This window comes from Brevibacillus ginsengisoli, assembly GCF_050113715.1.
Classification (GTDB): Bacteria; Bacillota; Bacilli; order Brevibacillales; family Brevibacillaceae; genus Brevibacillus_H; species Brevibacillus_H ginsengisoli.
Map to the genome: position 1 here is coordinate 1 of NZ_JBNJQR010000008.1, position 56,484 is coordinate 56,484.

At 43.2% G+C, this 56,484-nt stretch carries 69 protein-coding genes (1 of these 69 only partly in view); 9 read left to right on the plus strand and 60 right to left on the minus strand.

Going from position 1 to position 56,484, the window contains the following annotated elements; translation table 11 throughout:
• The 4 genes from ACQCN2_RS16150 to ACQCN2_RS16165 form a co-directional block, all read right to left on the minus strand.
• Positions 1–276, minus strand: a 276-nt coding sequence (locus ACQCN2_RS16150; RefSeq protein ID WP_426929976.1) for a hypothetical protein, incomplete at its 3' end; no start/stop codon positions are given.
• Positions 277–303: 27 nt separating this feature from the next.
• Positions 304–483: an XRE family transcriptional regulator gene (locus ACQCN2_RS16155; RefSeq protein WP_426929977.1), complete on the minus strand. Its 180-nt coding sequence runs from the start codon at positions 481–483 to the stop codon at positions 304–306.
• Between the two features lie 158 nt (positions 484–641).
• On the minus strand, positions 642–2,210 hold the full coding sequence (locus tag ACQCN2_RS16160; RefSeq protein WP_426929978.1) for a sigma-70 RNA polymerase sigma factor region 4 domain-containing protein: 1,569 nt from the start codon (positions 2,208–2,210) through the stop codon (positions 642–644).
• A gap of 503 nt (positions 2,211–2,713) precedes the next feature.
• Positions 2,714–2,983, minus strand: a complete 270-nt coding sequence (locus tag ACQCN2_RS16165; protein ID WP_426929979.1) for a hypothetical protein — start codon at positions 2,981–2,983, stop codon at positions 2,714–2,716.
• A 191-nt stretch (positions 2,984–3,174) separates the two neighbouring features.
• Here ACQCN2_RS16165 and ACQCN2_RS16170 point away from each other — a divergent pair, with 191 nt between their 5' ends.
• Positions 3,175–3,405, plus strand: coding sequence for a helix-turn-helix domain-containing protein (locus ACQCN2_RS16170; RefSeq protein ID WP_426929980.1), 231 nt, complete (start codon positions 3,175–3,177; stop codon positions 3,403–3,405).
• A 26-nt stretch (positions 3,406–3,431) separates the two neighbouring features.
• Here ACQCN2_RS16170 and ACQCN2_RS16175 read toward each other — a convergent pair whose 3' ends face one another.
• From ACQCN2_RS16175 to ACQCN2_RS16365, 39 genes are all read right to left on the minus strand, one after another.
• The gene (locus ACQCN2_RS16175) at positions 3,432–3,605 is read right to left on the minus strand and encodes a hypothetical protein (RefSeq protein WP_426929981.1); all 174 of its coding nucleotides are present in this window, start codon (positions 3,603–3,605) and stop codon (positions 3,432–3,434) included.
• Positions 3,605–3,772: a hypothetical protein gene (locus ACQCN2_RS16180; RefSeq protein ID WP_426929982.1), complete on the minus strand. Its 168-nt coding sequence runs from the start codon at positions 3,770–3,772 to the stop codon at positions 3,605–3,607. Before ACQCN2_RS16180 ends, ACQCN2_RS16175 begins: the two co-directional genes overlap by 1 nt.
• Positions 3,773–3,819: 47 nt before the next feature.
• Positions 3,820–3,981, minus strand: a complete 162-nt coding sequence (locus tag ACQCN2_RS16185; RefSeq protein ID WP_426929983.1) for a hypothetical protein — start codon at positions 3,979–3,981, stop codon at positions 3,820–3,822.
• A 214-nt stretch (positions 3,982–4,195) separates the two neighbouring features.
• Positions 4,196–4,393: a hypothetical protein gene (locus ACQCN2_RS16190; RefSeq protein ID WP_426929984.1), complete on the minus strand. Its 198-nt coding sequence runs from the start codon at positions 4,391–4,393 to the stop codon at positions 4,196–4,198.
• A 170-nt stretch (positions 4,394–4,563) separates the two neighbouring features.
• Entirely contained in the window at positions 4,564–4,950 is a 387-nt protein-coding gene (locus tag ACQCN2_RS16195; RefSeq protein ID WP_426929985.1) for a hypothetical protein, read from the minus strand.
• 99 nt (positions 4,951–5,049) lie between these two features.
• Positions 5,050–5,361 (minus strand): hypothetical protein, encoded by a 312-nt coding sequence (locus ACQCN2_RS16200; RefSeq protein WP_426929986.1) that lies wholly within the window; start codon positions 5,359–5,361, stop codon positions 5,050–5,052.
• 238 nt (positions 5,362–5,599) lie between these two features.
• Entirely contained in the window at positions 5,600–6,019 is a 420-nt protein-coding gene (locus tag ACQCN2_RS16205; RefSeq protein WP_426929987.1) for a hypothetical protein, read from the minus strand.
• A 407-nt stretch (positions 6,020–6,426) separates the two neighbouring features.
• A complete protein-coding gene (locus ACQCN2_RS16210; protein WP_426929988.1) occupies positions 6,427–6,639 on the minus strand; it encodes a hypothetical protein in 213 nt (70 codons plus the stop codon).
• Between the two features lie 220 nt (positions 6,640–6,859).
• The gene (locus ACQCN2_RS16215; RefSeq protein ID WP_426929989.1) at positions 6,860–8,395 is read right to left on the minus strand and encodes a hypothetical protein; all 1,536 of its coding nucleotides are present in this window, start codon (positions 8,393–8,395) and stop codon (positions 6,860–6,862) included.
• 98 nt (positions 8,396–8,493) lie between these two features.
• A complete protein-coding gene (locus tag ACQCN2_RS16220; protein ID WP_426929990.1) occupies positions 8,494–9,093 on the minus strand; it encodes a hypothetical protein in 600 nt (199 codons plus the stop codon).
• 465 nt (positions 9,094–9,558) lie between these two features.
• Entirely contained in the window at positions 9,559–10,536 is a 978-nt protein-coding gene (locus ACQCN2_RS16225) for a tyrosine-type recombinase/integrase (protein ID WP_426929991.1), read from the minus strand.
• 158 nt (positions 10,537–10,694) lie between these two features.
• Complete coding sequence (gene spo0A, locus ACQCN2_RS16230; RefSeq protein ID WP_426929992.1) at positions 10,695–11,474, minus strand: sporulation transcription factor Spo0A; 780 nt, start codon at positions 11,472–11,474, stop codon at positions 10,695–10,697.
• A gap of 282 nt (positions 11,475–11,756) precedes the next feature.
• Positions 11,757–13,094 carry a SpoIVB peptidase gene (gene spoIVB, locus ACQCN2_RS16235; protein WP_426929993.1) on the minus strand — a complete coding sequence of 446 codons (1,338 nt, stop codon included), beginning with the start codon at positions 13,092–13,094 and terminating at the stop codon, positions 11,757–11,759.
• 106 nt (positions 13,095–13,200) lie between these two features.
• Entirely contained in the window at positions 13,201–14,931 is a 1,731-nt protein-coding gene (gene recN / locus ACQCN2_RS16240; protein WP_426929994.1) for a DNA repair protein RecN, read from the minus strand.
• Between the two features lie 12 nt (positions 14,932–14,943).
• Entirely contained in the window at positions 14,944–15,393 is a 450-nt protein-coding gene (gene ahrC / locus ACQCN2_RS16245) for a transcriptional regulator AhrC/ArgR (protein ID WP_426929995.1), read from the minus strand.
• A gap of 5 nt (positions 15,394–15,398) precedes the next feature.
• Positions 15,399–16,256, minus strand: a complete 858-nt coding sequence (locus ACQCN2_RS16250; protein WP_426929996.1) for an NAD(+)/NADH kinase — start codon at positions 16,254–16,256, stop codon at positions 15,399–15,401.
• 148 nt (positions 16,257–16,404) lie between these two features.
• The gene (locus tag ACQCN2_RS16255) at positions 16,405–17,223 is read right to left on the minus strand and encodes a TlyA family RNA methyltransferase (protein WP_426929997.1); all 819 of its coding nucleotides are present in this window, start codon (positions 17,221–17,223) and stop codon (positions 16,405–16,407) included.
• A gap of 1 nt (position 17,224) precedes the next feature.
• A complete protein-coding gene (gene dxs / locus ACQCN2_RS16260) occupies positions 17,225–19,114 on the minus strand; it encodes a 1-deoxy-D-xylulose-5-phosphate synthase (RefSeq protein WP_426929998.1) in 1,890 nt (629 codons plus the stop codon).
• Between the two features lie 198 nt (positions 19,115–19,312).
• Positions 19,313–20,206, minus strand: a complete 894-nt coding sequence (locus tag ACQCN2_RS16265; protein WP_426929999.1) for a polyprenyl synthetase family protein — start codon at positions 20,204–20,206, stop codon at positions 19,313–19,315.
• Positions 20,206–20,460 (minus strand): exodeoxyribonuclease VII small subunit, encoded by a 255-nt coding sequence (gene xseB, locus ACQCN2_RS16270; RefSeq protein ID WP_426930000.1) that lies wholly within the window; start codon positions 20,458–20,460, stop codon positions 20,206–20,208. The genes ACQCN2_RS16265 and xseB overlap by 1 nt, the downstream gene beginning before the upstream one ends.
• The gene (gene xseA / locus ACQCN2_RS16275; RefSeq protein ID WP_426930001.1) at positions 20,441–21,808 is read right to left on the minus strand and encodes an exodeoxyribonuclease VII large subunit; all 1,368 of its coding nucleotides are present in this window, start codon (positions 21,806–21,808) and stop codon (positions 20,441–20,443) included. The genes xseB and xseA overlap by 20 nt, the downstream gene beginning before the upstream one ends.
• A gap of 37 nt (positions 21,809–21,845) precedes the next feature.
• The gene (gene folD, locus ACQCN2_RS16280) at positions 21,846–22,694 is read right to left on the minus strand and encodes a bifunctional methylenetetrahydrofolate dehydrogenase/methenyltetrahydrofolate cyclohydrolase FolD (protein WP_426930002.1); all 849 of its coding nucleotides are present in this window, start codon (positions 22,692–22,694) and stop codon (positions 21,846–21,848) included.
• 84 nt (positions 22,695–22,778) lie between these two features.
• Positions 22,779–23,747, minus strand: a complete 969-nt coding sequence (locus ACQCN2_RS16285) for a Kae1-like domain-containing protein (RefSeq protein WP_426930003.1) — start codon at positions 23,745–23,747, stop codon at positions 22,779–22,781.
• A 19-nt stretch (positions 23,748–23,766) separates the two neighbouring features.
• Complete coding sequence (gene nusB, locus ACQCN2_RS16290; protein WP_426930004.1) at positions 23,767–24,171, minus strand: transcription antitermination factor NusB; 405 nt, start codon at positions 24,169–24,171, stop codon at positions 23,767–23,769.
• A 13-nt stretch (positions 24,172–24,184) separates the two neighbouring features.
• Positions 24,185–24,397, minus strand: a complete 213-nt coding sequence (locus tag ACQCN2_RS16295) for a DUF2273 domain-containing protein (RefSeq protein WP_426930005.1) — start codon at positions 24,395–24,397, stop codon at positions 24,185–24,187.
• 12 nt (positions 24,398–24,409) lie between these two features.
• Entirely contained in the window at positions 24,410–24,970 is a 561-nt protein-coding gene (gene amaP, locus ACQCN2_RS16300; RefSeq protein ID WP_426930006.1) for an alkaline shock response membrane anchor protein AmaP, read from the minus strand.
• Between the two features lie 54 nt (positions 24,971–25,024).
• Positions 25,025–25,450, minus strand: coding sequence for an Asp23/Gls24 family envelope stress response protein (locus tag ACQCN2_RS16305; RefSeq protein ID WP_426930007.1), 426 nt, complete (start codon positions 25,448–25,450; stop codon positions 25,025–25,027).
• Between the two features lie 60 nt (positions 25,451–25,510).
• Positions 25,511–26,866: an acetyl-CoA carboxylase biotin carboxylase subunit gene (accC, locus tag ACQCN2_RS16310; protein ID WP_426930008.1), complete on the minus strand. Its 1,356-nt coding sequence runs from the start codon at positions 26,864–26,866 to the stop codon at positions 25,511–25,513.
• Positions 26,867–26,882: 16 nt separating this feature from the next.
• Positions 26,883–27,395, minus strand: a complete 513-nt coding sequence (gene accB, locus ACQCN2_RS16315) for an acetyl-CoA carboxylase biotin carboxyl carrier protein (RefSeq protein ID WP_426930009.1) — start codon at positions 27,393–27,395, stop codon at positions 26,883–26,885.
• 237 nt (positions 27,396–27,632) lie between these two features.
• Positions 27,633–28,247, minus strand: a complete 615-nt coding sequence (locus ACQCN2_RS16320; protein ID WP_426930010.1) for a SpoIIIAH-like family protein — start codon at positions 28,245–28,247, stop codon at positions 27,633–27,635.
• Between the two features lie 12 nt (positions 28,248–28,259).
• Positions 28,260–28,889: a stage III sporulation protein AG gene (spoIIIAG, locus tag ACQCN2_RS16325; RefSeq protein WP_426930011.1), complete on the minus strand. Its 630-nt coding sequence runs from the start codon at positions 28,887–28,889 to the stop codon at positions 28,260–28,262.
• 17 nt (positions 28,890–28,906) lie between these two features.
• Positions 28,907–29,566, minus strand: a complete 660-nt coding sequence (spoIIIAF, locus tag ACQCN2_RS16330; RefSeq protein WP_426930012.1) for a stage III sporulation protein AF — start codon at positions 29,564–29,566, stop codon at positions 28,907–28,909.
• A gap of 9 nt (positions 29,567–29,575) precedes the next feature.
• Positions 29,576–30,754, minus strand: a complete 1,179-nt coding sequence (gene spoIIIAE / locus ACQCN2_RS16335) for a stage III sporulation protein AE (RefSeq protein ID WP_426930013.1) — start codon at positions 30,752–30,754, stop codon at positions 29,576–29,578.
• 48 nt (positions 30,755–30,802) lie between these two features.
• Positions 30,803–31,192, minus strand: a complete 390-nt coding sequence (gene spoIIIAD / locus ACQCN2_RS16340) for a stage III sporulation protein AD (protein ID WP_426930014.1) — start codon at positions 31,190–31,192, stop codon at positions 30,803–30,805.
• 15 nt (positions 31,193–31,207) lie between these two features.
• Positions 31,208–31,411, minus strand: coding sequence for a stage III sporulation protein AC (gene spoIIIAC, locus ACQCN2_RS16345; RefSeq protein ID WP_426930015.1), 204 nt, complete (start codon positions 31,409–31,411; stop codon positions 31,208–31,210).
• A gap of 15 nt (positions 31,412–31,426) precedes the next feature.
• Positions 31,427–31,945, minus strand: a complete 519-nt coding sequence (gene spoIIIAB, locus ACQCN2_RS16350) for a stage III sporulation protein SpoIIIAB (RefSeq protein ID WP_426930016.1) — start codon at positions 31,943–31,945, stop codon at positions 31,427–31,429.
• On the minus strand, positions 31,933–32,895 hold the full coding sequence (gene spoIIIAA, locus ACQCN2_RS16355) for a stage III sporulation protein AA (protein WP_426930017.1): 963 nt from the start codon (positions 32,893–32,895) through the stop codon (positions 31,933–31,935). The genes spoIIIAB and spoIIIAA overlap by 13 nt, the downstream gene beginning before the upstream one ends.
• Positions 32,896–33,276: 381 nt before the next feature.
• Positions 33,277–33,699, minus strand: coding sequence for a CD1247 N-terminal domain-containing protein (locus ACQCN2_RS16360; RefSeq protein ID WP_426930018.1), 423 nt, complete (start codon positions 33,697–33,699; stop codon positions 33,277–33,279).
• 89 nt (positions 33,700–33,788) lie between these two features.
• A complete protein-coding gene (locus ACQCN2_RS16365) occupies positions 33,789–34,052 on the minus strand; it encodes a YqhV family protein (protein ID WP_426930234.1) in 264 nt (87 codons plus the stop codon).
• Between the two features lie 152 nt (positions 34,053–34,204).
• Between ACQCN2_RS16365 and comA the strand changes: the two genes are divergently transcribed.
• Genes comA through ACQCN2_RS16380 form a run of 3 tightly spaced genes read left to right on the plus strand, consistent with a single transcriptional unit; the run spans position 34,205 to position 36,237 of the window.
• A complete protein-coding gene (comA, locus tag ACQCN2_RS16370) occupies positions 34,205–35,014 on the plus strand; it encodes a phosphosulfolactate synthase (protein ID WP_426930019.1) in 810 nt (269 codons plus the stop codon).
• Between the two features lie 2 nt (positions 35,015–35,016).
• Complete coding sequence (locus ACQCN2_RS16375) at positions 35,017–35,733, plus strand: 2-phosphosulfolactate phosphatase (protein WP_426930020.1); 717 nt, start codon at positions 35,017–35,019, stop codon at positions 35,731–35,733.
• 45 nt (positions 35,734–35,778) lie between these two features.
• Positions 35,779–36,237 carry a DUF441 domain-containing protein gene (locus tag ACQCN2_RS16380; protein ID WP_426930235.1) on the plus strand — a complete coding sequence of 153 codons (459 nt, stop codon included), beginning with the start codon at positions 35,779–35,781 and terminating at the stop codon, positions 36,235–36,237.
• 79 nt (positions 36,238–36,316) lie between these two features.
• Here the strand turns inward: ACQCN2_RS16380 and efp are convergent, their stop codons facing one another.
• The 4 genes from efp to ACQCN2_RS16400 form a co-directional block, all read right to left on the minus strand.
• The gene (gene efp, locus ACQCN2_RS16385) at positions 36,317–36,874 is read right to left on the minus strand and encodes an elongation factor P (RefSeq protein ID WP_426930021.1); all 558 of its coding nucleotides are present in this window, start codon (positions 36,872–36,874) and stop codon (positions 36,317–36,319) included.
• Between the two features lie 41 nt (positions 36,875–36,915).
• Positions 36,916–37,989, minus strand: a complete 1,074-nt coding sequence (locus ACQCN2_RS16390; protein ID WP_426930022.1) for a M24 family metallopeptidase — start codon at positions 37,987–37,989, stop codon at positions 36,916–36,918.
• Positions 37,990–38,052: 63 nt separating this feature from the next.
• Positions 38,053–38,502 (minus strand): type II 3-dehydroquinate dehydratase, encoded by a 450-nt coding sequence (aroQ, locus tag ACQCN2_RS16395; RefSeq protein WP_426930023.1) that lies wholly within the window; start codon positions 38,500–38,502, stop codon positions 38,053–38,055.
• Between the two features lie 69 nt (positions 38,503–38,571).
• Positions 38,572–39,021: a YqhR family membrane protein gene (locus ACQCN2_RS16400; protein WP_426930024.1), complete on the minus strand. Its 450-nt coding sequence runs from the start codon at positions 39,019–39,021 to the stop codon at positions 38,572–38,574.
• 193 nt (positions 39,022–39,214) lie between these two features.
• Between ACQCN2_RS16400 and ACQCN2_RS16405 the strand changes: the two genes are divergently transcribed.
• Positions 39,215–40,099 carry a DUF1385 domain-containing protein gene (locus tag ACQCN2_RS16405; RefSeq protein WP_426930236.1) on the plus strand — a complete coding sequence of 295 codons (885 nt, stop codon included), beginning with the start codon at positions 39,215–39,217 and terminating at the stop codon, positions 40,097–40,099.
• Between the two features lie 53 nt (positions 40,100–40,152).
• The gene (locus ACQCN2_RS16410) at positions 40,153–40,482 is read left to right on the plus strand and encodes a hypothetical protein (RefSeq protein WP_426930025.1); all 330 of its coding nucleotides are present in this window, start codon (positions 40,153–40,155) and stop codon (positions 40,480–40,482) included.
• A gap of 61 nt (positions 40,483–40,543) precedes the next feature.
• Here the strand turns inward: ACQCN2_RS16410 and ACQCN2_RS16415 are convergent, their stop codons facing one another.
• A complete protein-coding gene (locus ACQCN2_RS16415; RefSeq protein ID WP_426930026.1) occupies positions 40,544–41,476 on the minus strand; it encodes a patatin-like phospholipase family protein in 933 nt (310 codons plus the stop codon).
• 137 nt (positions 41,477–41,613) lie between these two features.
• Positions 41,614–42,072 (minus strand): transcriptional regulator MntR, encoded by a 459-nt coding sequence (gene mntR / locus ACQCN2_RS16420; protein ID WP_426930027.1) that lies wholly within the window; start codon positions 42,070–42,072, stop codon positions 41,614–41,616.
• A 200-nt stretch (positions 42,073–42,272) separates the two neighbouring features.
• Between mntR and ACQCN2_RS16425 the strand changes: the two genes are divergently transcribed.
• Together ACQCN2_RS16425 and ACQCN2_RS16430 are read left to right on the plus strand one after the other, a co-directional pair.
• Entirely contained in the window at positions 42,273–43,298 is a 1,026-nt protein-coding gene (locus ACQCN2_RS16425; protein WP_426930028.1) for a hypothetical protein, read from the plus strand.
• 84 nt (positions 43,299–43,382) lie between these two features.
• Positions 43,383–44,147, plus strand: coding sequence for a YheC/YheD family protein (locus ACQCN2_RS16430; RefSeq protein ID WP_426930029.1), 765 nt, complete (start codon positions 43,383–43,385; stop codon positions 44,145–44,147).
• 19 nt (positions 44,148–44,166) lie between these two features.
• Here the strand turns inward: ACQCN2_RS16430 and ACQCN2_RS16435 are convergent, their stop codons facing one another.
• On the minus strand, positions 44,167–44,916 hold the full coding sequence (locus ACQCN2_RS16435) for a polysaccharide deacetylase family protein (protein ID WP_426930030.1): 750 nt from the start codon (positions 44,914–44,916) through the stop codon (positions 44,167–44,169).
• Between the two features lie 285 nt (positions 44,917–45,201).
• Here ACQCN2_RS16435 and ACQCN2_RS16440 point away from each other — a divergent pair, with 285 nt between their 5' ends.
• Entirely contained in the window at positions 45,202–45,576 is a 375-nt protein-coding gene (locus tag ACQCN2_RS16440) for an SET domain-containing protein (RefSeq protein ID WP_426930031.1), read from the plus strand.
• A gap of 110 nt (positions 45,577–45,686) precedes the next feature.
• On the opposite strand, the gene ACQCN2_RS16445 is transcribed toward ACQCN2_RS16440, so the two are convergent.
• The 10 genes from ACQCN2_RS16445 to ACQCN2_RS16490 all read right to left on the minus strand — a co-directional run.
• Positions 45,687–46,535, minus strand: a complete 849-nt coding sequence (locus tag ACQCN2_RS16445; protein ID WP_426930032.1) for a dimethyl sulfoxide reductase anchor subunit family protein — start codon at positions 46,533–46,535, stop codon at positions 45,687–45,689.
• A gap of 15 nt (positions 46,536–46,550) precedes the next feature.
• The gene (locus ACQCN2_RS16450; protein WP_426930033.1) at positions 46,551–47,123 is read right to left on the minus strand and encodes a DMSO/selenate family reductase complex B subunit; all 573 of its coding nucleotides are present in this window, start codon (positions 47,121–47,123) and stop codon (positions 46,551–46,553) included.
• A 36-nt stretch (positions 47,124–47,159) separates the two neighbouring features.
• Complete coding sequence (locus ACQCN2_RS16455) at positions 47,160–49,559, minus strand: DMSO/selenate family reductase complex A subunit (RefSeq protein ID WP_426930034.1); 2,400 nt, start codon at positions 49,557–49,559, stop codon at positions 47,160–47,162.
• Between the two features lie 331 nt (positions 49,560–49,890).
• Complete coding sequence (gene moaA, locus ACQCN2_RS16460; protein ID WP_426930035.1) at positions 49,891–50,907, minus strand: GTP 3',8-cyclase MoaA; 1,017 nt, start codon at positions 50,905–50,907, stop codon at positions 49,891–49,893.
• Positions 50,904–51,116, minus strand: a complete 213-nt coding sequence (gene tatA / locus ACQCN2_RS16465) for a twin-arginine translocase TatA/TatE family subunit (protein ID WP_426930036.1) — start codon at positions 51,114–51,116, stop codon at positions 50,904–50,906. Before tatA ends, moaA begins: the two co-directional genes overlap by 4 nt.
• A gap of 29 nt (positions 51,117–51,145) precedes the next feature.
• On the minus strand, positions 51,146–52,045 hold the full coding sequence (locus ACQCN2_RS16470; RefSeq protein ID WP_426930037.1) for a 4Fe-4S binding protein: 900 nt from the start codon (positions 52,043–52,045) through the stop codon (positions 51,146–51,148).
• Between the two features lie 40 nt (positions 52,046–52,085).
• Positions 52,086–52,937: a dimethyl sulfoxide reductase anchor subunit family protein gene (locus ACQCN2_RS16475; protein WP_426930038.1), complete on the minus strand. Its 852-nt coding sequence runs from the start codon at positions 52,935–52,937 to the stop codon at positions 52,086–52,088.
• Between the two features lie 14 nt (positions 52,938–52,951).
• Positions 52,952–53,524, minus strand: a complete 573-nt coding sequence (locus tag ACQCN2_RS16480; protein WP_426930039.1) for a DMSO/selenate family reductase complex B subunit — start codon at positions 53,522–53,524, stop codon at positions 52,952–52,954.
• A gap of 33 nt (positions 53,525–53,557) precedes the next feature.
• Positions 53,558–55,951, minus strand: a complete 2,394-nt coding sequence (locus ACQCN2_RS16485; protein ID WP_426930040.1) for a DMSO/selenate family reductase complex A subunit — start codon at positions 55,949–55,951, stop codon at positions 53,558–53,560.
• On the minus strand, positions 55,944–56,484 hold the 3' portion of the coding sequence (locus ACQCN2_RS16490; RefSeq protein ID WP_426930041.1) for a TorD/DmsD family molecular chaperone. 116 nt of this gene lie beyond the right edge of the window; only the last 541 of its 657 coding nucleotides appear in the window; its start codon lies beyond the right edge, outside the window; it ends in the stop codon at positions 55,944–55,946. The genes ACQCN2_RS16485 and ACQCN2_RS16490 overlap by 8 nt, the downstream gene beginning before the upstream one ends.

Here is a 56,484-nt window from a genome sequence, read left to right on the forward strand (position 1 = left end):
TATACGATCCTCTTGATTAAACTTTTCCCATAAACTCTTTGCTAGATTGATAACTCCGTTCAAGCTTCGGTCTTTCACTTTTGCGATTTCTTGCTTAAATGTTTCACCAATGAGCATATCACCGCAAAAGAAGTATAATGTGTTCCCAACGATTTGAAATTTTGTGCATGTTTTATTTATGACTCGATAAGACTGACCGTCACGGTTTACACTTATTGCCTTATCAATTGCAATCACGTGTTGTTTTTGGGTTGAGATTGATAATGCTAAACTCATATGTATTATTCCTCCGTTATTATAGTTTTAGTTTTCTTCAATGTACTCTTTATACTTCCGTGCTTTGTCATTACTCATATTGCAATTACCCCGCTCCCATTCCGAAATTAGGCTGACAGAACATCTTAGATGTGATGCAATTTCTGAGAGTTTGATTTTCTTTTTTCTTCGCTTGATCGTGTATAGTTCACGCTGATTAATTTCCATGTGATATTCACCTCCTTCCAAGTGGTATCTATGTAAAAAGCCCACCACTCGTATGAGCAGCAGGCTTGTATTTTACTGGAATATTTCAATTAGTGTTTAAAAAAATAGCAGAATATGTTTCTCTATTTAAGTATATACATTAAAGTTGGTATCTTTTTTTAAATATCTGCACCATCGTAACAACTTTTGCAAATTTCATAGAAACCATCACGAACAATTGAACCAATCTCGATTGAGCTTCTTCGTAAATAGTTATTTTCGTTACGTTCTTTCTTTTCACTACATTTAATACAGACCTTAGTGAATTTCTCTCTGTCCTCTTCGGACATTGGATATGTATGTAATGGATATGTTGGAACTTCATTTTTATTTTTCTTGGCCTGGTTTTCGTGTTGTTTCAATTGTTTTTGTAATTTCATATAGGAAGAATCAGTATTCTTCACAATGTGCTTACTTGCTTTACTTATAATCTTATTAACATCATCTATGTAAGATTTAAATATTTTGATACATCTATTCACAATATTTTCTTTCTGTCGTTCTCTTAGTCCTGTTGGAAACTTTCCAGTCTCCAAAATGGTATGTAGCACTTTCCATGAACCTGTATGTAGACTATCAGTTAATATCTTTGTTGTTGTATCAGGTTCTATTAAATTATCAGTAATGAGATCAAAGACATTAGTATAATATGTAGGATAAGGACGGTTTTTTTGCAATTCTTTGTAATTAATTGTTTCCTTTTTGTATTCCTTCTTCAATAAGCAAATCAACATTCTAAACTTTTCATCATAAATTTCTACTTCATCTACAAATTCAAGAAAAGAAGAAATGCCATTATAGATGTTGCTTTTCAGTTTTTGTGCAATCAGTTGATACTCTAGGTATTTCGCCTTTACCTTCTCATTTGCTTTCTCTAAGGAACGTTTTACTGTTGAAATGTCCTTATTCAGTAATTTAGAAATCTCCGTAAGAGTAAGGTTTTGCTCATGGACTAAATCGAACACTTTTCGTTGCTCTTTGGCTAAGGATAATGACTTTAATAAAATTTCATACCCACCAAAATAGTGTAAAAACCCTTCATATTTTGGGCTGCTTTTCAAAGAGATAAAATCATTAAAACTGACTTCATCATATAGGCTATAGTCATTTGGTCGATCTTCGTCTTTAATGTCCGATTCTGATACGGCCGAAAAGTCGTATTTGATCTTCTCATCTTTACCATTTAGAATCTTGATAAATCGACCAAGTAAAGTTTTCTTTGACCATGAGATTAATTGTCCATTTTCAAATGATTTTGCTAGGTCTGCCTTTTGGAAAACTTCTGAGAGAAGTAGAAAATTAAACAGAGCGTTAAATTCAGAAATGTCCAGTCTATAATTATATTCTTTCACATGAAAGTATATCTTTTTTAGTCCAACAACATTGTCAAATTTGTAATCGGTTTTTATGTATAGATCAGGTTTATTCTTTTCTTCAAACTCTTCCACTAGCGATTTATCATGAAGTTTATTATTTTTCATTTCGTCATTCTTAAATTTCACTGGTCGCTTTATAATATCAAATACTCTATCAAAGATTGGTTTGCTCAAATTTTCAAGTTCTGCTTCATACTGAGTAATATTAATTCCATTTTGCTCAAACTTACTCTTTAACGGAAAATACTTTTCCTGATAATCTCTTACCAACTCCAGTAATGATACGGTTTTAAATTTGTTTTCAATTGCCAAATATGATTCCTCCAGTTAGTTTTAAATTTTCTATTAGTCGTTTTCATTCTTCATAGCCCCTTCGTCTTTTAATTGCCGAATACACGGCTCAGTTGGTGTTTCTTCTTTTCATTATTCTTCTTTAATGGGCTTCTTCTAAATTTCAGATAAAACTTGACTTTGATCATAAACTTAAGTATAATTTTTGACAGATAGGAAACACTAATGAAATACTAATCCATAGAACACCATCCTTTCTCAATATAAACTAATAGTTAAAGATCACCCCATACGAAAATTGGGTGTCTTATTTAATTTATCGCACTGTTGATAGCTAGTCAACAGTTTATTTTAATTTTCACAAAAATAATTTTCCACCTTCTCTAACGCCTCCTATGGCGTTTTTATTTTTGGTAGGAATTAATATACTTTTATTTGATAAAAACATCTGTACCTGGCTTATAGAAAGCCACAGAGGTATGTAAAACAAAAAGAAGCGGTCAATCCGCTCCTGACTTGAGTCATTAAGCAGCTACCTGTTGCAATAATTCGTACCCTGCTTCAGTAACCACAAAATCTTCAGTATCATCATCGTATTCAAAATCTTCTTCCCAGATGCATACACCTTCGACTACATGAATATATGTATCTTTCATTACTTCTGCCTCAACGCATGTCCAATCTACTAAGTCTTCAAATGACATTAACTCTTTTCTTTCGAGTTGCTCTTCTGAGAATAAAGGTGATCCATCTTCATTTTCATAGCAGAATGTTTCCTGATATTGATATTTCATTGTAAATTCCTCCTCATATTACGTATACACTTCACTGACTTAAGTTGTTATCTTATACGTTGATATTAACTCATGTGTTATCACAACACAAGTGTTAATATAAAATAGATTGAAAATCTGTCATCCCATCTTATAACACTTGTGTCTATAAACACTTTTTAATATCATTAGTGTTATAGCGAGGTGAAAACATGATAAGAATCAGACTAAAGGAAGTTGCACAGTCTTACGAGAAGGAAAATAACATTAAAATCACCAATTATTGGATATCTAAGAATAGCGGAGTCCGTCCAAACACAATAAATACAATGATGGACAATGAAGAAGATGTGAAGAACATAAGTAAGGATGCACTAAACCGTTTATGTAAGTTGTTTAAATGCCAGGTTGGGGATTTAGTTGAATATATAAAAGAAGAGTAACCGCCCATTACGAGGCGGCTATTTTTTCATTCATTATTTCTTTGAGTGTTTGGATTAATAATAGTATATCCTTTTATATTCTGTTCAATCAGTGCTTTTTGTGCTGCATAAGCTATTATATTTCTCATCGCAACATTGATATCTATTTCACCAGTATTAACCAATTCTATTTTAAGTTCCTGGTTTTTTCGTTTAACCATTAATCTAACTCCTTCTTAGAGTTCGCTTTGTTGTTTGAAGTGTAATCATAATTGAACAAGATATCCTCATACCACCACTTTAAACTTCTGATCACATCATCAATTGTTTTCCCTGAATCCTCATCAAACACTTCAATGATTTGATACTCATTATCACTTTTTGTCATGTTGTTTCATCCTCGCTTGAATATGGCATTTTTACTTCTCAAACGGTTTAAATAAATTTATGCTTGACCTGATTATATCTTCTATTAAACGCTTCAATTGCTGCATCAGATGGCTCATTGGTGAAAGTAACTTCAATTTTCATTCCACTTTTATAATATGTATAATCTTTTAATATTTTATTGGCTTTACTTTTCTCATTGTTTGTCATATGAACACCCTTCACACTTTTTATGATTAAGAAATCAAATGTATCATTTGTTTTTTAACTTGCTTTTATATTTCTGAATAAGTGGCATGATTGCATCAGCATATTTATCGATATCGATTTCACCCATTATCGTTACGGTAACGTTACATCTCCCATGTTTACAGTGTTTTGTTTTTATTTTTTTCATATAAAATCCACCTGCAGAAAATTATTTTTATGATAAGTAAAATTGCTTTATTGCCTCAAGTGATTCCTTATGTCTTTCCATATCGTTAGTAAATCTAATTTTTACCTTCCAACCTCTTTTGTTTCTATCACATTCAGCAACTGCCTTTCCGTCTTCATTATATGTGATTTTATATTTATCGCCTCGAATATCTAGAAATTCAGGTAACCCTCTGTTTTGATCCATTGTATTCTCGCACCACCTAAAAAATCTCTTGAGAACATTATTGGCATGAATCCAACAGTTCAAACAAGAGGTAGATAGTGGTAATTTAAATCAATTTGCCTTTTAACGATCTTATTATATGTAGATTTGATGAGGAAAAGGTCATAAAAAATAGCCGTAATCACTTACGACTATTGGAAAATACTCTTTAAATCTGAAGCTGTTTCATTGAATCTATTTCTATCCTCAATGGAGGAACTGTGATCTAGTGCAATCTTCCCTACATATAATCTACTTATTAAAATGGCTAAGAATTGTTCGCTGGTATTTTGCGTTTTCCATGTAATGCTGAAATCAATAAATTTCTTCTCAAACTCTTTGCTCATTTTCTCGTTCTTTTTATCCAGTGCGATAATTTGGTCATAAAAATAATGAACTTGATCAAGAAATTCTGGTCTTACCTGATCTACTCTTATGTAAGTTGATAGAGTCTCTTTTTTGGGACTAGGTTCAACCGATGAGACATTTGTATTAATAAGGAATACACAAATTAAAAAACTTATAAGTAATGAGTTCATTATTGCCCTCCCCTAATGAAACATTTTACAATATCAGGTTATACGATTCCAACGAAAATTCTTTGAAGAACAAAAGAAAAACCAGCTTGTTTGGCTGGTTTAATATTCAGTATAATTAAATTCATGCCAGTTTGGTGGCAATCCTTCTCGCTCAAACTTAATGTCATCGTATCTTGGAATGTAACTTAACAGTTCATTCTCTCTTTCGTGTTCGATTACTTCACCATAAAATGTAACAACTACATCATCAAACTCAAAAGTTAAATTAAACTCGAATTCTGTTTGTGGTGGATGGTTCTCATATTCTTTGTTAAGTGCATCAATAATTAGGCTTTCTATATAATATCCTTGTAACTTAATGTTCTCTTTTTCGAAGATCCGTTCAAGTTTTTTAACAAACGATTGATTCACTTGAGTCCCTCCCTTTTATTAAGACACACATTCATATTCCCCAAATTCCCCTAATCGAAACATTCATTTATCGGGAAAAAGAAATGACCAGTCTAATGAACTGGTCAAAAAATTTCATCATGTAAATATACTCTCCCCCCTAAATGCATTACTTATCTTCGTGTACTTAAAAACCATGTCCTATAACCAAAAATAAAAGTCCTCCATTGAGGACTTAAAATGCGTATTTGATAGGATGTCAAGAAAGCATTTTCTTAATTCGTTCTAATCTATCGTTCTTTTCTTTTTCCTCTTGCTCTTTTCTCAAGCAAAATTCTTCCTGTTTTCTTACCTCTTCATTTTTTTCTAGCGGTAAAATCTCTTGTTTTATTTCATCCAGCGTTCTTTTTACTGCTTCTTTAATAGTTTCGTCATCAAAAATCCAGTTGTAATCGGTATCTTGTCCAATAATTCCAAATAATAAATCTTTTGTTGAGTCATCTTTTGCAAAGATAATAGCATTATCATAATTATCCACTTCAAAGAACAAGTTATTTCTTTCAAGAGTATAATATCCGTCAATAATGCTTGCTTTATCCAATTTATAATTTACGGACTTCTTTACTATTTCATTTACTTCTTTTTTGAAAATATTGATACCTATTCTCGGCATGTCCATTTCTATTTCCCCCTTTGCGTCCCATAATCGCATTAATTATACTAATAATTTCCATCATTTTCAACTTAAGTTTAATCGTCTCTTTTATTTTATTATAAGCAATCTTTCTTTATAGTATCTTTAACCCGTCGGTTTCAGTGACGGGATGTAAAGTGAACAAAACTATTGACTATTATGGTGATAACTTATGAGGTAGTTTAATATCGATTAGTAGTTGTAACTCGATGGATAAGTTTGACTTGATCTTAGAGGAATTGGAGAAGGTTATTAGCAGAATAAATGCACTCGACACTAAAATGACTGAAGGCTTCAAGGAAGTTCAACAAGTACCTGGATGGAATTAACCAGAAGCTTGATGTTATTAAGAAGCATACGACAACGGATACTGATAGGCAAGGAATACCTTTTTAGATTAGAATATCATCTATAAACACATCAAGACTCGTCTGTTTAGTTAAGTTGAATAACATTTCTCCTCCAAGTGATTCTAAGCTGCCTTCTAAAATATCCCCAACCTCTGGTAAGTCATCAAGTATTTCAATAACTGAAACATTGCGATTTTCATTTAATACTTTAATCTTACACGTACTGTTATTAACTGCAATTACTTTACCTTTCACGATTTTTCTCCCCCTATCATAAAAAACCTTAGTACAAATATCAGTCTCTAATTTTTTAATCCTAACTCAAGTAAACAATCAAAACAAAGTGCAAAATCTCGATCCTTCCAGTAGTATAATCCTCTTCCGTCATCTCATACATATTTATTTTTTATCGGCTCCTCCTATGATTTGAAAGATCATTTTAGAATTCTCATATTATTACTCAATAAGCACATTATCAAAATCTACGTCGATTAATTAAGAAAAAAAGTAATATCAAAAAGATTATAGTTATGGATGCACTCGTCAAATATGCAACGACAGTTTCTAAATCTTGAATATATCCAGCACTATTCGGTTTTGTGAATACCTTCCAAAGAGGCAATAAAAAATCCTTTGAAAATGATGATATACTTAATAAACCAAAGAATATTGCGATAATCCATGAAAAAGTATTGATTTTCTTCTGATTTAGTTCGTTACCTAGCTCCTTCTTTAAGGATAAATTTATATCAGTATTCTCTTGTAATTTGAAAAACATTTGCGAATATCCCTTTAACAAATCGTTAATTTCCCCAAAGTTGCTGGCTTCTGTGAAGTCTCTTTCCATCTGATTGATAGCATTTTTTTGTTTTATTACTTCCAATACTGTATATTCACTTGAGTTCGAAATTGTAAACAACTTATGTTTCAAACCAAACATAAACATCATCATTTCTGATTGAACTTGTTTGTCATAAATTAGATGACCTCTATTAGGATCTGTATAATCTTCATTTGAAAGCAATCCCTGTTTGCTTAGAACCCAAAGAATTACTGCCTCATTTGCAAATACACTATAGTCATCATATAGCCTATAATCTTTTTCTTCGATGTCAATCTTTTCAACGCCATCTGATCTTGCTAATATTTTGTTAAAAACACGGTTATGAATTAAATCAAATTGTTTTTTTGAGTCTGGTTGATTACTAAAATTCAACAGGAATATAGATGGTACTCCTCTAAAATAAGTGTGTAAGGAATACTTTTCATTTTTTCTTTTGTTAAGAGGTTTAAGTAAACTCATATTAGCAAAATAACTAATATAAACTAAAAACATATCTTTTATCATATCCAGATTTAACTCTTCATTGATATTACCTGTGACAACAGGTATTACATTAAAACAAAAATCAGTTTCTCGAATTAATTTCGATGAATTTTTTATATTTGTCATTACTTTTGCTAAAGTATTATACTGTGATTTTCTATTATATAGTTTATACTTACTACTTTTTCGGCTAGCTAGTTCATTAGCAAAAATGATGCCTGCGGGGAGTAAGATTTCATCGAAAGATTTTGTTACTATATTGACCTCGTAATTTATAAATTCTTCAATAGTTAGATTAGTATCAGGAAGCATCTTTCTAAAAGTAACAAGTAAAATTCCATTTTTGTATAGTTTAATTTGTGGATATACTGAAAGTAATTTCCCTTCCTCACGTAGATAACATCCACCAAAAAAGATTCTAATATAACTATTATTCTTTTCAAAATGTTTATAGAGTTTTTGCTCATTGAATTTCATTGACTCAAATTGGTAAATTAATTCTCTCTGAAGTGGTGACATTTCTGATGGAATGTCGATCTTAATGCTGTTTGCTTTATTCCTCTGTAGAGACAACTTAGTTGTTTGAAACCTCCTATTACTGTCTTTCCAATAAACGTTGTCTTCAGAACTTATCACTATTTCAGCAGCGTTTAAAAGAATGATCTTTTTGGCAATTGAATGCAAATCCAAATTATCCTCTAAGAAATAACTACAATAGGAATACCATATATCGGAATCAAAGATCTTTATTTTAATCACCTTATTTCTAAATAATATTAATTCTATTTAAACATCTGACCCGATAAGAATCCTAATGCCATTTGTGCAACTGCACCTGCAATCCAACTATGTTTCTCAATTTTCTCAGAGTATTGAGTCAGACTTCCTTTCTTTACTTTCTCGCTGTCCTCAAATAACTCTTTGATCTCTGCAATCATTTGGTGAAGTTCTTCTTTGTCTTCTCCACCACGCTCTTCAATCATTTGATCAACTGCATCAAAATTGAATGTATTGGTTACGGAAGCATTGCCCTGAGTACCAATATTTGACCCATAAGCATTTTGAAAATTATATTGTACAAATGGTTTACTGTCTTTTTGTGATTTTTCATATTGAGTCTTAGTGAGATAATATCCTTTTTTCTGAAATGCTTTACCTTGAAATACATCGGTTTTTGTGTCCTCGATATACAATTCATTACCAGATACTAAACCAACTATCCAATCTCCAGCCTCAATATCTGTCTCTGGATAGAAGCCAATGTATTTTCTTTTACTACTTTTCTCAGTATTGGACATCCCATCGACTTCGGCAATTTCGACTTCATTTCTATAAACCTTGAATCTCTCTCCATTCATATCCATAAACTCTCTAAGATTCATGTTAAGAACACGCCTCTCCATAAAATCCGACTTTGCTTAGAATTACTCAATATACTCGTTAAACTGTTCTTCAGTCATTAATACTGCTCTAATTGAAGCATTCTTTACATCTAGTTCCACCAAGTGCTATTTCCAGAAGTTTTCTTCGGCAGCACTACTCTAGTGTGTCAGTTATTAGAACATTATCAGCTTCAAGATATTTTTTCCTGTATCGTTTTAGTTCGAGTTCTATCAAAACTCATCAATCTTTTGACTTGGATTTTAGTTAATTTTACCATAATTTGATTCTATTTTTTTGATTAAGATTTGAATACCTCTGTGGATGTTTGTAGCTCTGTATTAGCGTTGTTTAGGTTAGTTGAGTGTAATTATAAGGTTGGAAGTCACTTGAGGTCATACGATCTAATATAGTCATAATAAAAAGCACTAGCATGACGCTAATGCCCTTTTGTATAAAGTAAGTTTTTACATATCATGCAAGTGTGTCAATGGACTATGTTTTTGATACTTCTTCCCAATCTCTTCATCTGTAAAGTCAAGATAACATTTCTGAGTAACCTCTACTGATGAGTGCCCTAATATTCGACTTAAACTAAACCAATCCCCACCGTTCAGTATGTAATACTTAGCAAAATTGTTTCTCAATAAATGGGGATGAACATGAACACCAATTTTATTACCAATCTGACGCAAAGCATATTCATAATTTCTTATCTCTAATTTTGTTCCTTTTGTTGTGGGAAATACAAATGGAGACTCAATATATCGATCTTTATATTGTAACCATCGCTTGAGTTCATTTGTCATGGTAGGCGAGAAGTAAACAAAACGCTCTTGCTTATTCTTTGGATTAGTTACAAGGATTGAACGATGAACGAAATCTATGTGTGCAGGTAAAAGTGCCAAACACTCCCCTACCCTCATCCCAGTGTCAAATAGCAAAAGTGTGATAGTTGCATTGCGATATCCATGTAAGGTAGAAACATCGAATGCATCTATTACTTTTTTGATTTCCTTTGGTGTTAATGTTTGCTTAATTTTACGTTCAGGCTTAATTGATTCAATGGTCTCAACAGGATTTTTCTGAATCTCACGCTCAACCTTGTGTAGATAGTTGAAAAACACTTTAATGTTACGAACATAGTTGGCTATTGTTGTTGTAGAAATGGGCTTTTGGTAATCATTTCGATTATCGGGATAATTTATTTCTCTCGTTGACTCATTAGAAACAACGGTGTATTTACCACGCTCACGTAGGTACTTTATATAGTGCCTAATGTGTCCTGACTGAATACGCTTAACCTCATTAATTCCATGATCTATGTTCATATACTGGGCAAACAATTTTAATGTCTGTTCGTAGCTTGCTAATGTCTTCCTCGAAAGGTTTTTGGAAGTGCAATAAAGCATAAAATTGTCAATTTGAAATTCTAAATCGGTCATGAAAAATCCCCCATCTCTTAAAAGTGGGGGAAACCAATAAATATGAAAATCAGTTGGTTTGACCTCAGGATATTTATGGCTAAGTAAAAGAAGTTTATAGCCAAAATCGAGAGGTCGGAATATTTTTAATGAATCTTCAACCCTTGATAACACAACATTTAACTAATCTTCGCCTCAATCCTCAGCTTGTCCGCTACCATCGCAATGAACTCGGAGTTCGTTGGCTTCGCCTTGGAGTTGGATATGGTGTAACCAAACAGACTGGAGATGGAGTCGAGATTGCCACGGGACCAGGCTACTTCAATGGCATGGCGAATCGCGCGCTCTACGCGGCTTGCTGTTGTGTTGAACTTCTTCGCGATGTCTGGGTAAAGAACCTTGGTGATCGAGCCTAGAAGCTCTACATCGTTGTACACCATTGTAATCGCTTCACGCAAATATAAATAACCCTTGATATGTGCCGGAACCCCAATCTCATGAATGATGTTGGTAATGGACGCATCCAGATTTCGGCCTTTTGGAGCTAACGCGGATGATTTGATGGATGGCTTGAAGCTGGTTTTATTGGTGATGATTTGGCGAATTCGTTGTGCCAACACTTCCATGTCAAATGGCTTCAAGATGCAATAAGAGGCGCCTAATTCAACAGCTTTCTTGGTGATCTCTTCCTGACCAAATGCGGTTAGCATAATGATTTTCGGTTGTGGCTGCAAACGCATGTTTTGCAAATGTTCAAGTACTGCTAATCCGTCTAGATGCGGCATGATGATGTCTAATATTAAGATATCCGGAACGCGTTCCTCCAATACTTTTAGGACATCATTCCCATTGTAAGCAACGCCAACAACACTCATATCGCTTTGATTGTTGATGTATTCCTCTAGGAGACTGACAAATTCGCGATTATCATCGGCTAATACCACTTCAATCTTGTTCATGTAGTTCCTCCTTACATCTTCTCTAAAGAATGGTTTATGAGTGCATGTATGTACAAATGAATCTGTTCATCATGATGTCACAAAAATTCCTCATTTTGTTACTCAAAATATTTTCGACAAGGATAAAGTAGTTCCTGCTAATGACGAAAGATTGAATGATTTTTCCAATTTTTCGACATGAATAGTCTAATATAACAACAGTGTACCATTTGTAAAGCTCTGGCAATACATGAAAAGAAGACCGTCTTGAAGACGATCTTCCTGATGATGCATTCTTTTTTATTAGGCTGCCTGTCCATCTATCGCTTCCGAAGATGGCTTGCCTGAACGTGTGGGGATTCCTGCATCTTGCAGCATCCACTCAATGTAACAGCCGTATCCAGAGGTGGGGTCGTTAACAAATACGTGGGTCACCGCACCGACCAGCTTACCGTTCTGAATGATGGGACTCCCGCTCATTCCTTGAATGATTCCACCCGTCTTATCTAACAGCCGTTTATCGGTGACCTTAATAATCATGCCTTTCGTTGCCGGAAAATGCTGTTTGACAACATTCATGATCTCAATGTCATACTCTTCCACTTTTTGCCCTTCTACCACTGTGAGGATTTTGGCCGGGCCTGTCTGAACCTGCTCCGCTAAAGCGACTGGAATAGGTTCCGTGTAAAGACTTCGTTTGGGTATTTCCTTCATCTTTCCATAAATCCCAAATGGTGTATTACGAGTAATAGAACCAAGCACCTGTGACTCGTTGTAAAAACGGGCAAGCTTTTCACCAGGGTTCCCACTTTGCCCTTTTTCAATTGAAGTGACACTGGCCTGAATGATCTGTCCGTCGCCTACAACGATGGGTTGGCCGGTATCTATGTCGGAAATAACGTGGCCTAATGCTCCATAAGCGCCGGATTTGGGTTCCACAAAGGTTAACGTTCCGACACCTGCAGCTGAGTCCCGTATATATAATCCCATGCGAAACTCATTATCTTTGGAGTCTTTGGCTGGAGTTAGCGTCAAATTCAGCTTTTCTTTACCACGTACGACTAGAAGTTGAACGGATTCTTTTTTCGCGCCAGCTTCATTGATCATCTTCTTGACGTCATTCATGTCGTTAATGTACATATCATTCATGCGGATAATCATATCCCCGACATGGACACCAGCTTTTTCTCCTGGTGAAAATTTCTCTGAACCCGAGTTTACCTGATGATGACCGACAACCAGGACACCAGCCGTTTGCAGCTTCACTCCGATGGATTGCCCGCTAGGAATGACTCGGATGTCTGGCAGAACATTCACTTTCATCTCTTTAAGCGGAATGCTGCCCCATTTTAGTTGCAGCTGAGTTTCTCCAGCTTTTTTAGGCTGTACGGACAGTGGCTGACTTAAGTCTACGCTGACTTCTTTCGCTTCCTTGCCATTCACTGATAAAATCTCCGGGTTGGAATTGACTAATGTGCCCATTACTGGCATGGACAGCTTGAACTGTTGAAGTGACCCCTCGAATATTCTCAGCTCATTGGGTAGAGAAACCAAATCTCGAAAGGGGGTCGAGCTGATTGTTAATGCTGTGATGAGTAAAAGCAAACTTCCCATCCATTTTCTCTTTAGTTGACGCATCACCAGCAATCACTCCTACTTTCCCTACCTACACCTTTTGCTACACCTCCATCTAACCGTATATATAATGTTGCCTAGCTCACGTGTGTTTATAACCGTAAAAAAGCTGTCAGATTGAACTGACAGCTTTTCGTTCTTTTCCCAGTTGGATCATTTCTCGGGCATGTTCTTTTGTCTTGTCGGTCACTACAGCTCCTCCAAGCATACGGGCAAGCTCGTTCACCCGATCTTCTCCTTGTAGAAGCGTGACCTGGGTTGAGGTTTCCTGTTCATCCATTTGTTTTTGGATCAACAGATGGGCATCTGCCAACGAAGCGACTTGAGGTAAATGAGTAATGCAAAGCACTTGTCGGTTACGGCCTACCCTCGAGAGCTTCTCGGCGATTGCTTGAGCCACACGGCCGCTAACCCCTGTGTCTACCTCGTCAAAAATCAACGTCTGAACCTGATCCGTCGTTGCCAAGATGGCTTTAATGGCAAGCATCACGCGAGATAGCTCCCCGCCGGACGCGATTTTGGACAGAGGACGAAGCGGCTCACCAGGGTTAGGCGCAATCATAAATTCAACCTGATCGATCCCTGAAGAGTCAATATGCTGCTTAATCCCCTCAATCTCAATCCCATTCTCATCTGGTATCATTCGTACATCGATCCGGAAACGAGCGCGCTCCATGTGAAGTTCCCGAAGCTGTTCCTCAATCGCGATCGATAAACGTCCAGCCAAGCCTTTACGAATCGAGCTTAGCTCCAGTGCTTCAACCGCCACATCCGCCGCCAATTCCGTCAGGCGGTTCTGGAGTTGCTGTAGCCGGCTGTCGTAATTCTGAATTTCATCAAGCTCGTCTTGAATGGTAGCGGCGTACTCGAGAATCTCATCCACGGTCTTGCCGTACTTGCGTTTCAAGGTCTGAAGCGTATCCAATCTCCGCTCCACTTCCGCTAATTGCTCTGGCTGGAATTCCAGGGTATCCTGCAGCTGGCGCAATTGATGAACCACATCTTCAACCTGGTAATAAGCGGTTGTGACGGAATCCAGAATGGGGGCGATCTGTTCATCATACTGAGAAACTCGCTCGAGTTCGCTCATGGCATGTCCTAGCCAATCCATCCCTCGATGCTCACCATAAAGCGAGCGATACGCATCCTGCATCCCTGCGAAGACCTTCTCAATGTTGCTCCATTTTTTTCGTTGCAAAATGAGCTTCTCGTCCTCCCCTGGAGAAAGCGTAGCAGCTTCGATTTCATCCAGTTGATAAGAAAGAAGGTCAATCCGTTGAACCAGCTCCCGCTCATTTTTGGCCATTCTCTCCAGATCCTGCTTGGTTTTACGATAGGCTGAATACAAGCTGTGATATTCCTGCTTTGTTGCCTCAAGTTCATGCTCTCCATAAGCGTCCAGCCATTCTATGTGCTTACCAGCTTGCATCAAGGCAATGGTATCGTGCTGACCGTGAATATTTACCAGCCAAGGTCCTAATTCCCTTAGCATCGCCAGCGTAACAAGCTGTCCATTAATTCGAATGATATTCTTCCCTTGACTGGAAATCTCTCTTCGGACCAGTAACGAACCATCCTTTTCCACATGGATGCCAAACTGTTCACTGATGGCAAGCGCTGGATGGTTCCCGGCAAACTCAAAAAGCCCCTCTACTTCGGCCCGCTTCTCTCCATGACGGACGTATTCAGCCGAACCGCGTTCACCAAGGAGCAAACCGAGTGCGTCAATAATGATCGATTTACCAGCGCCCGTCTCCCCCGTAAGGATATTCAAACCCTTATGAAAAGAGATCGTTACTGATTTGATAATCGCAAAATTACGAATGGAAAGCTCAACTAACACAACAATCCCACCTTACAGCATGTCCAAAAAGCGTTGAACCACTTCTTTGGAGTTATCCTTGGAACGACAAATAATCAGAATTGTATCATCTCCACAGATTGTTCCCATCACTTCTTGCCATTGCAAGTTATCAATCAAAGCACCAATGGCGTTGGCGTTACCCGGCATCGTTTTCATCACCAGCAAGTTATCCGAATAGTCGATACCGACAAAACTGTCAACCAGCACTCGTTTAATTTTTTGCAGGGGATTAAACTTCTGGTCAGCAGGCAACGAGTATTTGTACCGTCCATCTGCCATGGGTACCTTGACCAGATGCAATTCTTTAATATCTCTTGAAACTGTCGCTTGCGTAACGTTATATCCGGTTTCTCTCAGACGATCAACTAATTCGTCTTGGGTTTCGATGTCATTGTTTCCAATAATTTCGCGAATTTTAATATGTCTTTGACCTTTGTTCATACATTTTACTCCCATTCATCATGTAGTTTCGTTCGGATTGCTTCAAAAAAGTTACCCGGTTTCCATTTAATTAAAGGGGTTACGTAAGGAGATTGATAAATCAACAGTTCATCTCCGCCAACCAGTTTCGCCCCGAATTGTCCATCGATTGATAATCCAATTTCGTCATGAATCGCATCCACTTCCACGCGAATGACCTGATCGGCTGACAATACCATTGGCCTCGCCGTTAAAGAATGGGGAGCCACCGGTGTCAGCAGGATTCCATGTACATTGGGTGCCATGATCGGTCCGCCAGCTGACAATGAATACGCCGTAGAACCCGTGGGACTCGAGATGATAATCCCATCTCCGCTAAACGTGGCTACATAGCTATCGTCCAAATATACGGCACATTGGATAATTCTGCAGAACGATCCTTTCGCAATTCCCACATCATTCATCGCGGTAAAGGAACCAATCTCCTGTCCTTGACGGATTAGCTTGGCTTCCAACATACTCCGCTCTTCGATTCCATAGGCACCCTTCAACAGATTCTCTACAGCATCTTGCAGATTCTCTGGTTCAGCTTCTGATAAAAACCCAAGTGTCCCCAGGTTGATTCCTAACATTGGCAACGAAAAGCCGGCCAATTGGCGAGCGATACTAAGCAGTGTTCCATCCCCGCCCAGTACACATACTAATTCCACCTCTTGGCCGAATTGATCCAAGGGGATTCCGATATCCGATCGCCCGATATCCTGCGCTATCCCTTCTTCTATCCTGCATATCACACCCTTGGTTTCTAACAGGTAAAGAAGGTCCCGTGCCACGATGCGCGCTTCTGGTTTTCCTTTATTGGCAACGATTCCAATTTTCTTCACAGCGCCACCCCGAACATAAGTTTTGAATCCTTATACAATTATACAACGAATATTGTATATTAGGAAACTGGGACAAAAAGAAAAAGAAGCTCTCCAAAAGCAAGCATGTCGCTTGATCTAGAGAGCTTCAACAAATACAGAATTTGTCTTATTTTAAATGCTTGTGTGCATCGTTTACAACCTGATCGATTTTGGTCATCCATGTTGTATCGAGATCCTGCATAGGACCAGTCGATTTGCGGGCGTGTAGCAGGAATTCAATGTTTCCTTCGCCCCCAGTAATCGGAGAGTAGCTTAGTCCCACCAATTCAAATCCAATCGTTTGCGCAAATGAGAGTATCGACACGATCACGTCACGATGGATTTCTGGATCACGCACAATGCCATTCTTCCCGACATTTTCCTTGCCCGCTTCGAACTGTGGTTTGACCAAAGCCAATACCTCTCCGCCCTGTTTCAGGAATTGATACAAAACAGGCAAGATTAATCGCAACGAAATAAAAGAGACATCTATCGAAGCAAAATCAGGCATCTCGTGTTCGAACTGAGCAGGATCGAGGTGACGGAAGTTGGTCCGTTCCATCACGACCACTCGGGAATCCTGGCGTAAGGACCAAGCAAGTTGGCCATAACCAACATCGATGGCATAAACCAATCGGGCTCCATGCTGGAGGGCGCAATCGGTAAATCCACCTGTTGAGGCCCCAATATCCATCATGACTTTTTCCTGCAAATCCACACCAAATTCACGGATCGCTTTTTCAAGCTTCAGTCCACCTCTGCTGACATAAGGGTGTACTTCGCCTTTTACAGTAAGTGCCACATCTTCGGGCAGTTTGGTTCCTGGCTTATCGCATCGTTCTGTACCAACGTATACGAGACCCGCCATCACGGCTGCTTTGGCTTTTTCACGTGTCTCGCACAAGCCTTTTTCTACGAGCAATACGTCAATTCGTTCTTTTCTCATGTTAGGCCCTCTGTCTTGACAATGGAGTAAGTTTGCGAACGTGCGCCGCAATCGTCTCAGGAGTTAGTCCCACTTCTTGGCGTTGTTCTTTTACCGAACCATGCTCGACGAAGTAATCCGGGATGCCCACCATTTCGACGATTGTTTCAGAAAATCCATGCTCGGAGTAGAATTCCAATACCGCACTACCGAATCCACCCGAAATCGAGCCTTCTTCCACTGTGATAATGTGATACCCTTCCTGCGCCAGTTTCAGCAGCAGTTCTTCATCCAGCGGCTTACAGAATCGAGCATTGACAAGCATCGGCTGAATTCCCTCGCGCGCAACCATCTCAACCGCTTGTTCGGCGAGATCAAAAATATGCCCAAAGGAGAGAATGGCCACACCTTTTCCTTGCTTGACAACCTCGGCTTTTCCGATCGGGAGCACCTGCAATGTCTCGTCCATCTTCACTCCGGTGCCGTTCCCGCGTGGATAACGGTAAGCAATCGGACCATTATCGTATGCGATCGCTGTTTTCATCATATGTTGCATTTCATTCTCGTCTTTTGGAGCCATAATCACCATATTCGGAATGGCCCGCATAAACGCGATGTCGTAAACGCCTTGGTGTGTTTCTCCATCGGCTCCTACTAAACCGGCACGGTCTACCGCAAAGACCACATTCAGCTTTTGGCGAGCAACGTCGTGAATCAGCTGATCGTATGCGCGCTGAAGGAAGGTCGAGTAAACGGCGTATACCGGTTTTATGCCCTGTGTAGCTAATCCGGCACAGAATGTACAGGCGTGCTGTTCAGCAATCCCGACATCAAATAGACGATCCGGAAATACTTCGCCATATTTCAGCAAACCTGATCCAGCAGGCATCGCAGGCGTAACAGCACAGACTCGCGGATCCTCTTGGGTCAGCTTGATCATTGTTTGGGCAAAGACAGAAGTATAAGCAGGAGCCTTCGATTTGGATTTGATCTCTTCTCCTGACTCGATCTTGTACGTGCCTATACCGTGCCACTTGGTGGAATCGGCTTCGGCTGGCGCGTAGCCTTTTCCTTTTTTCGTAATCACATGAATGAGCACAGGGCCTTTGGTTTGGGTAGCTGTACGCAATGAATTGATGACCAGATCAATATTATGCCCGTCAATTGGTCCAATGTACGTAAAGCCGAATTCTTCAAACAAAACTCCCGAGACAAGCATGTATTTCATGCTGTCTTTGAGGCGCTCGGCAAAATAGGCCAACTTGCCGCCCACGGCTGGAATGGATTTAAGGATATGCTCCAATTCGTCCTTGGCGCGTCGGTAATTCGGGGTCGACCTGAGCTTGCCCAAATAGTTATGCATCGCTCCTACGTTGGGGGCGATGGACATTTCGTTGTCATTTAAAATCACGATGACGTTCTTTTTCTCATGTCCGATATGGTTTAGCGCCTCGAAGGCCATCCCGCCTGTCAGCGCGCCATCGCCAATAATGCCTACGACGTTGTACTTTTCCTTTTTGAGATCCCGAGCCGCAGCCATCCCCATCGCCGCCGAAAGCGATGTACTGCTGTGCCCTGTTTCCCAGACGTCGTGTTCGCTTTCACTCATTTTAGGAAATCCACATAAGCCTTTATATTGACGCAGAGTCGGGAACATATCACGGCGTCCTGTCAGGATTTTATGTACATACGCCTGATGGCCCACATCCCAAATCAGTTTGTCCTTGGGACTCTCAAAGAAATAATGGAGAGCAAGTGTCAACTCGACCACACCAAGATTCGGTGCGAGATGTCCACCTGTTTCCGCCAAGTTATTTACAAGAAATTCGCGAATTTCTGCAGCCAATTGATTTAATTGGGGTATCGTCAACTTCTTTAGTTCTTCTGGGCTATTTATGTTTGGAAGCAACATCCTAACCCCTCACTTTCAACTTGAATCTGAAAATAGATCATAAGAACGGTTACCTATCGTGAAATAAAATACGAACCTGTAGGAAATGCTTGATCTATTATAATCGTTTCTTTAAGAAAACACCACTTCCCATACAGAAAAAGCAAATAAACCCCATCGCCAAGGACCATCAGCGACAGGGATATAGGCAAAAGTCGTTTACTTATTCCGTTGAATAATATAATCGGCAAGAGCTGACAGAGCCGATTCTCCCAGCTTTGCATCATTTAAAATCTGCTTAGCCTCTTGGATAAGGGATTGCAGACGTGTCTTTGATTGTTCCAAGCCAAGTAGGGCCGGGTAGGTTGCTTTACCACGATCCGCATCGCTTCCAACCGCTTTTCCTAATTGCTCCACACTGCCTTCAACGTTCAAGATATCATCTTGGATCTGAAAAGCGAGTCCAATACAAACCCCAAAACGAGTCAGTGCATCTAGTTGGTCATCGCCTACTTCGGCAATATACCCTGCACCGCGTAATGCCGCTACAAGCAAATCGCCTGTCTTATGTAAATGAATAAATTCCAGTTCTTCAAGGGTAAGCGCTTGGCCCTCCCCTTCAATATCAGCCATCTGTCCTCCAACCATCCCTGTCGCACCCGCACGTTTGGATAACTCACTGATAAGCTTTACCACTGTCTCGGATTTTACAGCAGGGTCCACAAGATAGGAGTCCGCAATTAAGCCAAATGCCCGGGTCAACAGCGCATCCCCTGCCAAAATAGCCGTTGCTTCACCAAATACCACATGATTGGTTGGTTTGCCTCGACGCAACTCGTCGTCATCCATCGCAGGCAAATCATCGTGAATCAATGAATAGGTGTGAATCATCTCCAAAGCTACAGCGTATGGAATACCGCGATCAATCGGAATTTGCAGAGCTTCGAGTGTCGCAAGCACAAGAATTGGGCGAAGACGCTTGCCCCCTGCCATGAGTGAATAGCTCATGGATTCGTACAATTTAGCGGGGACGCCCGCTTGTTCCAAAGCAGGCACTAATTGGGTCTCCACCAATTGAATCTTATCCTGTAAGTATGTTTGCAAGGCTGTCATTACGATTCTCCCTCCAACACGAAGGGCTTTTCGATGACTTGGGCATTTTCCTCAACGAGTTGCGTCACTTGAGCCTCAATGCCGTCCAGCTTCTGAGCACACAATCTGGAGAGACGGACTCCTTCTTGGTAAAATTGAATCGCTTCTTCTAGCGGGACGTTATCTTCTTCCAAGCGGCGAACCACTTCTTCTAATCGTTGAATTGCTGCTTCAAAAGGCAGATCAAGTTCTTGGTCAGCTTTTCTTCGTGCCATCCTCTATCTCCTCCTGCTTAATTTCCGTCACTAATGTACGAACATGTCCATCGGTTAATCGTATCATGAGCTCGTCCCCGATCGCAATGGAATCCACGCTTTTGATCAACTGGTTTTGTTGATAAACAAGAGAGTACCCGCGTTGCATGATCTTCAAAGGACTCAAAGCATCCAGATGCTCAATCAGATGCAGGAACTTCGTTCGTTTAGTCTCGATTTTATGGACCATTAATTGTTGCAAACGTTGTCTCGTTCCCGTAAGCTGTGTGCGGTGTTGCATAATGACACGATCAAACCGGAACCTGGCCAGACGATCCGTTAGCTGACGAGTTCGTTCTTCCTGACGAGCAACTGAGGTCCTGATGGTTTTATCCAGACGCTCGCCTAGCATATCGAGCCTCTGTTTCATTTCTTCCACACGCCGATTGGGCTGGCGCATTCCATAGGATGAGGTTAATTGCAGCAGTCGTTTCTTTTCGGTAGCGAGCCGCCCCTGCATGGATCTGTGCAAGCGATGCTCCAAGTGTTTCATTTGCTGCACAAGCTCAAGATAGTGGGGAACAGCCAATTCCGCTGCGGCTGTAGGAGTTGCCGCCCGAATATCGGCAACAAAATCGGCAATGGTTACATCCGTCTCATGACCTACAGCAGAGATGACAGGGATACGAGACCCAGCAATGGCTCGAGCCACTTGCTCTTCATTAAAAGCCCATAATTCCTCAATCGACCCCCCGCCCCGTCCCACGATCAACACATCCACGTCAGACAATTGATTCATTCGCCTGATCGCAGACACGATGGAAGCTGGAGCCTCTACCCCTTGTACAATCGCTGGAGCCACTACAATCTGAACTTGCGGGAAGCGCCGTTTAATTGTAATGACGATATCGCGGATCGCTGCACCCGTTGGTGACGTAATAACCCCAACCTTTTGTGGATAGGAGGGAAGTGGCCGCTTGCGTTCAGCTGCAAACAGGCCTTCTTGCTGCAATTTTTTTTTTAACTGCTCATACGCAAGATAAAGCGAGCCGATTCCGTCAGGCTGTAATTCCCTTGCATAGAGCTGATAGGCACCATCCCGTTCAAACACAGAAATGGAACCTCGCACAATGGCTCTGGTTCCATCTTTGGGAAGGAAGTTGAGAAAACGGTTATAACTGGCGAACATGACGACCTTAATCCTGGACTCCTTGTCCTTTAAGGTGAAGTACATATGTCCACTCGAATGTCTGGTAAAGTTGGAGATTTCCCCACGCAACCATATATCCTGCATGTGGATGTCGCGTTCCATTAAACCTTTCACATACCGATTCAATTGAGTAACAGACCAAATATCGGCGGTTCTCATGAATTCATCCCTTCACTTGGGTCTTCTTTTCTATGGATTACTTAACATTTTTTGCTGATTTCACAGTATTCGCCAAAAGCATGGTGATGGTCATTGGGCCAACCCCTCCTGGTACAGGGGTGATGTAGCCAGCTACTTCTTTCACTTCATCAAAAATGACATCGCCGACAAGCTTACCCGTTTCAATCCGGTTTACTCCAACGTCAATCACAACGGCTCCCGGCTTCACATCGTCTCGTCCAATCATATGAGGCTTACCAGCTGCCACAACCAAAATGTCGGCTTGTAATGTCATTTCTCTAAGGTTTTGAGTACGGGAGTGACACATCGTAACGGTTGCGTTCTCTCGTTGCAACAGAAGGGATACTGGCTTGCCTACGATATTACTCCGTCCAATGACGACAGCATGCTTGCCGGAGATATCCGTTCCTGTTCGTTTAATCAACTCAATAATACCATGTGGTGTACATGGAAGAAAGCTGTCCGCTCCAATCACCATATTGCCGACACTGATTGGATGAAAGCCATCCACGTCCTTCGCCGGGTCAATGGCCATGATCACGGCCTCTTCAGAGATATGAGCTGGAATCGGCAATTGAACCAAAATGCCATGAACGTTCGGATTTTGATTCAACTCATCAATGAGGGAAAGCAGCTCTTCCTGAGTAATCGAAGGTTCTTTACGGATCAATTCCGAATGAATACCCACTTCCTCACAAGCCTTCACTTTCCCGCGCACGTAGGATTCAGAAGCGGGATCATTGCCAATTAGAATGACCGTTAATCCTGGAACAATCCCTTTATTTATTAAAGCTTCCACTTCTGTCTTCAGTTCGTTACGAATAGATTTCGCTACTTCTTTTCCGTCTACTACGATTGCTGTCATGACAAAAAGCCTCCTCGCTTGGTTTCACATACCATAAGTGTAGCGATAGGCGCACATGATGTAAAGACGAAATTTAATCAACTATCATTCTTTTAATGTTCGGTTTTTGTGTTTCAACCATCCAAGCATTGCGACCCCATACGCATTATCACCCGAATAAACCGGATCACAGAACGTTAATTTGGCTCCTACGGCTCGATGCTCCAAGCGTTTAATCAGGCGCTCCCGGATGTAGGTATTGGCGGCTACACCACCGACGATCAGGATTTCTTTGCTGTTTCCTTGTTCGATCGCCGTACGCAGTGTTTTCTCCAGCGTATTGGCGACACATTGTTCGCATGCTCTAGCAATCTCTTCAGGGGCAGCTGTTTGATGTTGAATCGCCCGCAACAACGCAGCCTCTGGACCCGAGAAGCTAAACGTGAGACCGTTAACCGAAGAAGGTACGGCAAACGTTCCTTCCGCCTTCTTCCCCAATTGTTCAAGGTAGGGTCCTGCCGGGAACTGCAGACCTAAAGCGACTCCAACCCGATCCACCAGCTGACCCGCGTGCAGATCCTGGGTTCCCCCGATTTTCTCAATCGAATAGCCCTCATCCTGACGTTCACAGACGAGAATCTCACTGGTTCCTCCTGATAAGTGAACCGCAAGAAAACGATTGGAGCTAATCTTGTCAGCAACCGTATTCTCTCCTGCCGCAATATGCCCTTCCTGATGGCTCGTGAGGTAGTAGGGAACTTTTAGATAGACCGATAGCGAACGCGCCAGGCCTTCCCCCACTTTAAAAACAGGCATGTACGATTTTTCCACCGGCCGAGGCTTAGAGCTTGCGCAAATGCCCACTACATTCCATTCGGGCAAGACCAGCTCGTCGCTTAGTTCTGGCAGATTGATCACATGCTGAAAGACGGCTTCCGATTGCTGCAGTCCTCGCTTCCCTTCCTTTACGTTCAATAAGCGTTTGGATTCTGCTACAATCTGGCCGTCTTCCCTTACGAGGCAAAGCGATGTTCGGTAATTACTCGTATCAATCCCTAGTAAAACCTGTTGCATGCCATCTCTCACCCTGTTCTCAAGCTCGTGGCTGTTCACTCTCTTGCATGTAGCTGGAGAGGACACCATTTACGAACCGATAGGATTGGTCATCACTAAACAATTTCGCCAACTCGATTGCTTCATTTACAATTACTTTCTTCGGAACTTCGGTTTCAAACATCAATTCATAAAAGGCAAGACGAAGAATCGCGCGATCAACATTGGCGATACGCTCCAGCTTCCATCCACGCAAGAACTTGCCAATTTCCTCATCAATTGCCGCTTGATTGTCAATAGCTCCGTTTACCAGTGAAAGCATGAATTCAACATCTTCTCCGCTTCCATCCGTCACCATCTCAACGGCATCTTGTAGTTGAACCTCTGCCATATCTATTTGAAACAAACATTGTACTGCTTTCTCTCTTGCTATTCTGCGCTTCATCTTCTGTCACCTACTATTTAAATTTCCCAGGTAAGATCTTGTCTAGTATTTCCAGTAAATCTTCTTTGTGATCCAATTTTTTGCCAATATAGAAACCTGTTCCCACAAAGATTAGAAACACCAGCGTATCCCAGAATCCTACCAACAAATAAATGATACCAAAAAAAAGGCCCGCGGCAACTCCTATTAGTTTACCCTTATGCTCACTAAGTATCTCCCACCACATTGGATTCACCTTCTATTCCACTCTTCTGCGAGCAGGTGAGTTCGTTGCTCCTGCTACTTCTGAGATCACAACAGTTACTTCCGCGACGTCGATACCTGTAATGGTTTCCACCGACTCCTTGACATCCGCTTGCAGTTTGGCTGTCAGCTCAGGGATTGGTGTTTCCCCATCAACGATGACATGAAGGGCAATAACATTTTGCAGGTTTTTGATTTTCACGACGGTTTTCAGATCACGAACGCCTTTTACTTTGCGGGCAACACGCTCAGCGATCGATTTAACGGTGGTCAAAGAAATACGAACCTCGCCAAAATCACCGCGTTGTAAAATCGCTTTTTCTTCACGTTTCTTACTCCCAGTAAAAGCGGTAAGAAAAAAACGAATGCTGATTAACACAAAAATACCAGCCACGATCAAATAGGGAATATTCGTACCTGGCGTTGTCATTCGATCCGTCAGAGCATTAAAAAAATCCATCGGCACTAGCTGCAGCATAACTCCTATCGCCGCAAAGGAAAGTACCAGCAAGGCAAAGCTGTAGATGGTGAGAATAAATCGATCAAACAAATTCATACGCATCTCTCTCCTTATGTGGAAAATGCCCCCGAAATCGGGGGCATCCTTGCATTAACGAACCCGCTGATATTCATCCTGAACAGCAACTGTTGCCGGCTGTTGCACCTTTTCTTCTGTTCGTAGTTCCACGTCAATGATATGTACGTTTACTTCTACAACAGAAAGACCAGTCATACTTTCAATCGCATTACGAACGCTATCTTGAATATTACGAGCTACCTCGGGAATGCGGTGTCCATATTTTACGATAATCGAGACATCAACAGCTGCTTCGCGAGTACCAACTTCCACACGAACACCACGTGCGATGTTCTTACGTCCCAAGCGCTCGGCGATATCACCTACTAAACCGCCACTCATATGCGCCACGCCTTCTACTTCAGAAGCCGCCATGCCTGCGATGACTTCAAGCACCTCGGGAGCAATTTGTACCTTGCCAAGATCTGTTTTCTCTATATCGGTTGCAAACTCTTCCATGCTTCGCACCTCCCATTACAATTTCTCTACATTATAGCAATTGAGGCTTTACTTTACAAACTACGCCTCATCCAGGTTGAGATCATACAATTCCAGGAATTTGGTATCAAACTGTCCACTGACAAACACTTCGTGGTCCAGAACCTTGAGATGGAACGGAATGGTGGTGTGAATTCCGTCCACCACGAACTCACCGAGAGCACGCTTCATTCGTTCAATGGCTTCTTCCCGATCCTTGCCCCAGACAATGATTTTGGCAATCATGGAGTCGTAGAATGGAGAAATTGTATAGCCCGGATAAGCGGCACTGTCGATCCGCACGCCATACCCGCCTGGTGCCAGGTAATTGACAATTTTCCCTGGGGAAGGCATGAAATTCTTCGCCGGGTTCTCCGCATTGATGCGGCACTCAATCGCCCAGCCGTTCATTTGCACATCTTCTTGTGTAAAGGAGAGCGGCATGCCAGCAGCGACGCGGATTTGTTCTTTGATCAGGTCAAAACCGGTAACCAATTCGGTTACTGGATGTTCCACCTGAATTCGGGTATTCATCTCCATGAAGTAGAACTTGCCATGTTTGTCGAGCAAGAATTCTACGGTACCCGCACCATGGTAGTTCACCGCTTTTGCGGCGGCTACCGCGGCATTCCCCATCTGTGCGCGCAGTTCTTCCGACAAAGCAGGAGATGGCGCTTCTTCAATCAGCTTCTGGTGGCGTCGTTGAATGGAACAGTCGCGTTCCCCCAAATAAACCACGTTGCCAAATTTATCTCCCATTACTTGAATCTCGACGTGACGAGGACCTTCAACGAATTTCTCCAAGTACACGCCCGGATTGCCAAAAGCGGTTTTGGCTTCACTTTGCGCTTGACGGATCGCCTTTTCCAGATCCTCGTCGTTGTGAGCAACGCGCATTCCGCGTCCGCCGCCACCTGCTGTAGCTTTTACCATGACCGGATAACCGATCTCATTCGCTGTCTTGATCGCATCCGATATATCTTCAACAAGGCCTTCCGTACCAGGAACAGTAGGAACCCCCGCTATTTTCATTGTTGCCTTGGCGGTTGATTTATCCCCCATCTTGGTAATGGCTTCAGGGTCAGGTCCAATAAAGGTAATCCCGCACGCTGTACATATCTCAGCAAAATCCGTATTCTCCGCCAAGAAACCATAACCCGGGTGAATGGCGTCCGCTCCTACCTTCGTTGCTACGCTCATGATGTTGGTCATGTTCAAATAGCTATCCTTCGAAGGTGTAGGTCCAATGCAATACGCTTCATCAGCGAGCTTCACATGTAATGATTCACGATCTGCTTCCGAGTAAACAGCCACTGAGCCAATACCCATTTCTCGACACGCACGAATGATACGTACGGCGATTTCTCCACGATTGGCAATTAATATTTTCTGGATCATCCGATTTTCCCCCCGATTATTCTGGTTTTACCAGGAACAGCGGTTGACCATATTCAACTAATTGTCCATCTTCAACTAGAATCTTTACGATTTCGCCTGTTACTTCCGCTTCGATTTCGTTGAACAGCTTCATTGCTTCCACGATACAAACGACTTTGCTCGCCGTTACTTTGTCACCTGGTTGAACAAATGCTGGCTTGCCTGGTTCTGAAGAACGATAGAACGTTCCAACCATCGGAGAAACGATTTTATGTAAATTGGTCTCCTCTTCTACTGGTGCCGCTACAGGAGCTGCTTCTTGTACCGATTTAGCGACTGGAGCAGTTGGTTGCGCTTCCACAACTGGAGCCACCACTTGCGGTTGAATTTGAGGCACGACAGGTGCAACGATTTGCGGTACGACCATTTCAACGGCTCCAACATTTTTCTTGATCGCTACCTTGGCGCCTTCCAATTCCAACTCAAACTCTTGGATGGAAGATTGATCGACTAGCTTGATGATCTCACGAATTTCATGAATTTTAAACATAGTGTTTTGGTCCACTCCTTTTAGTAGAGCTTATACATTCACTCATTAGTACTTAGTAAAATGATAAGTACACTAGCTTTTCGCTTAGTAATCCATAGTTCTCATGGTAGCTTTTTGGAACAACCACGTCAAGAACAGCTTCTATTATCAGGTATTAAAGAAGAAAATCATAGCGAAATCTTGCCAAAAATAAATGCCCTGCCGTTATGACACGACAAGGCATTTGAGCTACACGGTTTATGGTATGTTGCGTACAATTACGCTGCTTCCGGATACTTTGAAGTGTTGTTTGGTCATCGCGATAATGTCCACTACTTCATCCGCCTGAAGCTTTTCTTTTTGGACGATTACGTCAACCGTTTTGTCCTGCGCATTTACGAGAGCGTTCTTATAGCCTTTGGCTTTGAGCAAATCTTCCATGGCCAGGGTTTGCGTTTCAATGTTGGATAGCTCCTCGTGTTTCGCTTTTGCGTCAGCCATCGCTTGAGGAGAAGCATCCGGATTGGTCGCAATCGCCATTTGCTCATCTTTTTGTTGCTCCATCAAAGCATCTCGTTTCAGTTTATGACTTTCGAAGTAATCGTTGGTTCCTTCTGGAAGTGGCGCCGCATTAGTATCGGTGCCGGAAGTTACCTCAGGAGATTGATTCTGTCCTTCAACCGGAGCGGCATCAGAACCTGGGAGATCCGTTTGCTTCGAGTTCACTTCAACTCCCATAAGCGGTGCTTCCTGCTTGTTTTTATCACTGAGCGCAGGAATTTGCTGAGGTCCTTTCACGAGATAATACCCGGATAACACAACCATCACCGCAAGCATTGTCAAAAGCCAAACAGTTTGTTTACGTAGTAACATTCTCATTACCCCCTAGCCTTTTTTTGGCAAGATTGAAATTTTATAAGCAGGCACTTCCAACACTTTTTGTACAGCTTCTGTTATCCACGCTTTTACTTGGATGTTTTCTGCTCCTTTAGCGACGACTAGCACCCCTCTCACCTTTGGTTTGACCGTTTTCACCACGACAGGCTGCTCCTGTTTGGCATTCAGCACGACCACCTTTTCATTACGTGATTGATCGCTTTGATTCCGGGTGGCTTTATCTTTATCAACTTCGTTGGTAGTAGCGGATCTCGTGTCACGGTCTTTCTCCACAATAATTTCGGGAGTAGAGTCTAGATTGACCATAACTTCTACTTTTCCTACGCCAATAATGTTCTCCAGAATCTCTTCCAGTTGGGTTTCGTACATGTTCTCGTATTCTCGAATGACGTTTTTCTCGACTGAACTGCCGAATACGGGGTTACTCTCCTGATCCCCGGAAGGCATCGTAGTTTGCCCCATCCTGTCATTCATCGATCGCTCTGGTTTCACGGCCAGGAAATCCGTAAAAATCATGAAAGCCACTCCGATTCCCAACAGTACAATGAAGTAGTGAATCGGCCGCATTTTTTTGGCTTTTGAGTTTGTTTCAAAAATCTTTCGCAACCATTCCATCATCTCTTCATCCCCCCTTACTATTGGCGATTTTCATTTAACTTGTTGGTCTTGCTGATATAGACTTGATTCTCCTGCAAGTCCCAATTTTTAGCGACACTCGCTGCGATTTGACGGGAGAGCGGATCTTCTTGAGTTCCGGAGACAGGCAACGCTTCTTCTTGTTTGGAACCCTTCTGATCTCCAATTCTCACCTGAATCGGTTTAATGCTCGCGATTTGTCGGGTTTGAGGTGGCTTGGTTTGATCTATATCAATCGAAACGGACTTAATTTGTGGTTGATCCGTCGATGTGTTGGACATTTGGATGCGAACATCGGAAACAGCCACTTGGTAGTGGTTTTCAACATCCCGTTTGATGAGTGTAGCCAGTTGTGTCGTCACGTAGCTGCTTACTTGCGTATCTTTTTCACCCGCTAGCTTCTGGGCCATTGATTTCCAATCGGATTGCGGTGACTTCCCGACGATCTCCTGTTGATAGCGGTTGAGTTGGATGGCCAAGTCCTCTTGTGAGAGATGAAGGAAGCTAAATAACGGAGAGAGAATCATGATCAAAATAATTAGCCCCATCACCATCTTGACGTAACGCTGCATATTCGTATTCGGCAAGATCAAGTCGAGGAAAGCAGCCAACAGAACGAGTAAAATGATTTTCTTGAGCCAAAGCGTAAGCAGTTCCATCTGTGTCACCTACCGAACCATCATCGATATATTACCGGCTGTAATAATGATTGTGATTGCTAAGAAGAACATGAGGCCTACTGTGGCGAGTGCGGCAAAGACAAATAAGAGGCTTTTTCCAATCGTTCCTAATGCCGTTATGATCGGGCTATTTCCAAGAGGCTGAAGCACAGCTGAGGAAAAGTTATAAATAAAAGCGAGAACCAAAATCTTGATCGCCGGAAAAGCGCAGAGAATGAGTAGAATCACCACCCCGGCAAGTCCAACCGCGTTCTTAACCAATAGAGAAGCGCCAATAACCGTATCCGCCGCATCAGAGAACATCCGTCCGACAACCGGAACGAAATTACCCGTGACGTACTTGGCTGTTCGCAGGGTGACACCGTCGGTTACTGCTGAGGTAGCCCCTTGAATGCTGATAACCGCCAAAAAAATGGTGAGAAACGAACCCAATGCTCCCATTGCGACATTGCGTAAAAGAGAAGCTAACTGCGTCACTTTGTAACGTTCCGAGAAAAGACTGACGATGGAGAGCAATGCTGATAGGAAGATGAGCGGAAAGACGATGGTGGCGATTAAGATACCGCTGGTGTGAATCATAAAGACGATAAGCGGATGCAGCATGGTAGCCGATGCGATATTGCCCATGGACGCAAGCAACGCTAGCACGAGCGGGATCATCGCCAGCATGAAGTCAGACATGTTACTGATAGCGTCCTTGGCGTAGCTGATCGCGAGGTGAAAGCTGTTCATGGCAAGTACCATCAATACCAGATACGTTATCGAGTAGGCAACCGTGCTCACTGTGTTGCGTTCAAAGGCATTCTGCATTGACTCAAGAATCATCGCAAACACGGTGATCACAATAATGGAGCTTAGCAGTTTCCCGTTTACCCAGATTTCATGAAAGACGAATTTCATCAAACCCTTTAGGATTCCTGAGAGCGTGAGGTTTTCGTCTTGCATAATCAACGGGACGAAGCCCGGTGATTGAAGATCTGGAAGATACCCTTTGTATTGCTCCAGTGTCTTTTTCCAAAATTCTTCTACGTGATGCGTATCCAGGTGTTGAACCTGCTGACGTACAAGGGTATCGAGCGGATTCACCGTGTTCGTTTCAGCAGCGACCACTGCGTCTGGTAGTAAGAACAGTTGTAGAATAAAAAGTATCCAGCCGATTCGATACACGCCTCATCACCCCTGCTTTGATTCCGTCCTGCGTCTATAGAAGAATGGTTATACTGGTAAAAGATGAATAATCGTTTCTATAATGATTTGCACGATCGGAACAGCCAAAATGAGAATCAGCACTTTGCCCGCCAATTCGATTTTGGAAGCGATGGCTCCTTGTCCAGCGTCGCGTGTCACTTGTGCTCCAAATTCAGCAATGTAGGCAATTCCGATAATTTTCAGAATGGTTTCTAAGAACACCAGATTCAAATCAGCTTGTACCGCCAGGCGTTCCAGTACCCGAATGACTTCTGAAATCTTGTCGATCAAAAAGTAAAAGATGATGATGCCACTTACAATGGCGATCAGGAAGGCGAATATGGGTTTTTGTTCCTTGACCACGAGTGCGAGGATGGTTGCAATTAACCCTAGTCCAACAATTTGTACGATTTCCATCAGCTTCTGCCCTCCCTAGTTAAACAAAAACACTCGTTTAACCTCGGTAAACAAATCTCCCAAATAGTGAGCCACCATGTAAAGCACAACGACGAACCCGACTAGTGTCGCCCAATGGGCAATTTCTTCTTTTCCCGATTGCTTCAGTACCGTGTGAATGACGGCTGTGATGAAACCGACTCCGGCGATCTGAAAAACAGGAGTTACATCAAAGTTCACGCTCTACACCTCGTTTCAGAACATCAGAATGGCGACCAGTAAACCACTTAAAACACCAAGACTCTTGTACATTTTTTCGTACTTGCCCTGTTCGATTCTCGCTTCTTCTTCAATGCTGGCAAGTTGAGTGATCGATAACCGTAAATGTTTCTGCTGGTTCTCTCGATCAGAATTTCCCAGGCTGTATCCCAGACTGCTGATGACGTCTTTTTCCTCCTTGCGTAAAGCTGTCTCTCTCCAATGCTTCTCGAGCGACGTTTGCCAACAGGTATTGGTTGAATGCCCTTCCTCTGCTTGCAAGTGGGTAGCTGCGCTCAGAAAGAAGCATCCGATTTCGGGCTGTATCCGTTGACCGATTTTTTGAAAAGCTCGGTGCAAGGGCGTCGACCCGTAGACAATTTCGGTCTCCAAAAGTTGAAGGGAGAGAATCCAGCTCCTTACCTGCTGGGGTCTCGTCGCGTAGAACTTGGCGATTTGCCAGCCAACCATTGACGCGGAGAAGACGATGAATGCGGCGCAAATCAGCTTGACCATACGACATTCCCCTTCTCCAAGCGCGTCAGACGTCCATCATATACACCTTCAATGGTTCCTACACCCTGTGATCGATCCAAGATGACATATCGGGAGAAAACCTCCTGACTGATCAGCCTGGAGATAATGGGACGACGAGTCATATCAGCAAGCGTAGCCCCATGAGCTGAACAGATCACTGTTACACCCGCATGAATGGCTTCCCAGATCGCTTCACTGTCCTCTGCGCGACCGATTTCATCTACCACAATAACCTCAGGCGACATGGAGCGAATCATCATCATCATCCCGATTGCTTTGGGACAAGCATCCAACACATCGGTACGCGGCCCCACATCACGCTGGGGAACGCCGTGAAGGCATCCTGCCAGTTCTGAACGCTCGTCCACAATCGCTACTTTTCGACTGGAGGAATATTCGTTGCCGTAACTGATCATTCTAGCCAAGTCACGGAGAAGCGTTGTCTTCCCGCATTGCGGCGGCGAGATGATGAGTGTATTAAGGATTTTGCCTTGATCCATAAGGGATGGCAGCAGTTTCTGGGCAACCCCCTTTTTTTCTTTGGCAATTCGTATATTGAAGCTGGTAATGTCTCGAATTCCTTTGACATCTCCACGCTCCATTGTGACCTTGCCCGCAATCCCTATTCGATGGCCACCCGTTATTGTGATGTAACCGCGTTTTAATTCTTCTTCCAGAGCATATAGGGAGTGCTGACTGATTTGATTAATCAGTTTATTCACGATTTCTTCTGTAAACATCCAACCATTTCGTACATTTGCCGTTAATTGTCCGCTCGCGCTTACGTAGCTTACCTGCTGACCGTAGCGAATCTCCAAGGGTAAATTCTGTCGGAGTCGAATCTCTTCCATGTGTTCCTGAACCGCATTCGGGAGGGCAGACAAGATGTGACGGATTGGGGCAGGCAGGATTGCGAGTACTTCTTTCATTCTCATTTCCCCCCTTTGTCCACATTGCTTACATCATCCTATGCGGAAGTGGACGAGAATTATTCCATCTTTCTCCCATTGAAAGAAAAGACTTCGTCCCTTTGCGCTCTGTGGAAGTTCGCATGAAGCGGGGAAGACCGCTCTTTCACTACGAAAGGGAGTCGCCAAACGCTTCGCGCCCCTAAAGGGGTTGAGTGGCGACTCTTTTCCCTTTCTCTGTTCCTTCGCTTGGTATCATTTCCAAGGAGACTTCAAGCGGACAAAATCTTTTCTTGGTGGGCTTGCGCAAATGGTAGGAATGTTAAATTACTTTATCTCTGTAAATCAATTCAACATTCCAATACTATTAAAAAAACCGGGAGATCCCGGTTTGAAGTACTCTTATGTTGGGTTAATCGGGCTTTGGTCAGGATGATGATATTCAACCGCATGGTAATGATTTTTACAGGTTGGGCATTCGGTTTCGAATACGGCTGCACCCTCGTCATCATCAAGATTGTAATAATCGTCGTCATCGTCGAGGGAATAAGCTACATCGTACATGTCATCTTCATCGACATCTTCGTACAAATCATCATCCTCGTCGAACAGGAAGAGTTCCACATCATTTAGATCTTCATCTACTGCTTCCACATATTCTTCCGTTTCTTCCAAGCGACGGTAGATCGCTTTTACCTCACCGGTTAATTCCTCCATGACTTCAATCATGCCAGTCAGAATCTTTCCCTCCCGACTGGACTCTTCCACTTCGAATCCATCCGCCAATCCTCGTAAATAGGAAATACGCTTCTCCAAATAATCCATGGTGCTCCCTCCTCGCGCTCACGTTCGTTTGATAGTATCTCCTGTCACACTCAGAAGTACAGATGGGAAAATTCGGGAAGACTGAATAGCTATTTGCGAACCCCGATAAAAATAAGCGCCACTCCCGCAAAAATAATCAGCATTTTTGTCAGATTAATTTTCTCGGCCAAACCAATCAAACCAATGGTCGTAGTTGTCAGAAGCACGATAGGACCCACCAAAGCCAAGCCTGAGTTGACCAGCAGTGCCTTGTCCACCTGATTAAGCCTAAGTATCCAAAGAGCGGCCAAAATTTCAATTGTTCCTGAAATTAGGCGGAGGCTCGCCATTCCAATGATCGCTTTTTCCAACATTCCGAACATACCTGTCCCCCCTCTTTCAACACCATATGCCAAGTTGTCTACATTTAGTCTTTGGCACAACTCAAGCTTCTTTTCACTTCACAAACCTGTCTCGCATAGGCTGTATAACAGAAATCTTAGGCATTTGAAATGAGGAGAATTCAATGATTGAGACGACTGCATCATTATGGCCAAAAGATTGGTTTGACCCATCCAAAATACGTCAGGCAAAGCCTCGCAGCACTGGAATCACGATGGTGATTGATAAAGGCTTGGGCTTTCATTCCTTCTGTGATTTGATGGAAGTTGGAGCTCCTTATATGGATATTTGCAAGTTAGGATTTGGCACCTCCGCCTTATATTCAGAGCAATCTTTAAAAAGAAAAATGCGGATTGCTGCGGAGTGCAACCAGTATCTGATGCCTGGAGGAACTTTTTTTGAAATCGCGTTGCAGCATGATTCAGCCAACTCCTATATTTCGCACATTCGTGGGCTTGGGTTTACGGCTGTGGAAATTTCTGACGGGACATTTGAACTTCCCTTCAAGAAACGAGAAGAGGCCATCCGTTATGGTGTTCAGGCCGGATTACTGGTTTGTACGGAGTACGGTAAAAAGGCTTCGAACTTCGTGGCAGAGCTGGAAGAGTTAGTCGAAACTGTCAGTCAAGATCTTGAAGCAGGCGCTAGTTTCATCATCATTGAAGCCCGCGAAAGCGGTAATGTAGGAGTTTTTAATAAACAAGGGGAACTGGACGTACAATTTATACAAGAGGTGATCAAAGGCGTCGGCAATAAAGCTCACCGTCTTATTTGGGAAGCCCCTCGCAAGGAACAGCAGGTGGCACTTCTTCAGACGCTAGGACTTGACGTGAATTTGGGCAATATTGCCCCTTCCGATGTGCTCTCTGTTGAAGCCTTGCGTCGAGGATTGCGAGCCGATACGTCAGCATTTGTTTTTGAAGGGAGCTTATAGCGATGCGCATTGAGGTGGTACCCACTGTCGATGAGATCAGACAAGAACAAATCTGTAACCGCACCGTGGTCATGTTGGATGTTTTTCGTTCGTCGAGTACGATCCTTGCGGCATTAGCCCATGGCTTTGAATCGGTTATTCCGGTTGAGACCATAGGGCAAGCGCACTCTCTTCGTTCAGAGCAAACCATCCTCGCTGGTGAGCGAAACTGCAAAAAAATTGCCGATTTCGACTTCAATAACTCTCCTTCCGAAATATCTAAGGGACATTATCCTGGTAAGAATTTGGTTCTTACGACTACCAATGGAACGAGAGCGATCCAAAAAGCCGAGCGGGCCACTCAGTTGCTCATAGGTGCCTTCCTCAATGCCACAGCATGTATAAAACAGGCGATTGCCAGTAAATCAGATATTACCTTATATTGCGCGGGAACCAGGCAAGAATTCGCCTTGGAAGACGGACTGGCGGCAGGATATATGATTCATCAGGCGAAAAAAGTCAACGCTCATGTACACGTGTGTGATTTGGGAGAAGTATTGGAAGGAAGCTATCTTCACTCCAAGGATCAACTCCCGCAGCGCCTGCTGCAGTCGATTACTGGCAAACGATTGCTAAATTACCGCTTTCATAACGATTTGCAGTTTTGTTCTCAAATGGATTTGTACACCATTGTTCCTGTGGTAAAAGAGAAGCGAATACTCCCCCTACTTGTCTCATAAGGTTAAAGTAGAGTATATGGGACAGGGGATCGAGTGAACATGCAGATTTTTTCCGGAGAAGTGATGCTGGTCATTCTCATCGTTATCGGTTTAATCGGTCGCTCACCTATCATTGCTACCGCGGCTAGTATCTTGTTGGTGCTAAAACTGACTTCCCTGGAACGCTTCTTCCCCTCGATCGAAAGACGCGGATTGGAATTGGGACTACTGTTTTTGACGATTTCGGTATTGGTGCCGTTCGCCAGTGAGAAGGTCTCCTGGCGCGATGTCATTCCCTTATTCACGACATTAATGGGAATTCTCGCTCTGGCTGGAGGCGCAATCGCTACGTATATGAACGGAAAGGGACTCGATATGCTCCGATCCGACCCTCAGATGATTCTTGGTCTCGTGATTGGGTCCATTATCGGGATCATCTTTTTGCGAGGAATTCCGGTTGGTCCCTTAATGGCAGCTGGAATAACAGCATTGTTACTCAAAATTTGGGAATGGGTCGTCCGTTAAATAATGACACTAAATGTACCCTTACGCAAAAAGAAGCTACTGACATGAGTCAGTAGCCTCTTTATTGTTCTATTGGTTATTAAGCACGAGATACGTATGCTTCAGTACGAGTATCGATGATCAACTTGTCGCCTTCGTTTACGAAGAGCGGTACGTTTACTACGAAACCTGTTTCCAAAGTCGCTTTTTTCGTTACGTTACTTGCTGTGTCACCTTTTACGCCTGGTTCACATTCAGTAACCACAAGCTCAACAGAGTTAGGAAGCTGAATTCCGATGACTTCGTTGTTATATTGCATAATTTGTACGTTCATATTTTCTTTGAGGAAGTTCAATTCACGCTCAATTTGTTGACGAGTGAATGCTACTTGCTCAAATGTTTCGGTATTCATGAAAGTATATTCATCGCCGCTGCCATAGAGGTATTGCATGGTGCTTGATTCAATGCGAGCACGGCTTACTTTTTCACCGCCGCGGAAAGTCATCTCGGTTACATTACCGTTGCGCAGATTGCGGAGCTTGGAACGTACGAATGCTGCACCTTTACCTGGTTTTACGTGTTGAAACTCAAGTACGCTGTAGATGTTATTATCAACTTCAATTGTTAAACCAGTACGAAAATCGTTAACTGAAATCATGTTTTGCCTCCTAAACAATGTATAAACACAGTAATTATAAGTTAGACGGGTAAAATGAGCAACTCTTTCGTGGATTTCGTCAGAATCTCACAACCGGTTTCCGTAATAAGAACGTCATCCTCGATACGCACACCGCCTAAGTCGGAAATATAGATCCCAGGCTCTACGGTTACAACATTCCCTGGTTTCAAGATTGCCGTGCTGGCAGAGGAAAGATTAGGTGCCTCATGAACCAAAAGCCCAATGGAATGTCCAGTAGAGTGTCCGTAAGCCTCAGCATAACCAGCATCTCTGATGATATCACGAGTCAGATCATCCGCTTCTTTACCTGTCATGCCTGGTTTTAATTTCTCCACACCGTTTAATTGGGCGCGAAGAACAATATCATAAATTTCTTTCATCTTCGGATCCGGTTCGCCTACAGCGACGGTGCGCGTAATGTCGGATACGTACCCTTTGTAGAGTGCCCCGAAATCCAACGTTACCATTTCACCCGCTTGAATGACTTTCTCGCTAGCTACTCCATGAGGAAGAGCGCCACGTTTACCAGAAGCGACAATAATATCAAACGAAGAAGAAGATGCTCCCAATTTGCGCATATGGAATTCCATTTCGGTGGCGACATCTAGCTCACTTACACCCGGTTTGATATACGAAAGGATATGCTCGAATGTCGCATCCGCAATTCGGGTCGCTTCCTTAATTAGTTGAAGCTCGGATTCATCCTTGATCTCGCGCAATTGCTCAATTACACCGCTGGTTGCAACTAGTTCAACGCCTTCAAAGTTTTTAGCCCATTCTTCATACGTATTATATGTAATTAAATGTTTTTCAAAAGCGAGTTTCTTCACGCCCAAATCTTTTAGTGCTTGAGCGATTGCTGGGAGTTGAGCGCGATTGGTGTTGATAATTTCAAATTCTGGAGCCTGTTCAGTTGCTTGGTCAATATAACGGAAATCAGTCAACAAAACAGCTTGATTTTTAGAAACGATTGCCCAGCCGGAAGAACCTGTGAATCCGCTGATGTAGCGTCGGTTTGGCTGATTTTCTGTCATAATCGCGTCTGCGCCGAGTTCAGCCAACTGTTTACGTAAGTTTTCGATTCGCTGTTTCATGTTTACCTCTCCCTTTTGTGTAAAAAATGTTGAACGTCCAGATGAACTGCGTGAGTTATCAGTCTATTCAGTAGACTTTGCTTGCAGACGTCGTGCGAGAGCTCGCAACCCCCACTCGTATCCGTCGCTTCCCAAGCCGACAATTTGCCCGATAACAACTGGAGCAATGACTGACGTATGTCTAAACTCCTCCCGAGCATGGACATTGGACAGGTGTACTTCAATCGTAGGCAAGCTGACAGCAGCCAATCCGTCTCGAAGCGCATAGCTATAATGGGTAAAAGCGCCGGGGTTGATAATAATCCCCTGATACTCGCCCTTCGCCGCATGAATCGCATCGAGCAAGACACCTTCATGATTGGATTGAACATGGTTGAGGTTGATCTTCAACTCCTGAGCCACGCCCATTAACCGACATACGATATCATCCAATGTTTCTGTCCCATAAATCTCCGGTTCACGCTTCCCCAACATATTCAAGTTGGGTCCATTGAGCAACAATACCGATATCATCGTTCGTCCCCCGGATAAAAATTTTTCCAAATTATTTTACCATAGAAACGAAATGATTGAACAGCTTGATTATTCTTGGTCGATCTGCTCGGCTGTCATGCTCATTCCAATAAAAACTCCAATGGAAATAAACCAAGCCAACTCTGTACTGAAGGTATCCAGTTTCCAATGCTGCATCCGAAAGAACAGCCCAAACACCAAGAATAAAGCGATACCATATACGATTCCTAACGACCAGTTTTTTCGCTCGGATAACATAAACGCAAAGATTGCTGTGGCTAAATACACACAAACAAACAGAAAGAGGAACCCTACAAAAATTCCTTTATAAGAATCTTCTCCGACAGGACCGTAAAAGGGACGCGAAAATTTCTCTACCCCATAAGGAGTAAAGCTAAAGTAAGCGAACATCATTCGGATGATACCCCAAATCACGGTTCCCCAAAAGGCTACTTCTAATATTTTTTTTTGATTGATTGGATGCGTTTGTCTTTTGGTCTGTTGTCTTGTTTGTTCCATTATGATCACCTCTCACCCTAGTATGTACTCTGTGAAGAAAATCATTGCAACCTAGGGGAAAATATACTCGCACCTTATGTATTTGTGGCAGAAAGTACATAAGATAAGGTAAGATAATAGGAAAGGAAGGTGAACTCTTGTGGCAGAACAAGTTCAACAGGCCTATGGTGGTCAAGCCGTGATTGAAGGTGTCATGTTTGGCGGCAAAAAGGTTACGATTACCGCTATTCGCCGAAAAAACCAGGAAATTGAGTACTACGAAGAAGAACGTAAAGATAATCAGTGGACACGACCATTAAAGAAAATCCCCTTTGTTCGCGGGATTGTAGGTCTAATCGAGGCAAGCGCCAATGGAGCGAAGCACTTGAATTTTGCTTCGGAGAGATATCAGTTAGAGTCAGATGAAGAGGGACCTTCTGAAGGACCATCGAAAATGACGATGATTTTGGGTGTCGCAGTTGTCGGAGTACTTTCCTTTTTGTTTGGGAAACTCCTGTTCACAATTGTCCCTGCGCTTTTGGCACAGTACCTCTTCGGAAAATGGGTTCCAAATGGAATCTGGCAAAACCTTGTAGAAGGCGGTATCAAAATAATCCTTTTGCTCGGGTATATTTATTTAATCGCTCAAACACCCATGATTAAGCGCTTATTTCAATATCACGGAGCTGAACATAAAGTGATTAACGCATACGAAGCTGGGGTAGAATTAACAGTAGAAAACGTGCAAAAGTTTTCGACCCTCCACTATCGTTGCGGAAGCAGCTTTATCATTTTTACCGTCTTAATTGGCGTAATTGTCTATTCCATGTTCCATTATGACACGATGATGCAACGGGTGATTCAACGGATTGTACTGTTACCTGTTGTCATTGGCTTATCCTATGAGGTATTGCAATGGACGAATCGCCTGCGCGAAACTCCTGTCTTGCGTTTGTTGGGTTATCCGGGCCTCTGGTTACAAAAAATCACGACTCGCGAGCCCGATGACAGCCAGGTTGAAGTAGCCATTGCCTCTTTCAACAAGATGCGAGAACGTGATCAAGTTCTGCTTGAAAGCAAAATGGCAACAACCCTGTAGGATAACGGGCGGGGCCCCGAAACTCCCTAATGACTATTTTGAGGTGGGGATGTATGTTTAAGCGAATTTCTCCGTTTATTTTGGTGTTACTGATTTTTGCGGGAATCGGCTTCGTTTTGAAATTGATTCAGGACCCCATTAGCATTCTGGTAGTTGTTGGCTTGTCTTTCCTTCTCTTCTTTCTGGTCAACAATTACTTCAACACCGGCAAATTTTTCACCCGGGTTCGCAAAAGCTCTACGACCAAGACAAAACAGCAAGCTTCACGTTCCCAACCGAAAAAAAGCGCCTCGCCCAAGAAACCCAATCCCTTCCAGGTAATTGAAGGAAGTAAGGGAAAGTCCAAAACCAATAAAAAAGACGAAGAAAAAATTTATCATTAAATCGATTTTTTCTTGAAACAAAAGAAGAGCAGCAGTCCAGTTATCGGGCTTGCTGCTCGTTTTATATAGTCCTCAAAGGCGGTGGATGCGCCCGGAATGTTTCCACATATTTCTGAAAACTCCACGTCTCCAAAAACTTCTTCGCTGCGCTCTGACCGGATTCGTACAACTGGATTTTGACGTCCTCTTTCATATCGAACTGCGTTGTGCGAATTCCATTTGTCGGGATAAATATGGTTCTGACAGCATGCGCCTGATCCACATGGATACGATCGTGCGCGTCTAGCATCGTTGCCAAGAGCGCCTTGGTGAAGGAAGGCAGGCTATGGATTTCATTAGGTTGATTGATCTTGCTTTGATCACTGAGACGAAATCCAAAGGTAGGATACTCCGGCTTGTTGGGTACATCAAACAACCAAACTGGAAAATTGCTCAGTAAGGCGCCATCCACAATTAGGTGCTCATGTCTTCCCTTTCGGATACTGGCCGGTTGAAAAAAATAAGGAATGGAGCAACTCATTCGAACCGCTCGAGCAATTGAAAAGTCTAGTGGATCCATATCATAGGAAGGCAGGTCGTCAGGGAGAATCAGCATTCTTCCTCCGGTAATGTCAGATGCGATGATGCGCAGCTTGTCTTTGCGCAAATCACCAAATTTTTCAATTCCCTTTTCCCGCAGCAAGTGACCAATGAAATGCTCGATTTCGTCCCCCGGATAAAGCCCCTTATGCTGCAACAGCTGATAAACGGATCCGATGACCGGAAGCCGCGAGAGGCCTTTGCGTTTTAAAAAACTGAGGTAGTTTAACTTTAAAAATATCTTATACAATTCCCCGCTCGTGTATCCTGCGCATATAAGCGCCGCCACAATTGAGCCTGCGGACGTTCCCGCCAATTGCTCCCAGACATATCCGTGCTGTTCCATCTCCGAGATGGCGCCAATCAAAGCGATTCCTTTCACGCCGCCTCCTTCGAATACAGCATCTGACCTCAACGTACTCACCCCCTCTTTACCATTATACAAGGAAAGAGGTTTGACCTATGACTTAGAAAGCGGGAAGACACGCATGAAAACCAGGGAAGTGTGGGGACTGGTATTTTTTCTCGACAAACAAAAAAGAAAGCAAGACTTTACTTGCTTTCTTTTACTTCCTTAACTTCTTCCACTTCTTTTTGCTCATCTTCTAATTTAATCCGTTGGAGTTCTTTCATGCGGTTCGTGTCCTCTTGAAAATACTGCAAGAGATACTCGATAGACGTAATCGATTCCCAACTAAGGTGATGCTCGATGCCTTCCACGTCCTTATAGATATATTCTTCCGCTACACCGATCGTACGCAAGAACTCTTCCAAAAGGGCGTGACGATGAACCAATCGCTTCCCAACCTTTTTACCCTTAGAGGTTAACACCAACCCACGGTATTTTTCGTAAACCAGATAGTTATCCTTATCCAACTTTTGAACCATTTTGGTCACAGATGAAGGGTGCACTTCTAATGCTTCTGCGATATCGGAGACCCTGGCGTATCCTTTTTCGTCGATTAAATTGTAAATTCGTTCTAAATAGTCTTCCATACTTGGAGTTGGCACACTCATCCCTCACTTCACTGTTTTCCCGTGACGTAAACCAAACTAGTTGACTTTCCTTCACCGACCTTTTCATCCCTAGAAAACAATAATAACGTGGTTAATAGCAAGAAGGCAAGCCTAACTCTCACACCTGTTTCTCTTGTTCTTAAATGGACGAATCTTCATACACTTGTACCAAAGTGGGGAGAGTTGAAAAAAGGATGATGAAGATGAAGTTGGGAGTATGGCAATTTGCCGCTCTATTCGCTATGGCACTATTGGGAACCACCCATTTGACAGGGTATGAATGGTTGCGCTTTTTCACATATTTCGGAAGCTGGGGAACAGTGGGATTAATCTTCGCTGGACTCTCCATGACGTGGATTTGCTATAAACTAGCAAAAATAATGGACCAGCACGAGGTCGATTCTATATCAGAGCTATTCCAAAAGGTTCTGGGTCCAATCATAAGCCCTACCTTCCGTTTTTTATTTTATGCGATTTCATTCGGGTATATCGGTTATCTATTTTCCTCAGAGGCCGCAAGATTAAGCCAGTGGTTTCCTTGGTCAGGGGTATTCAATGCATTGCTGATCGGTATTTTTGTTGGACTACTCCTTCAGCTAAAAGTACACCGCTTAATTGGGTTGGTTGCAAGCTGCCTGATTATGTGTGCGGTTTACTTTTCCCTTATGCTATTGAAACAGCAACATATCGAGATTCCTAGTTTCGCCTATCAGTTCAATAGCTGGTGGCTGTTTCGCACGTTCTTGTTTATTTCCGCTCATCTTTTGTTGTCTCTCATCATCTTCCTTCCAGCTGCTCGGCTGGTTCCTACAACTTCAGAGCGTGTGAAGGGAATTTGGCTAGGAGGAGGTATTTTTACGATCGTCGCCCTCCTCTGCCACGCTATATTGCTTACATATTGGCACGATGTCCATTCATCCACTCAGCCTTTGATCCTGATCAGCTCTCAATTGTTTACAGGTAGTCACATTTTGTATCATATGTTGAGTTTTATTTACAGCCTCCTTTATATCGGGATTTGGACACTTTTTCTCACAAATATGCTTTCGGAGCGATTCGATTTACGGCATAACCCGATCCGTTATCTTGTCCTCTTGCTGCTGATCTGTCTATCTGTTTTGTACATCGTCTTACCTTGGATAGGCACCATTACCTTGTTAGCCGGCGCTTATGTCGGAGGCGTTTTTCTCGTGTTTGTATTCTGGAAGCTGAAACGATAGTTCAGCTAGGGCAAAAGCGGATGTACCAGTATCTCACTCTCATCGTATTGTGTTAAAGGGCTTTACTTTTTAGGGGGTGATCAGATGGGCAAGCCGAGGATTCAGCGGATCGGAAGTAAATTGACAAAAGCAAAATTATTGATGAAAAATTCCACACTCATCAATAATCATCCTGATACCAAAAAACTGACCGAACAAACGCTTAAGGACATGCTAAGCACCTATCGCGTGGTCTTCATTAAACCCATATACGGGATGCATGGAAATGGAGTCATGCGAGCAGAAGCACGAGAAGAGAATTATCAATTGCGTTCTGGCGCGAGAACGATGAATTTTGCCGATTTCACCAGCTTCTACAATGCGGTCAAGAAGAGAACCGCACGAAAACCGTACATGGTGCAAAAGGGAATTCATCTATTGAAATACAACAACCGACCTTTCGACATTCGGATTATGGTTCAAAAAAATCAGAAGAACAAATGGGAAGTCAGTGGCAAGTTATGTCGCGTTGCCCATCCCAAAAAGGTCGTCACCAATGTATTGCGCGGCGGACAAGTGATGTCTTTAACTAAACTGCTCCCTCGCTATGCTTCCAAAGAAAAACGGGAACACCTGCTTACCAAATTGAATCAGCTGGGCTTAAAAACAGCGAAACATTTGGAAAGCAAGTATCCCCGTATCAAGGAGTTAGGTATGGATGTAGCGATTGACTCTCAATTAAAGCCTTGGATTCTCGAGGTCAACACGATGCCTGATTTATATCTATTTTGCCGGTTGAAGGATCGTCGGATGTTCACGCGGATTCTCCAAAATGCCAGAGCTTACGGTCGCGTGAAATCAAAATCCTAGCAAGATAATCTGCTGGCGCTTAATTCTTATACTTCCCTGTCAATAGCTCAGAGAAAGAACTGTTCGCTGTTACCTCCAGACGATCTAGGTTAAATAATCCTTGTGAAATACGCGAAGCGCCTTTGTCCGAATCAAAAGCCATTTGGTATCCGCATTTTTTCAGCTCATTCATGATGAAACGATTGTGGTAACCGAATGGATAGGCAAAGACTCGTACATGATTATTCAATTGGCTTTCGATCATTCGCTTGGACAATTCGAATTCGGCCATTTGCTTCTGAGCAGTTAGCTTCAAAAGATTCGGATGGTGCACCGTATGGGACTGAAAATCAATTAAACCGCTTCGGTGCATCTCCTTAATCTCCTGCCAGGTCAAATAATTGGGTTTACCAATTAATCCAGTGGCCAAAAAGATCGTTGCTTTTAAACGATATTTTTTTAAGGTAGGGAACGCGTTGGTGAAATTATCTTTATACCCATCGTCAAAGGTAAGGAGTACCGATTTTTCTGGGGTACTTCGTTTTTGCATCCAATAATCCAAGAGCTCACTTGCCGTTAAAGTCTTATACCCCTCATCAGAAAGCAGTTTCATCTGTTCTTCAAAAACTTGGGGACTTAAACAGTAAGGATCCGTGTTTTTATTGATAATGGAATGATACATAAAAACAGGAACTCCTTGATCAGCATATCCTGTCCACGACGTGGCAAAAAGCAACGTCGCCATCAAGAAAATAACACTAATCGAACGCCATAAGGAATTGGAACTCATAAATTTAACTCCCCGTTTCATAACAAATACTACGACTAATTTTATGCGAATCATGCAACATATACTACAGCCTTATTTTAATATAAAATCTACTTTGATTTGTCTATCTTACTCTAGTCCCCATCCTTCAGGCAATTAGAAAATTATTCGAAACACAGACGGATTTCCTCTCGTTATTTTAATGAATAAGATAAAGGTAAGTTAAAACAGTTGATTTCCTGTGAAACTGCTGTCATTCTTAAGAAGTTATGAATTTTGACAGTTTATAGAACGCAGGTGAATTGAATGATTGAAGTAAAAACTTCTCCACTCAGCGATGGGGAGTTCAATAGAGGGGTATTTGCCACTCGCGATATTGCAAAAGGTGATCTGATCCATGAAGCACCCGTCATACCTTTTCCGAATGAGGAACATGAGTTCATTGAAAAAACGTTACTAGCCGATTACTGCTTTGAATTTGGGGAGGATCATACGGCCCTCCTTTTAGGCTATGGTATGCTGTTTAACCATTCCTATACGCCAAACACCACTTATATGATTAATTATGAAAATCTTACGATTGACTTCTATGCCCACACGGATATCAAAGCGGGCGAAGAGCTTCTGATTAACTATAATGGTGAAGTGGATAATGATGCTCCATTGTGGTTTAACGAATAATTAAAAAACCGCACCCTCTAACGTTCATTGGCTCACCAAAAGTGTTTTCCAATGTGTGAATTAAAGGGTGCGATTTATTATTCAGCGAGATTACGAGAATTCTTTATCTCTTAAGCTCCCAATGTATAAAATACGTAGCGGCCTATAACCTCTGCCACAACCACTACAGCCAGTGCCAGGTACGCCATTTGATTCGGGTTCTTGGCGGATTTGGAAGTTGTGAGTACACCTATGAAGCCAACACCCACTACTGTCAGTAGATAGCGAAACAATACGGTTGATTGAAGCGGTTCCAAAACTGTCAAGGCAGGTACAGCCTGGATAGAATCAGGTGCCGGGATGGAAAAACCGTAGATCGCCCCAATTACCAACTCTAGAACCAATCCGATCAAGGCCGCATAAAAGCTGTATCGGATCACCAACCGAGCCGCATCTCCTCTCTCCACCTTCCGCAGTTCCCCGGACACAAAGCTTGCAACTAGCACAGAGCCCAGAATCAACGTCGTACCGTAAAAAGATGCATACGTGTTGATGCTGTTCCAGCCGTTTACAAAAGTGTGCGCGTACAGTGAACTCATGACAAAGACGTCAATCAAACCAATCAGCGCTGTTGCCAGAGTCAATCCAGCAGATAGTCTTTTATTCTTTAAAGAGATAGACAAGGTTACCAAAACTCCAAGGATAAACAATCCCGTGAACAGAATCTCTCTGCTCAGCCACGAAGCCAGATTAGAGAGTGTATAGAACGCATGGGTGGGCGTCCCGAGGTGTAAGGTTGACGCTGCCATCCCTATCACCGAGAGTATCCCCAGGATGATTAACGGTTTTTTCGTGGCAGTAAACATAGCATCTGGTCCGACTGTTTTCGTGAGCGTTGTTTGAAACAGCCATAACATACACATTCCGCCGATGGCCGCTTGCATGATTAAAGTGAAAATTAATAGTGCCCATTCATGCATGATCGTTTTCCCCCTCTAATTGGCGTTCCGGTGCGCGGTAATCACAATGTTTGGATGGGTGTGAGATGCACTCGGCATTCCTTTTATTTCATTGCGGGAACCGTATTTTTGTCGAAGTTCTTCGATGTCTCCCGCATCGATCGCACGCATCGGACAAGCCCCGACGCAAGCAGGCTCTTCTCCAGCAGCTTGTAAATCGATACACATATTGCACTTGGTCATTTTCCCCAGTTGCTCATTATATTGGGGTGCTCCATAAGGACAAGACCACACGCAATAACGGCAACCCACACATTTATCATGATCCACTACAACGACCCCGTCTTCCGATCGTTTATGCATGGCTCCCGTTGGGCAGTTCTCGACGCATTTCGGATTTGTGCAATGATTACAGGAGATCGACAAGAAATACGCTTGGACATTCTGAACAATCGCTCCTTGCTCCAGCCCGAAATCACCTTCTTCAAATTCATAAACCCGTCGGAAGTTGACACCTACTTCCAAATCATTTTTATCTTTGCAAGCGACTACGCACGCTTTACATCCAGTACAACGGGCTTGATTGATATGAAACCCTAATTGTGTCATGTTTTTTCACTCCTTTAGGTCAGCTAAGTTGCTGGATTATCCTTTCATGACTTGAACCAAATTGGTATGTTGCGGATTCCCTTTAGCAAGTGGGCTTGGCTTTTGGGAGGTAAGGACATTGATACAGCCTCGGGTATCCACGCCATTGCTGTCAGGTGTATACCAGGCTCCCTGTGGTATGGCTACAACACCGGGAACAATGCGTGAGGTAATCTTCACGGGAATGAGTACGGTTCCGCGATCATTAAATACCTTCACTTTGTCTCCATTTGCGATCCCTCTTGTTTCGGCATCCTGCGGGTTCATCCACATGACTTGCGGGCCGGCTTCTTCCATCCACGGATGATTATCGTGAGTGGAGTGACAACGGCGTTTGTAATGCCAGCCGATGAGTTGCAAAGGATATTTCTCCTTGTTCGCTCCTAAAGGTCCTTCTTCTACGGCAATAAATTTCGGAATCGCCGGAATTTGTTCGTGGTCGTTCATGTCCCACAAATCTTTGGAAAAAATCTCGATTTTACCGGATGGTGTAGGGAACGGATGATTTGCAGGGTCTTTAATTTCCTTTTCAAACGCGATATAAGGCTTGTCGTACGACCATTTGAAGATTCCGTTTTTCTGCATTTCTTCGAATGTCGCAAATTCCGGATTCTCTTTTTTCGTCTCTTCAATCACGTACTTCGCCCAGTCAAGCTCTGTTTTGCCCTCTGTGAATTTCTGCTCGACCCCCATTTTTTGGGCAAGAAGCGTTAACCACTCATAATCGGATTTGGATTCATACAGGTTTTTGCTTACTTTTTGTGAGAGAATGACATAGTCCCCATACCCCCAAGGCGTCGCAACGTCCCATCTCTCGAAGAATGTATTGGACGGCAAGAGAATATCCGCAAATTTGGCGCTTGGCGTCATGAAGATGTCACTCACCACGATGAATTCAACAAGACTCTCATCCTGCAAAATTTTTGCGGTCTTATTAATGTCGGAATGCTGATTGATGAGCGCATTGCCGGCCAGGTTATAAAGCAGTTTGATGTTGGAAGGGAGCTTTTCACCGTCTTTTAGACCCTTTACTCCATCCTTTGCCCCCATCTCCTTGCCTCTTACTACGGCATCCGTATATAAGAAACACGGAATGCTAAGTCCTAATGGATTCTTCACAGCAGGCATAGGGGCAGCTGTTTTTCTATTGTAATATCCTGCACCGGATGCCCAGCCTCCGAGATTTCCGACGTTGCCCGTAATGGTTGCAAGCACGGTAGAACCTCGCACAATTTGTTCTCCATTCGCGTGTCGCTGTGGTCCCCAACCCTGAATCAAGGCTGCTGGCTTGGTCATTGCGTATTCACGGGCGAACTGACGAATTTTATTCGCAGGGACTTTACATATCTTCTCTGCCCATTCCGGTGTTTTCGGCACTCCGTCTTTTTCTCCTAAAATATAAGTAAGCAGCGATTCACCTGCCGGAACGCCTTCAGGCAGGTGCTGTTCATCGAAGCCAACGCAGTACTGATCGAGGAATTTTTTATCGTGCAAGTTTTCGGTAATGATCACATACATCATCGCGTCCATCAAAGCATTATCAGTTGTCGGCAATAAAGGAATCCATTCATCCGCTAGCGAAATAGCCGTATCGCTATAGCGTGGATCGACAACAATAATTTTTGCGCCATTCTCCTTTGCTTTTCGCAAATAAAAACTAGCGGTTCCGAAAATGGTCTCCGTTGGGTTGAAACCCCACAGAATGATCAGCTTGGAATGCTGCAAGGTATCCAGACTGTTGCCTGTCTTGCCTGTACCAAAGGTGTAAGGCGTTGCAGTAGAGGTTTGGGCTGTACTGTATGTATTGTGATATCCCAGATACCCCCCGGTTAGGCCCATCAGTCTATTGAACATCATTCTTCCGCTGCAAATTCCACCCCAGTTACCGGAACCATATACGGAATAACGAGAAGCTGGACCGTATTTTTCGGTGATCCTCATGGTCTCCTTGTAAATGGTTTCAATTGCTTCGTCCCAAGAAATGCGTTCAAATTTTCCTTCGCCGCGCTTGCCTACCCGTTTCATCGGATATTTCAAGCGGTCAGGATTGTACAGCATTTTTCGATAACCTCGGCCTCTGACACAGGCCCGAATTTGTGGTCGTTCCAGACTATCCGGTTTTTCATCATCTGTCGATATTCTGGTGACTAGTCCATTTTTCACGTGCGCTTTGACTAGACATCTTCCGCCACAGTTGGTCGTTCCACAAGTAGGAATCACAAGTTCCGGTGTTGAAGCGGCTCCTGTCCCATTTTCGGCAGCATCTGCATTTTTAATAAAAGGGTAGGAAATAGCTCCTCCAACCAAGGCTGGGGCTGTCACCGCGCCCGCCCATTTCAAAAAGCTGCGTCGAGGCATGGTTTTCTCAATGATGTCCTGGAAAAACTTTTCACTCATGTGTAATCGCTCCCATCATTTCGTTCAAATATACGGTACCTTCTTTCATAAAATCCCGGAGCAGCTTGGCAGCCCCCTGGTGATACTCCCCCTTCAAGACGTGGAAGAATTTGTTTCTGCCCTTATTGTACGAACAGTTTAATGAGGTTGAATATATTCCCAGGCGACAAATTTCACCTACGATTTTTGTACAGCTGTACAATATTTTCTATTTTAGTTACGGACTGGTGAATTTGCCGGTTATTATGATCCAATTGAAAAAGAGCACCCCTCAAAGTTCATTGGATTACCTTCAAGGTATTTCCAAAATTCACTTGGAGAGGTGCTGTTTTTATCCCCCAATTTGGGACATCCATCGTATCGTAGGTATCTGGTTTTGTTTGTGATTGGCGAGAGCCAACGTCATTTCATGTTGTTCCGGTTTTTGGGATAGCACACTGAAAAATTGCTGCTCCAAGGCATCTGAATCATGAATAAACGGGCGAATATTTGTTTCATCTGACCAATATAGACACGGTTTGAGATACCCGTCTGCTGTTAATCTCAAACGATTACAGGTATGACAAAAATGATTGCTGACCGGGTGAATCAACCCAAAAGTCCCCATGGCGTCAGGCAGTTTGTAATATTCGCTAGGCCCATTTCCCAAAATCTGATCCTTAATGGGCACTGTCAATCCGTGCGCTTCGGCTCTTTCCATGACAGTGGTTAAAGGAAGATAGCGTGCTTGCCATTCTGGAGAGGCTTGTCCTATTGGCATGTATTCAATAAAACGAACATGCAGTGGCCGATCTTTGGTCATATTCAGAAAGTCATCGATTTCATCATCATTAAACCCTTTGATTAAGACCACGTTCAGTTTTACAGGTTCAAAACCAACAGCTAGACTCGCATCAATCGCCTTTAATACTCGGTGTAAATCTCCTCCTCTCGTCATTTGCCGGTACCGATCTGGGTTGCATGAATCCAGACTGATATTCACACGCGATAAGCCCGCTTGCTTTAACTGCTTCGCTCGCTCAGCCAGCATAATGCCATTCGTTGTCATCGCAATCTCTTCAATACCAGGGAGAGAGATAAGTCTTCCAATTAATTTTTCCAAGCCAGGCCTTACCAACGGTTCACCGCCTGTTATGCGAATTCGCTTTACTCCCAGCTTGGTTGCCGCTTTTACTACTTCCTCAATCTCTTCATCCCGCAAGATCTGATGAGTTTCAAGGTGTTCGATTGATTGTTCCGGCCTGCAATAGATACACTTCAAATTGCAGCGATCTGTGACGGAGATACGCAAATAATCATGGATGCGTCCGTAATGATCCATCAATGGCTGATTCGGGAGACTCATCATGGCAATTGTTCCGTACTCGAAGCTGTCTTATTGGCAGGGATCTCTTGCTTCTCTTCCATGACATCCTCTGTTAGCTCGCGAGTCGATTTTTTAAATTCCTTTAAAGTTTGTCCGATTGCTCTCCCCATTTCGGGCAGCTTCTTGGGACCAAATAGGACCAAGGCAAGGACCAGAATTAATACAAGGCCTGGAACTCCAATCATATGCATACGAAACACTCCTTACGAAATAGTCTTTGTTACCTAAACCCTTCCTGCTTGGTGCACATCACGCATTTTTCTTCATGTTCACGCAAGGTTTCAAATGTATTGCTGCAAACCGTACATTGTTTTGTATAAGTGGAATATTCCAACTGTTGAGCTGGCAAAATGCCATCTTCCACCGTTATCGCATTCTCCGGACAAATATCGGCGCATAATTGACAAGACGAACAGGATTGCGCTGAAATCGTGAAGCCGTTTTCCGATAACCGCAAGCATTTTCGCTCACAAAGCCTCTGACATGCCATACATAGCGTACATTTTTCAACATTCAATGTGATTTGAGTAAATTGATAATCGGAATAATACTTGGTTAAGTCCAAATCTTGCTGATTAAATCGCCAGCTAGCAGGGGCAAACTGTCTTAAATACGACTTGCTCTCGCTTCTCCAAAAGGAGAATAGCTCTCTTCTCGTATATTTCACTTCTGTTTTGGCAATAGTCTTCACCGCCATGGAGAATGGTTTCTCACCAAGCTGTTCCAGTACAGCATTCGCATCATTTATTCGTTCTTTCCAAACATCCAGTAAAGCAGGATCTTCACTAATAATGGAGCGGATTCCTTTCTGATAAGACACCAGCAGTTCTTTCACGGTAGGGATACTCTCATCAGTGATCACCAGTTGGTTGTCAATTACAGTTCTTGAAGGAAAAATCCCCGCCACCGCTTGTACAGGACATGCGGAGATACAGTTTCCACACTCCACACAATTCTTCCCGTCTAACACAGGTTTGCCTTCAAAGAGGGAAATCGCTTCCCTCTCGCAGGCTTCGAGGCATTGATTACAGGTAGAGCGGGGACTGCGATGGCGTGTGCAAGAAGGAAGTATTTCCAATCGATAATCCAAGCTTTCCACCCAATTGCTTAATAACCCCATCTTCGCCACCCCTTAAGGAAATTCCGGTTAACACACTCTCTTAAGCTCCCAGTGTATAAAATACATAACGGCCAATAAACTCCGCCACAACGACTACAACCAGTGCCAAATACGCCGTTTGAGTAGGGTTCTTGGCTGATCTGGTCATTGTCAATTGACCCATGAAGCCAACACCGACGATCGCCAATAGATAGTGGATCAATAGGGTTGCTTGGTGCGGCTCCAGAATGGTTAATGCGGGTACGGCTTGAATGGAATCAGGCGCAGGGATTGCGAGAGCGTAAATCAATCCAAAGACCAACTCCAGTACCAATCCGATCACTGCCATGAAGAAGCTGTATCGGATCACCAGTTGAACGGCTTCTTGACTACCATCAGTCCGAAAACTCCCCGACATAAAGCTTGCGACCAGCACGGAGCCAAGAATGAACGTCGTACCGTAAAAGGAAGCGTAGGTGTTCATGCTGTTCCAACCGTTGACAAAGGTATGTGCGTACAGTGAACTCATGACAAAGACATCAACCAAACCAATCAGGGCTGTTAGTAGTGTCAATCCGGCAGATAGTCTTTTATTCTTGAAAGCAAAATACAAGGTTACCAAGACTCCAAGGATAAACAACCCTGTAAAAAGAATCTCTCTGCTCAACCACGAAGTGCCCAGATTGGAGATCGTATAGAATGCATGGGTAGGCGTCCCAAGGTGTAAAGTAGACGCTGCCATCCCAAACACAGAGAGTATCGCCAGGACGATTAACGGTTGTTTCGTGGCAGTAAACATAGCATCCGGGCCGACTGTTTTCGCAAGTTTGATCTGAAACAGCCAAAGCATGCACATTCCACCGATAGCGGCTTGCATGATCAACGTAAATAGTAATAGTGCCCATTCATGCATGATCGTTTCCCCCTCTAGTTCGCGTTCCGATGCGCCGTGATCACAATGTTCGGATGAGTGTGCTTAGCACTTGGCATTCCTTTAATTTCATCACGGTTTCCGTATTTTTTTCGAAGCTCTTCGATATCTCCTACATCGATTGCACGCATCGGACAAGCACCGACACAAGCTGGTTCTTCACCAGCGGCTTGCAAATCAATACACATGTTGCACTTCGTCATTTTCCCCAGTTGATCATTATATTGAGGCGCGCCGTACGGACAAGACCAGACGCAATAACGACAGCCTACACATTTACTATGATCGACCACGACAACGCCATCTTCCGCCCGCTTGTGCATCGCACCGATCGGACAGTTCTCGACGCATTTGGGATTTGTGCAATGATTACAGGAGATCGATAAGAAATACGCCTGGACATTCTGAACGATTGTGCCTTGGTCCAGCCCGAAATCTCCTTCTTCAAATTCATATACTCGTCGGAAGTTTACGCCTACTTCTAAATCATTTTTATCTTTGCAAGCCACTACGCACGCTTTGCATCCAGTACAACGGGCTTGATTTAGATGGAATCCTAATTGAGTCATGCTAGTTCACTCCTTCTCATTCAACCCATTCGTTTACGCTTTCACAATCTCTACCAGGTTGGTGTGCTGCGGGTTTGCCTTGGCTAGTGGCGTTGGCTGGTGAGAGGTAAGAACGTTAATGGAACCTCTGGTATCTACACCATTGTTGTCCGGTGTGTACCAAGCGCCTTGCGGAATTGCGGCTACACCAGGGATCACCCGTTTGGTCAGTTTCACAGGAATCAACACGGTACCCCGATCATTGAAGACCTTCGCCTTGTCTCCTGCCTGGATGCCACGTTTCTCGGCATCAAGTGGGTTCATCCACATGACTTGCGGGCCTGCCTCTTCCATCCAGGGATGATTATCGTGAGTGGAATGACAACGACGTTTGTAATGCCAGCCAATCAATTGAATCGGATATTTCTCTTTCAACGGGTCTTCTGGCCCTTCTGTGGCTGCTACGTATTTGGCGATTGCCGGAATCTTGTCATGCTTGTTCATGTCCCACAAATCCTTGGAGAACAATTCGATCTTACCGGATGGAGTAGGGAACGGATTCTTCACCGGATCTTTAATCTGGTCTTCAAAAGCAATAAACGGACGATCAAATTTCCAAACATGAATCCCTTTTTTACGGAACTCTTCGAAAGTCGGGAAGGTTGGATCCGATTTACGTGTCACTTCCACTGATTCTTTGACCAGATCCTCCAAGGTTTTACCACCTTGTGTAAACTCATCGTATACACCCAGCTTCTTCGCTACTTCAGCAAACGCCTCGTATTCATGACGGCACTCATAAAGAGGATCCACCACTTTTTCACCCATGATCGCATAGTCGCCCCAGCACCATGGCGTCCCAATATCCCAGCGTTCAAAGAAAGTCGTACCTGGTAGAAGAATATCGGCAAACTTGGCGCTCGGAGTCATAAACAGGTCACTCACACAGATGAACTCCACTTTGCTTTCATCTTCAAGCAATTTCCGTGTTCGGTTGATATTAGCGTGTTGGTTAATCAGGATGTTCCCGCCGATGTTAAAAATTAGCTTGATGTTGCTTGGCAGCTTATCGATATCTTTCAAACCGTCTTCTGCCGTAAGTTCTGTTCCCCGCTCCACAGCATCCGTCCACATGAAGCAAGGAATGGAAGCTTTGATCGGATTTTTGTATTTAAAAGCGGAAGAGACACCCGCACGGTACCAATAGCCTGTTCCTGCCGCGCAACCACCCAATTTTCCTACGTTGCCTGTAATCGAAGCCAACGTCGTACCACCACGAGAGAACTGCTCACCATTGGCGTGACGTTGCGGACCGAAGCCTTGAATTAATGCCGCAGGTTTAGCTGTCGCGTATTCACGAGCGATTTGGCGAATGGTATTGGCTGGAATCCCACATATTTTCTCGGCCCATTCCGGTGTTTTAGGCACGTTATCATTTTTTCCAAGCAGATAGTTCACCAAATTCTCATTGGCTGGAACCCCTTCTGGCATATGTGCAGCATCGAAACCAAGGCAATATTTATCAACAAATTCCTTGTCATATAAATTCTCGGTGACGATTGTATAGGCCATCGCGTCCATCATGGCAGCATCTGTTGTCGGACGAATTGGAATCCATTCATCGGCCAACGCAATCGCTGTATCTGAATACCGCGGATCAATGACAATGATTTTAGCCCCACGTTTTTTCGCTTCCCGCAGGTACACGTTCGTTGGTGTAGAGAAAATATTTTCAACGGAGTTAAAACCCCACAGAATAATATATTTGGAGTGAAGATAGCTGTCCGGACTGCTGCCGGAGTCGTTACTGCCGTATGTATAAGGCGTGGCAATGTTTGCCGCTCCTGATGAGTAATCGTTTCGATAGTTTAAGTAGCCGCCTGATAGCGCGAGCAATTTGCGAGCGCAATTGCGACCTCCAAACATTCCCCAGGATTGACCAGAAGCATAATTGACATAGCGAGAGGTTGGACCGTATTTATCCCCAATACGCTTGACTTGCGCGGCAATGGTGTCGATCGCTTCTTCCCAGGAAATCCGTTCAAATTTGCCCTCGCCGCGTTTGCCGACTCGTTTCATTGGATATTTTAATCGGTCTGGATTATAGAGCATTTTGCGGTAGCCACGCCCGCGTATACAGGCGCGCATTTGCGGATCCATCAGTTCATCGACGCGATCATCCGTTGTCACGCGAACAACTTGTCCATCCCTTACATGCGCTTTAATGACGCACCGTCCGCCACAGTTATTAATGTTACAAGTCGAGATCACACTTTCAGCTGCCCCAGCTTGAGTAGATGATTGGGTAGCAGCTATGGCCTTTTTCTCGAAATGATTGGTCAGAGCTCCCCCAAGGAACGCTGGCGCGGATAGAGCTCCGGCCCATTTTAAAAAGGTACGCCGCGGCATGGTTTTCTCGATGATGTCATTGAATAGCTTTTCACTCATGTGCAATCGCTCCCTTAATATCGCTCACATATGCTGTATCTGCCTTAAGAAAGTCTCTGAGCAGCTTGGCAGCCCCTTGATACAACAAACTGTCAGTAGCAACTAGTAGGTTGTTGGTGAATTCAAATACCCATTGGTTCAAGTGATCCTGTAGCACCGCAACCTGCGCATTAACTTTCCGACAAAATTCTTCATCATTATTTTCCTGCAACGCTTGAATTTGCTGTTCAATCAAATAAGCCATAAATGATAGCTGAATCGAAATATGATCTTCGGGTTCGTTATTTTCCTTCAGGTATTTCAGACCGTTCTCATGCAACTTCTGTCGAAACAAGAACGTCGTTTCATCGAACAGGATTCTCTCGGCGCTTCGATAGACGGATTCCCAAGGATGAGCTGGCAATTCGTTTGGTCCAATAAACAGCCGTTGAAATTCTTCCTGTTCTTGTTTTGCGATTTGATCCACATTCGTTTGGGTAATGGACAGGAAAAATTGAGATAAATCCCTTCCCCCTTCGCTTATCTCTGTGAGC

Coding starts and splice junctions, on each gene's coding strand:
- ACQCN2_RS16205 (WP_426929987.1), bottom strand. CDS start 6,019: ATGGACATGCCGAGAATAGGTATCAATATTTTCAAAAAAGAAGTAAAT.
- ACQCN2_RS16320 (WP_426930010.1), bottom strand. CDS start 28,247: ATGTTACTACGTAAACAAACTGTTTGGCTTTTGACAATGCTTGCGGTG.
- ACQCN2_RS16265 (WP_426929999.1), bottom strand. CDS start 20,206: ATGACAGCCTTGCAAACATACTTACAGGATAAGATTCAATTGGTGGAG.
- ACQCN2_RS16470 (WP_426930037.1), bottom strand. CDS start 52,045: ATGGGGTTATTAAGCAATTGGGTGGAAAGCTTGGATTATCGATTGGAA.
- ACQCN2_RS16165 (WP_426929979.1), bottom strand. CDS start 2,983: ATGAAATATCAATATCAGGAAACATTCTGCTATGAAAATGAAGATGGA.
- ACQCN2_RS16390 (WP_426930022.1), bottom strand. CDS start 37,989: ATGAAACAGCGAATCGAAAACTTACGTAAACAGTTGGCTGAACTCGGC.
- ACQCN2_RS16295 (WP_426930005.1), bottom strand. CDS start 24,397: ATGTGGTGGGAGATACTTAGTGAGCATAAGGGTAAACTAATAGGAGTT.
- ACQCN2_RS16480 (WP_426930039.1), bottom strand. CDS start 53,524: ATGACTCAATTAGGATTCCATCTAAATCAAGCCCGTTGTACTGGATGC.
- accC (WP_426930008.1), bottom strand. CDS start 26,866: ATGATCCAGAAAATATTAATTGCCAATCGTGGAGAAATCGCCGTACGT.
- ACQCN2_RS16155 (WP_426929977.1), bottom strand. CDS start 483: ATGGAAATTAATCAGCGTGAACTATACACGATCAAGCGAAGAAAAAAG.
- ACQCN2_RS16360 (WP_426930018.1), bottom strand. CDS start 33,699: ATGGATTATTTGGAGAAGCGTATTTCCTATTTACGAGGATTGGCGGAT.
- amaP (WP_426930006.1), bottom strand. CDS start 24,970: ATGAATTTGTTTGATCGATTTATTCTCACCATCTACAGCTTTGCCTTG.
- spo0A (WP_426929992.1), bottom strand. CDS start 11,474: ATGAACAAGATTGAAGTGGTATTAGCCGATGATAATCGCGAATTTGTC.
- nusB (WP_426930004.1), bottom strand. CDS start 24,171: ATGAAGCGCAGAATAGCAAGAGAGAAAGCAGTACAATGTTTGTTTCAA.
- ACQCN2_RS16220 (WP_426929990.1), bottom strand. CDS start 9,093: ATGAATCTTAGAGAGTTTATGGATATGAATGGAGAGAGATTCAAGGTT.
- ACQCN2_RS16305 (WP_426930007.1), bottom strand. CDS start 25,450: ATGGAAGAGTTTGCAACCGATATAGAGAAAACAGATCTTGGCAAGGTA.
- ACQCN2_RS16185 (WP_426929983.1), bottom strand. CDS start 3,981: ATGACAAACAATGAGAAAAGTAAAGCCAATAAAATATTAAAAGATTAT.
- ACQCN2_RS16365 (WP_426930234.1), bottom strand. CDS start 34,052: ATGTTGGAAAAAGCGATCATTGGAATGGCGAGCCTCCGCCTAATTTCA.
- ACQCN2_RS16175 (WP_426929981.1), bottom strand. CDS start 3,605: ATGGTTAAACGAAAAAACCAGGAACTTAAAATAGAATTGGTTAATACT.
- ahrC (WP_426929995.1), bottom strand. CDS start 15,393: ATGAACAAAGGTCAAAGACATATTAAAATTCGCGAAATTATTGGAAAC.
- dxs (WP_426929998.1), bottom strand. CDS start 19,114: ATGTTGCTTCCAAACATAAATAGCCCAGAAGAACTAAAGAAGTTGACG.
- accB (WP_426930009.1), bottom strand. CDS start 27,395: ATGTTTAAAATTCATGAAATTCGTGAGATCATCAAGCTAGTCGATCAA.
- ACQCN2_RS16285 (WP_426930003.1), bottom strand. CDS start 23,747: ATGCAACAGGTTTTACTAGGGATTGATACGAGTAATTACCGAACATCG.
- comA (WP_426930019.1), top strand. CDS start 34,205: ATGATTGAGACGACTGCATCATTATGGCCAAAAGATTGGTTTGACCCA.
- ACQCN2_RS16440 (WP_426930031.1), top strand. CDS start 45,202: ATGATTGAAGTAAAAACTTCTCCACTCAGCGATGGGGAGTTCAATAGA.
- spoIIIAB (WP_426930016.1), bottom strand. CDS start 31,945: ATGGTCAAGCTGATTTGCGCCGCATTCATCGTCTTCTCCGCGTCAATG.
- ACQCN2_RS16410 (WP_426930025.1), top strand. CDS start 40,153: ATGTTTAAGCGAATTTCTCCGTTTATTTTGGTGTTACTGATTTTTGCG.
- ACQCN2_RS16195 (WP_426929985.1), bottom strand. CDS start 4,950: ATGAACTCATTACTTATAAGTTTTTTAATTTGTGTATTCCTTATTAAT.
- ACQCN2_RS16170 (WP_426929980.1), top strand. CDS start 3,175: ATGATAAGAATCAGACTAAAGGAAGTTGCACAGTCTTACGAGAAGGAA.
- ACQCN2_RS16475 (WP_426930038.1), bottom strand. CDS start 52,937: ATGCATGAATGGGCACTATTACTATTTACGTTGATCATGCAAGCCGCT.
- aroQ (WP_426930023.1), bottom strand. CDS start 38,502: ATGATATCGGTATTGTTGCTCAATGGACCCAACTTGAATATGTTGGGG.
- ACQCN2_RS16255 (WP_426929997.1), bottom strand. CDS start 17,223: ATGAGAAAAGAACGAATTGACGTATTGCTCGTAGAAAAAGGCTTGTGC.
- ACQCN2_RS16485 (WP_426930040.1), bottom strand. CDS start 55,951: ATGAGTGAAAAGCTATTCAATGACATCATCGAGAAAACCATGCCGCGG.
- spoIIIAF (WP_426930012.1), bottom strand. CDS start 29,566: ATGGAACTGCTTACGCTTTGGCTCAAGAAAATCATTTTACTCGTTCTG.
- ACQCN2_RS16455 (WP_426930034.1), bottom strand. CDS start 49,559: ATGAGTGAAAAGTTTTTCCAGGACATCATTGAGAAAACCATGCCTCGA.
- efp (WP_426930021.1), bottom strand. CDS start 36,874: ATGATTTCAGTTAACGATTTTCGTACTGGTTTAACAATTGAAGTTGAT.
- ACQCN2_RS16435 (WP_426930030.1), bottom strand. CDS start 44,916: ATGAGTTCCAATTCCTTATGGCGTTCGATTAGTGTTATTTTCTTGATG.
- folD (WP_426930002.1), bottom strand. CDS start 22,694: ATGACAGCAATCGTAGTAGACGGAAAAGAAGTAGCGAAATCTATTCGT.
- ACQCN2_RS16180 (WP_426929982.1), bottom strand. CDS start 3,772: ATGACAAAAAGTGATAATGAGTATCAAATCATTGAAGTGTTTGATGAG.
- tatA (WP_426930036.1), bottom strand. CDS start 51,116: ATGCATATGATTGGAGTTCCAGGCCTTGTATTAATTCTGGTCCTTGCC.
- ACQCN2_RS16225 (WP_426929991.1), bottom strand. CDS start 10,536: ATGACCGATTTAGAATTTCAAATTGACAATTTTATGCTTTATTGCACT.
- xseA (WP_426930001.1), bottom strand. CDS start 21,808: ATGAGAACCGCCGATATTTGGTCTGTTACTCAATTGAATCGGTATGTG.
- ACQCN2_RS16425 (WP_426930028.1), top strand. CDS start 42,273: ATGATGAAGATGAAGTTGGGAGTATGGCAATTTGCCGCTCTATTCGCT.
- moaA (WP_426930035.1), bottom strand. CDS start 50,907: ATGATGAGTCTCCCGAATCAGCCATTGATGGATCATTACGGACGCATC.
- spoIIIAA (WP_426930017.1), bottom strand. CDS start 32,895: ATGAAAGAAGTACTCGCAATCCTGCCTGCCCCAATCCGTCACATCTTG.
- spoIIIAG (WP_426930011.1), bottom strand. CDS start 28,889: ATGATGGAATGGTTGCGAAAGATTTTTGAAACAAACTCAAAAGCCAAA.
- ACQCN2_RS16450 (WP_426930033.1), bottom strand. CDS start 47,123: ATGACACAATTAGGGTTTCATATCAATCAAGCCCGTTGTACTGGATGT.
- ACQCN2_RS16400 (WP_426930024.1), bottom strand. CDS start 39,021: ATGGAACAAACAAGACAACAGACCAAAAGACAAACGCATCCAATCAAT.
- ACQCN2_RS16430 (WP_426930029.1), top strand. CDS start 43,383: ATGGGCAAGCCGAGGATTCAGCGGATCGGAAGTAAATTGACAAAAGCA.
- xseB (WP_426930000.1), bottom strand. CDS start 20,460: ATGGCACGAAGAAAAGCTGACCAAGAACTTGATCTGCCTTTTGAAGCA.
- ACQCN2_RS16375 (WP_426930020.1), top strand. CDS start 35,017: ATGCGCATTGAGGTGGTACCCACTGTCGATGAGATCAGACAAGAACAA.
- ACQCN2_RS16405 (WP_426930236.1), top strand. CDS start 39,215: ATGTTTGGCGGCAAAAAGGTTACGATTACCGCTATTCGCCGAAAAAAC.
- ACQCN2_RS16445 (WP_426930032.1), bottom strand. CDS start 46,535: ATGCATGAATGGGCACTATTAATTTTCACTTTAATCATGCAAGCGGCC.
- ACQCN2_RS16190 (WP_426929984.1), bottom strand. CDS start 4,393: ATGGATCAAAACAGAGGGTTACCTGAATTTCTAGATATTCGAGGCGAT.
- spoIIIAD (WP_426930014.1), bottom strand. CDS start 31,192: ATGGAAATCGTACAAATTGTTGGACTAGGGTTAATTGCAACCATCCTC.